Annotated in this window: 47 protein-coding genes and 2 tRNA genes; 6 read left to right on the forward strand and 43 right to left on the reverse strand. The window is 71.6% G+C overall.

Annotated features, from left to right (window positions below):
* Positions 1-137: 137 nt before the first annotated feature.
* On the reverse strand, positions 138-1,127 hold the full coding sequence (gene holA, locus ABT154_RS32380; RefSeq protein WP_332434736.1) for a DNA polymerase III subunit delta: 990 nt from the start codon (positions 1,125-1,127) through the stop codon (positions 138-140).
* 33 nt (positions 1,128-1,160) lie between these two features.
* Here holA and ABT154_RS32385 point away from each other — a divergent pair, with 33 nt between their 5' ends.
* Positions 1,161-1,421: a hypothetical protein gene (locus ABT154_RS32385; protein WP_502969646.1), complete on the forward strand. Its 261-nt coding sequence runs from the start codon at positions 1,161-1,163 to the stop codon at positions 1,419-1,421.
* 61 nt (positions 1,422-1,482) lie between these two features.
* Here ABT154_RS32385 and ABT154_RS32390 read toward each other — a convergent pair whose 3' ends face one another.
* From ABT154_RS32390 to ABT154_RS32430, 9 genes are all read right to left on the reverse strand, one after another.
* Positions 1,483-2,373: a YceI family protein gene (locus ABT154_RS32390; RefSeq protein WP_317874852.1), complete on the reverse strand. Its 891-nt coding sequence runs from the start codon at positions 2,371-2,373 to the stop codon at positions 1,483-1,485.
* Between the two features lie 179 nt (positions 2,374-2,552).
* Positions 2,553-3,824 (reverse strand): MFS transporter, encoded by a 1,272-nt coding sequence (locus tag ABT154_RS32395; protein WP_502969651.1) that lies wholly within the window; start codon positions 3,822-3,824, stop codon positions 2,553-2,555.
* Positions 3,825-3,849: 25 nt separating this feature from the next.
* Positions 3,850-4,470: a winged helix-turn-helix domain-containing protein gene (locus ABT154_RS32400; RefSeq protein ID WP_351861740.1), complete on the reverse strand. Its 621-nt coding sequence runs from the start codon at positions 4,468-4,470 to the stop codon at positions 3,850-3,852.
* Positions 4,471-4,485: 15 nt separating this feature from the next.
* The gene (locus tag ABT154_RS32405) at positions 4,486-7,104 is read right to left on the reverse strand and encodes a ComEC/Rec2 family competence protein (RefSeq protein ID WP_502969647.1); all 2,619 of its coding nucleotides are present in this window, start codon (positions 7,102-7,104) and stop codon (positions 4,486-4,488) included.
* Positions 7,101-7,757 carry a ComEA family DNA-binding protein gene (locus ABT154_RS34040; RefSeq protein WP_502969648.1) on the reverse strand — a complete coding sequence of 219 codons (657 nt, stop codon included), beginning with the start codon at positions 7,755-7,757 and terminating at the stop codon, positions 7,101-7,103. The genes ABT154_RS32405 and ABT154_RS34040 overlap by 4 nt, the downstream gene beginning before the upstream one ends.
* 504 nt (positions 7,758-8,261) lie before the next feature.
* Positions 8,262-9,107 (reverse strand): DegV family protein, encoded by an 846-nt coding sequence (locus ABT154_RS32415; RefSeq protein WP_351861746.1) that lies wholly within the window; start codon positions 9,105-9,107, stop codon positions 8,262-8,264.
* Between the two features lie 114 nt (positions 9,108-9,221).
* A complete protein-coding gene (locus ABT154_RS32420) occupies positions 9,222-9,953 on the reverse strand; it encodes a hypothetical protein (protein ID WP_351861748.1) in 732 nt (243 codons plus the stop codon).
* Between the two features lie 143 nt (positions 9,954-10,096).
* Positions 10,097-12,994, reverse strand: a complete 2,898-nt coding sequence (gene leuS / locus ABT154_RS32425; RefSeq protein ID WP_351861749.1) for a leucine--tRNA ligase — start codon at positions 12,992-12,994, stop codon at positions 10,097-10,099.
* Positions 12,995-13,261: 267 nt separating this feature from the next.
* Positions 13,262-13,334: transfer RNA gene (locus ABT154_RS32430), tRNA-Ala, on the reverse strand.
* A gap of 123 nt (positions 13,335-13,457) precedes the next feature.
* On the opposite strand from ABT154_RS32430, the gene ABT154_RS32435 reads away from it, so the two are divergent.
* Entirely contained in the window at positions 13,458-14,678 is a 1,221-nt protein-coding gene (locus ABT154_RS32435) for a glycosyltransferase 87 family protein (protein ID WP_351861751.1), read from the forward strand.
* Here ABT154_RS32435 and ABT154_RS32440 read toward each other — a convergent pair.
* Positions 14,657-14,890, reverse strand: coding sequence for a hypothetical protein (locus tag ABT154_RS32440; protein ID WP_056559019.1), 234 nt, complete (start codon positions 14,888-14,890; stop codon positions 14,657-14,659). The two genes, ABT154_RS32435 and ABT154_RS32440, sit on opposite strands and share 22 nt — an antisense overlap.
* A 248-nt stretch (positions 14,891-15,138) precedes the next feature.
* Between ABT154_RS32440 and ABT154_RS32445 the strand changes: the two genes are divergently transcribed.
* Complete coding sequence (locus tag ABT154_RS32445; RefSeq protein ID WP_351861814.1) at positions 15,139-16,110, forward strand: helix-turn-helix transcriptional regulator; 972 nt, start codon at positions 15,139-15,141, stop codon at positions 16,108-16,110.
* Positions 16,111-16,113: 3 nt separating this feature from the next.
* On the opposite strand, the gene ABT154_RS32450 is transcribed toward ABT154_RS32445, so the two are convergent.
* The 7 genes from ABT154_RS32450 to ABT154_RS32480 form a co-directional block, all read right to left on the reverse strand.
* Positions 16,114-16,186 (reverse strand) — tRNA-Ala (locus ABT154_RS32450).
* A gap of 95 nt (positions 16,187-16,281) precedes the next feature.
* A complete protein-coding gene (locus ABT154_RS32455) occupies positions 16,282-16,935 on the reverse strand; it encodes a histidine phosphatase family protein (RefSeq protein WP_351861816.1) in 654 nt (217 codons plus the stop codon).
* On the reverse strand, positions 16,932-17,399 hold the full coding sequence (rsfS, locus tag ABT154_RS32460; RefSeq protein WP_317876500.1) for a ribosome silencing factor: 468 nt from the start codon (positions 17,397-17,399) through the stop codon (positions 16,932-16,934). Before rsfS ends, ABT154_RS32455 begins: the two co-directional genes overlap by 4 nt.
* 93 nt (positions 17,400-17,492) lie before the next feature.
* The gene (locus tag ABT154_RS32465) at positions 17,493-19,259 is read right to left on the reverse strand and encodes an LCP family protein (protein ID WP_351861753.1); all 1,767 of its coding nucleotides are present in this window, start codon (positions 19,257-19,259) and stop codon (positions 17,493-17,495) included.
* A gap of 19 nt (positions 19,260-19,278) precedes the next feature.
* Positions 19,279-19,899, reverse strand: coding sequence for a nicotinate-nucleotide adenylyltransferase (gene nadD, locus ABT154_RS32470; RefSeq protein WP_351861756.1), 621 nt, complete (start codon positions 19,897-19,899; stop codon positions 19,279-19,281).
* Between the two features lie 51 nt (positions 19,900-19,950).
* The gene (locus ABT154_RS32475; protein WP_317878808.1) at positions 19,951-20,115 is read right to left on the reverse strand and encodes a hypothetical protein; all 165 of its coding nucleotides are present in this window, start codon (positions 20,113-20,115) and stop codon (positions 19,951-19,953) included.
* A gap of 83 nt (positions 20,116-20,198) precedes the next feature.
* Complete coding sequence (locus tag ABT154_RS32480) at positions 20,199-20,417, reverse strand: hypothetical protein (RefSeq protein ID WP_351861822.1); 219 nt, start codon at positions 20,415-20,417, stop codon at positions 20,199-20,201.
* 128 nt (positions 20,418-20,545) lie between these two features.
* Here ABT154_RS32480 and ABT154_RS32485 point away from each other — a divergent pair, with 128 nt between their 5' ends.
* A complete protein-coding gene (locus tag ABT154_RS32485) occupies positions 20,546-21,670 on the forward strand; it encodes a M48 family metallopeptidase (RefSeq protein WP_351861758.1) in 1,125 nt (374 codons plus the stop codon).
* Positions 21,671-21,729: 59 nt separating this feature from the next.
* Here the strand turns inward: ABT154_RS32485 and ABT154_RS32490 are convergent, their stop codons facing one another.
* From ABT154_RS32490 to ABT154_RS32520, 7 genes are all read right to left on the reverse strand, one after another.
* Complete coding sequence (locus ABT154_RS32490; RefSeq protein ID WP_351861760.1) at positions 21,730-22,818, reverse strand: SCO2583 family membrane protein; 1,089 nt, start codon at positions 22,816-22,818, stop codon at positions 21,730-21,732.
* A gap of 97 nt (positions 22,819-22,915) precedes the next feature.
* Complete coding sequence (locus ABT154_RS32495) at positions 22,916-23,476, reverse strand: SCO2584 family spore wall biosynthesis protein (RefSeq protein ID WP_351861762.1); 561 nt, start codon at positions 23,474-23,476, stop codon at positions 22,916-22,918.
* A gap of 77 nt (positions 23,477-23,553) precedes the next feature.
* Complete coding sequence (locus ABT154_RS32500; protein ID WP_351861764.1) at positions 23,554-24,837, reverse strand: glutamate-5-semialdehyde dehydrogenase; 1,284 nt, start codon at positions 24,835-24,837, stop codon at positions 23,554-23,556.
* Between the two features lie 70 nt (positions 24,838-24,907).
* The gene (locus ABT154_RS32505) at positions 24,908-25,429 is read right to left on the reverse strand and encodes a DUF8830 family protein (protein ID WP_351861766.1); all 522 of its coding nucleotides are present in this window, start codon (positions 25,427-25,429) and stop codon (positions 24,908-24,910) included.
* A 155-nt stretch (positions 25,430-25,584) separates the two neighbouring features.
* On the reverse strand, positions 25,585-26,733 hold the full coding sequence (proB, locus tag ABT154_RS32510; RefSeq protein ID WP_351861818.1) for a glutamate 5-kinase: 1,149 nt from the start codon (positions 26,731-26,733) through the stop codon (positions 25,585-25,587).
* A gap of 89 nt (positions 26,734-26,822) precedes the next feature.
* Positions 26,823-27,305 (reverse strand): GtrA family protein, encoded by a 483-nt coding sequence (locus tag ABT154_RS32515; RefSeq protein ID WP_351861768.1) that lies wholly within the window; start codon positions 27,303-27,305, stop codon positions 26,823-26,825.
* Positions 27,305-28,300 carry a glycosyltransferase family 2 protein gene (locus tag ABT154_RS32520; protein ID WP_351861770.1) on the reverse strand — a complete coding sequence of 332 codons (996 nt, stop codon included), beginning with the start codon at positions 28,298-28,300 and terminating at the stop codon, positions 27,305-27,307. Before ABT154_RS32520 ends, ABT154_RS32515 begins: the two co-directional genes overlap by 1 nt.
* A 230-nt stretch (positions 28,301-28,530) precedes the next feature.
* On the opposite strand from ABT154_RS32520, the gene ABT154_RS32525 reads away from it, so the two are divergent.
* The gene (locus ABT154_RS32525) at positions 28,531-30,141 is read left to right on the forward strand and encodes a DUF6056 family protein (RefSeq protein ID WP_351861772.1); all 1,611 of its coding nucleotides are present in this window, start codon (positions 28,531-28,533) and stop codon (positions 30,139-30,141) included.
* A 106-nt stretch (positions 30,142-30,247) separates the two neighbouring features.
* On the opposite strand, the gene galE is transcribed toward ABT154_RS32525, so the two are convergent.
* From galE to ABT154_RS32575, 10 genes are all read right to left on the reverse strand, one after another.
* Positions 30,248-31,240, reverse strand: a complete 993-nt coding sequence (gene galE / locus ABT154_RS32530; RefSeq protein ID WP_351861774.1) for a UDP-glucose 4-epimerase GalE — start codon at positions 31,238-31,240, stop codon at positions 30,248-30,250.
* Positions 31,241-31,350: 110 nt separating this feature from the next.
* Complete coding sequence (locus ABT154_RS32535; RefSeq protein WP_351861776.1) at positions 31,351-32,505, reverse strand: glycosyltransferase; 1,155 nt, start codon at positions 32,503-32,505, stop codon at positions 31,351-31,353.
* A complete protein-coding gene (locus ABT154_RS32540; protein WP_351861777.1) occupies positions 32,498-35,281 on the reverse strand; it encodes a bifunctional glycosyltransferase/CDP-glycerol:glycerophosphate glycerophosphotransferase in 2,784 nt (927 codons plus the stop codon). The genes ABT154_RS32535 and ABT154_RS32540 overlap by 8 nt, the downstream gene beginning before the upstream one ends.
* A gap of 208 nt (positions 35,282-35,489) precedes the next feature.
* Positions 35,490-37,127, reverse strand: coding sequence for a glycosyltransferase (locus ABT154_RS32545; protein ID WP_351861779.1), 1,638 nt, complete (start codon positions 37,125-37,127; stop codon positions 35,490-35,492).
* 69 nt (positions 37,128-37,196) lie between these two features.
* Complete coding sequence (obgE, locus tag ABT154_RS32550) at positions 37,197-38,636, reverse strand: GTPase ObgE (protein WP_351861781.1); 1,440 nt, start codon at positions 38,634-38,636, stop codon at positions 37,197-37,199.
* A 106-nt stretch (positions 38,637-38,742) separates the two neighbouring features.
* A complete protein-coding gene (rpmA, locus tag ABT154_RS32555) occupies positions 38,743-38,997 on the reverse strand; it encodes a 50S ribosomal protein L27 (protein WP_056558961.1) in 255 nt (84 codons plus the stop codon).
* A 13-nt stretch (positions 38,998-39,010) separates the two neighbouring features.
* On the reverse strand, positions 39,011-39,331 hold the full coding sequence (rplU, locus tag ABT154_RS32560) for a 50S ribosomal protein L21 (RefSeq protein WP_056558958.1): 321 nt from the start codon (positions 39,329-39,331) through the stop codon (positions 39,011-39,013).
* A gap of 243 nt (positions 39,332-39,574) precedes the next feature.
* Positions 39,575-43,381, reverse strand: coding sequence for an Rne/Rng family ribonuclease (locus tag ABT154_RS32565; RefSeq protein ID WP_351861784.1), 3,807 nt, complete (start codon positions 43,379-43,381; stop codon positions 39,575-39,577).
* A 233-nt stretch (positions 43,382-43,614) separates the two neighbouring features.
* Entirely contained in the window at positions 43,615-44,406 is a 792-nt protein-coding gene (locus ABT154_RS32570; RefSeq protein ID WP_351861786.1) for a TIGR03936 family radical SAM-associated protein, read from the reverse strand.
* Positions 44,407-44,636: 230 nt separating this feature from the next.
* Positions 44,637-45,299 carry a hypothetical protein gene (locus ABT154_RS32575; protein WP_351861790.1) on the reverse strand — a complete coding sequence of 221 codons (663 nt, stop codon included), beginning with the start codon at positions 45,297-45,299 and terminating at the stop codon, positions 44,637-44,639.
* 257 nt (positions 45,300-45,556) lie between these two features.
* On the opposite strand from ABT154_RS32575, the gene ABT154_RS32580 reads away from it, so the two are divergent.
* Positions 45,557-47,131 (forward strand): recombinase family protein, encoded by a 1,575-nt coding sequence (locus ABT154_RS32580; protein WP_351861820.1) that lies wholly within the window; start codon positions 45,557-45,559, stop codon positions 47,129-47,131.
* A 62-nt stretch (positions 47,132-47,193) separates the two neighbouring features.
* Here ABT154_RS32580 and ABT154_RS32585 read toward each other — a convergent pair whose 3' ends face one another.
* From ABT154_RS32585 to ndk, 8 genes are all read right to left on the reverse strand, one after another.
* Complete coding sequence (locus ABT154_RS32585; RefSeq protein WP_351861792.1) at positions 47,194-49,122, reverse strand: TIGR03960 family B12-binding radical SAM protein; 1,929 nt, start codon at positions 49,120-49,122, stop codon at positions 47,194-47,196.
* Positions 49,123-49,174: 52 nt separating this feature from the next.
* Positions 49,175-50,689, reverse strand: a complete 1,515-nt coding sequence (locus tag ABT154_RS32590; protein WP_351861794.1) for a CYTH and CHAD domain-containing protein — start codon at positions 50,687-50,689, stop codon at positions 49,175-49,177.
* Positions 50,690-50,708: 19 nt separating this feature from the next.
* Positions 50,709-51,908, reverse strand: a complete 1,200-nt coding sequence (rodA, locus tag ABT154_RS32595) for a rod shape-determining protein RodA (RefSeq protein ID WP_332434760.1) — start codon at positions 51,906-51,908, stop codon at positions 50,709-50,711.
* A gap of 5 nt (positions 51,909-51,913) precedes the next feature.
* Positions 51,914-54,133, reverse strand: a complete 2,220-nt coding sequence (gene mrdA, locus ABT154_RS32600; RefSeq protein WP_351861796.1) for a penicillin-binding protein 2 — start codon at positions 54,131-54,133, stop codon at positions 51,914-51,916.
* 19 nt (positions 54,134-54,152) lie between these two features.
* On the reverse strand, positions 54,153-54,821 hold the full coding sequence (gene mreD, locus ABT154_RS32605; protein ID WP_317873394.1) for a rod shape-determining protein MreD: 669 nt from the start codon (positions 54,819-54,821) through the stop codon (positions 54,153-54,155).
* On the reverse strand, positions 54,818-55,843 hold the full coding sequence (mreC, locus tag ABT154_RS32610; RefSeq protein ID WP_351861799.1) for a rod shape-determining protein MreC: 1,026 nt from the start codon (positions 55,841-55,843) through the stop codon (positions 54,818-54,820). The genes mreD and mreC overlap by 4 nt, the downstream gene beginning before the upstream one ends.
* 129 nt (positions 55,844-55,972) lie before the next feature.
* On the reverse strand, positions 55,973-56,992 hold the full coding sequence (locus ABT154_RS32615; protein WP_317873392.1) for a rod shape-determining protein: 1,020 nt from the start codon (positions 56,990-56,992) through the stop codon (positions 55,973-55,975).
* A gap of 210 nt (positions 56,993-57,202) precedes the next feature.
* Entirely contained in the window at positions 57,203-57,616 is a 414-nt protein-coding gene (gene ndk / locus ABT154_RS32620) for a nucleoside-diphosphate kinase (RefSeq protein WP_351861801.1), read from the reverse strand.
* Positions 57,617-57,671: the final 55 nt, after the last annotated feature.

Genomic DNA, 57,671 nt, shown 5'->3' on the forward strand with positions numbered 1-57,671 from the left:
GACAGCGGCTCTTTCGCCGTCCCGGTGAGAATGCCCCGACGTCGTGACGGGCGTCGAAAGTTGTCCACAGGCGAGGGGAATAGTCATTCAAATGGCCCGGCCCACCCACAATCGCCGACCCGCAGACACCCCCGCCCCTACCCCCGCCGCATCCTCGCCGCCCGCGCCACCGCGACCACCGCCTTCTCCAGGGCGTATTCCGGGTCGTCCCCGCCGCCCTTCACCCCCGCGTCCGCCTCCGCGATCGCCCGCAGCGCGAGCGACACCCCGTCCGGGGTCCAGCCCCGCATCTGCTGCCGTACGCGGTCGATCTTCCAGGGCGGCATCCCCAGCTCCCGGGCGAGGTCGGCGGGTCGCCCGCCCCTCGCCGAGGACAGTTTGCCGATCGCCCGTACACCCTGCGCGAGCGCACTGGTGATGAGCACCGGCGCGACCCCGGTCGAGAGCGACCAGCGCAACGCCTCCAGCGCCTCCGCCGCCCGCCCCTCGACGGCGCGGTCCGCGACGTTGAAGGAGGACGCCTCGGCGCGCCCCGTGTAGTACCGCCCGACGACGGCCTCGTCGATCGTCCCGTCCACGTCGGCCGTGAGCTGCGCCGCCGCGGACGCGAGCTCCCGCAGGTCGCTGCCGATCGAGTCCACGAGCGCCTGGCAGGCCTCCGGCGTGGCCGACCGCCCCAGCGCCCGGAACTCCTGCCGTACGAACGTCAGCCGCTCCGCCGGCTTGGTGGTCTTCGGGCAGGCCACCTCCCGCGCCCCCGCCTTCCGCGCGGCGTCGAGCAGCCCCTTGCCCTTGGCGCCACCCGCGTGAAGCAGGACGAGCGAGATGTCCTCGATCGGATCGTCGAGGTAAGCCTTGATGTCCTTGACCGTGTCGGCGGCGAGATCCTGGGCGTTCCGCACGACCAGGACCTTCCGCTCGGCGAAGAGCGAGGGGCTGGTGAGCTCGGCGAGCGTCCCGGGCTGGAGCTGGTCGGACATCAGGTCGCGCACGTCCGTGTCGGCGTCGGCGGCGCGGGCTGCCGCCACCACCTCCTGGACGACACGGTCGAGGAGCAGGTCCTCCTGCCCCACGGCGAGCGTCACGGGACCGAGGAGTTCTTCGGGGGAAGTCTTTCTGGTGGCCATCGCGATCCAGCATCCCACGGGCCACTGACACCCATGCCCGAGAATGGCGGGGTGAGCGAACGACACGTACTGGTACTCCCCGACCGCGACGCCGCCGAAGAGGTCGCGGGCGAACTCCCCGACCGTTTCGGCCTGGCGGAGGAACCTCAGCTCGTAAGGGACTCCCTGGCCGGGGAGGACGACGCGGAGGACGCCCAGTGGCTGGTGGTGGTCGAGGATCCGCACGGCAGGCTGGACCCGGTCGCCCTCGACGAGCTGGCCGCCGAGTACGAGGGCTGGCTGGAGGCCCCGTAAGACACACGCGGGGACACCCACAGGACCGGCCAACGGCCCCGCCCCGGGCGGCGCCCGCCCGTCAGCCCCGCGTCGACTTCGGAACGATCTGGATGTCGAGCTCGATGCTGATGCTCGATCCCACGGCCGCGATCCCCCGCGCGAGCAGGGTCTGCCAGGTGAGGGTGAAGTCCTCCCGGTGGAGTTCGGTGCTGGCCCGGCAGGCACCGCGGGTCTCGCCCTCCAGCCCGCTCCCGAGACCCAGGTACTGGGTGTCGAGCGTCACCGTGCGGCTCACGCCGTGCAGGGTGAGCGCGCCGGTGACGGCCCACCGGTTGCCGCCCCTGTGCGTGAAGCGCTCGCTGAAGAACTCCAGCGTGGGATAGGCGCCGACGTCGAGGAAGTCACCGGACCGCAGGTGGTCGTCGCGCATCTGCACCCCGGTGTCGATGGACGCGGCGTCGATGACGACGTGCATCGCCGACTGCTCCATCCGCTCACCGATCCGCACCGCGCCCGCGAAGCTGTTGAACCGGCCGTGGATCCGGGCCAGGCCGATATGGCGCGCGGTGAACCCGATCTGCGAGTGCGTCGGGTCGATCTCCCAGTCGCCCGCCTCGGGGAGCGGGGGCTGCGGGGCGATCTGGAGCAGGACGTCACCGAGCCCGGCGTGGCCGCCCTCGGCGACGACGGCGGTGCCGTGGTGCGGCGTGTAGCCCTCGGCGGTGATCGCGAGCCGGTACTCGCCCGCCGGTACGGTCGCGAGCGCCGTGCCGTACGGGTCGGTCTCCCCGGCGAGCACCTTGCGCCCCGCGGCGTCGCTGACGACGAACTCGGCCTGCCGGACCGGTTCGTGCACCGGGTCGAGCACCCGGCAGCTCAGCATTCCCGCAGAGGCGGGTACGGCGAGACCGGCGAGCGGACCGCCCCGGGCGGCGCCCGCCGCACGCTTCCCGAAGAGACGATCGAACATTCTTCACGCACCCCCGTGCGACTCGTTCATTGTGCAACGAAATTGCATTCGATCACCGCCCACACGTTCTAGGCAAACCGGGCAAGCGTGCAGCAAGTGTTACCGAGGGTTCGAATCGGAAATTCCAATTCACCCGATCACTGGTCCCGACCCGCGCAGAAGCACGCACCTCCCCGCACCTACGCGACCGGCGCCGACTCCCCTTCCCGCTCCGGCAGCTCCCGCATCCACGGCAGCGGCGAGGGCAACAGCCACAACACGGCGAAGACGGCCCCGACCGTGGCGATCCAGAGCGTCGGCCGCAGTCCGATCGCGGTGCCGAGCAGCCCTCCGACGAGCGCGCCGAGCGGGCGGAAGCCATGGTTGAGCGTCCGGAAGGCGCCCATGACCCGGGCCCGCACGGCGTCGGGTATCAGCGCCATCAGGAACGATCCCACCGCCACGTCCACGATCATCACGCCGACGCAGGAGAGGAACTCCGCCAGGAACAGCACGAACACCACCAGCGTCCGTGGACCGCCGGCCAGGGGTATCAGGAGCAGCGGCAGCGTGAACCCGAGGAAGCCGACGACGAGCGAGCCGCCGATACCGATCCGCCGGACGACCGCTCCGCTCCACACCGCCCCGAGGAGACCACCCACGGCGCCGGTCGCGAGCACCAGGCCGAGCAGCCCCGCCCCGAGGCCGAGTTCGGTGGTCGCGTAGAGCACGAAGAGCGTGTGGAACATGAAGTTGAAGAACTGCACCGTCCCGGAGGCGGAGAACAGCGCGCGCATCGAACGCTCCCGGAGCACCCAGCGCATCCCCTCGGTGAAGTGCCCCTTGGTGACGGGCGCGGGCGAAGGCTCGACCGGGGCGATCCGGGCCAGGTACCCGGCCGACACCAGGTACGTGAGGGCGTCCGCGACCAGGGCGAACGGAGCGGTGAGGAACTGCACCAGAAGGCCGCCGACCCCGGGCCCCGCGAGCCAGGCAGTCGAACGGCTGCCGTTGACCAGCGAGTTCGCCTGCACATAGCGCTCGGTGGGCACCAGCGCCACGAAGAGCGTGGCGTTGCAGACCTCGAAGAGCACGGTGAGCGCGCCGACCCCGAAGGCCACCACGTAGAGCTGGGTGAGCGTCAGGGCGTCGAGCGCGTAGGCCACGGGGAGGGACAGCACCAGTGCCGCCCGCCCGAGGTCGGTCGCGATCATGGCACGCCTGCGGCCGGCCTGCCGGTCGGCCCAGGCGCCGAAGGGCAGGTTGAACAGGAGCGCGGGCAGGAGTTCGGCGGCCTTGAGCCAGCCCATCGCGGCGGCGTCGGCGCCGAGGACCAGCACGGCGGCGAGCGGGATCGCCATGAGCGATATCTGATCACCGGCGAGCGAGATGGTCTGCCCTGTCCAGTACCGACGGAAGGTCCGCTCGCGCAGCAACGGCGGCACCCGGCCCACGAGGCCCATACGCTTCACTCCTCCCACTGATCCCACTCCCCTCTCACTCCTCATCGCTTTCGGGTACGTCCTGGTCCAGGTAGGCGATCTGCAGGACGGTGACGGGCCGCGAGCCCTCCGGCCGGAGGGACGGGTCGGCGGCACGCGTCTCGTAGGGCCGGAACAGGTCGTCGATGCGCTCCCCGATCCCGGCCAGTTCCTCGGGGGTGAGGTGGAGCACGCGGTCGCCGAACTGCTCGGCCTCCCGCCACTTTCTCGGCAGCCGGTGCCGACCCTCCATGGCCCGGGTGACCCGCTCGAAGTAGCGCTCGACGATCGCCGCGCCCAGCGCGTCGGCCGCTTCCGTGACCGCCGCGTCCTCGCTGTACTCCGGCCACTCCGTGTACCGGGCCGTGGCCCGCCAGGGCTTCTCCCGGCCCTTGCCCCCCGGCGCCTCCTCCACCAGCCCGTACTTGGCGAGTATCCGCAGGTGGTAGGAGCAGCTGGCGACGGACTCCCCGGTCAGCTCGGCCGCCCGGGTGGCGGTGAACGGTCCGCTGGTGCGGAGCAGCCCCACCAGGGACATCCGCAGGGGGTGGGCGTACGCGCGGAGTGCGCGCGGGTCGGTGAGCCGAATACTGCGGGGCTGCTCACCCTCGGGCCGTGGATCACTGTTCTCCGACATGATGTAAAGATATCTTTAGAAAGACTCCTTTACAAGGATGGCTCTCGGTACGGCCACGAGGCCCGGCCCCGCTCCCACCACCGCGACCGCCCCGTCCCGATCGGTCCGCAGCACTCGCGCCCCACCGGCCCTCAGCAGGTCCAGAGTCCGGGGCGAAGGGTGCCCGTACGGGTTGTCCGGCCCGGACGAGACCAACGCAAGCCTCGGGCGCACCGCCCGTATCAGCCCCGGGTCCTGGTGGGCCGAACCGTGGTGGGCGACCTTGAGCACGTCCACCGGCCCGAGGTCCGGATGGGCCCGCAGCAACGCCCGCTGCGCCGGTGGCTCCAGATCACCGAGCAGCAGCAGGGTCAGCCCTCCGGCCGCCCGGACGAGCAGGGTGACACTGGCGTCGTTCGCCCCGGCGCCGGAATCCCCTGCCACCGCTCCCGCCTCCGGCCAGAGCACCCGCCATTCCAGGGCCCCGGCCCGCCGCTGCTCCCCCGGCCCCGCGCGGATCAGCGGCACACGCGCGGTCGCCGCCGCCCGCCGTACGAACGCGGCCTGGCCGGGCGGCTCCTCCAGCCCCGTCGTCTGGATCGCCCCCACCGCCCGCCCGCGCAGCACCCCCGGCAGCCCGGCCACGTGGTCCGCGTGGAAATGGGTGAGCAGCAGCAACGGCACGCTCCTGACACCGAGTTCGCGCAAGCACCGGTCCACCGCCTCCGGATCCGGTCCCGCGTCCACCACGACACCCGCGTCCCCGCCCGCCGCGAGCACCGTCGCGTCCCCCTGCCCCACCTGGCACATCGCGTACACCCAGCCCGGCGGCGGCCATCCGGTGGCCCACCGGGTCAGCGGCGCCGGCCGCACCACCACGAGGAGGAGCACCACGACGACCAGCACACCGATCGGCCCCCGGTGCGGCAGTCTGCGCGCACCGAGCACGACCACGGCCGTGAGCAGCGCCAGGGCGAGGCCGCCCCACCACCCGCCGGGCCAGCTCAGTTCCGCCCCGGGAAGGGCGGCGCCCGTACGGGCCACCCGCGCGATCCAACCGGCGGGCCACCCCGCCAGCCAGGCGACCCACTCCGCCGCCGGGGCCCACACCGCCGCCAGGGCGAGCGTGGCGAATCCGAGCACCGTCGCGGGCGCCACCGCGAGCTCGGCGAACAGGTTCGCCGGAATCGCGACCAGACTCACCCGCGCGGCGAAGACCACCACGACCGGGGCGCAGGCCGCCTGCGCCGCCAGTGAGGCCGCGAGGGCTTCCGCGAGCCCACCGGGCACCCCTCGCCGCCGTAGCCCCTCACTCCACCCCGGGGCGACCATGAGCAGGGCACCGGTGGCCAGGACCGAGAGCAGGAATCCGTAACTCCGGGCCAGCCAGGGGTCGTAGAGCACCAGCGCCAGGACGGCGGCGGCCAGCGCCGGAACCAACGATCTCCGTCGGCCGGTCCCGATCGCGAGCAGCACCACGAACCCGCAGGCCGCCGCCCGCAACACGCTCGGATCGGGCCGGCAGACGACCACGAACGCCAGCGTCAGCGCTCCCCCGGCCAAGGCCGTACCCCGCAGCGAAAGCCCCAGCCGAGGCGCGAGCCCGCCCCGCTCCACCAGGTGGGCCCGCCCAGGGCGCCCCACGAGCAGAAGCAGCACGATGGAGAGGTTGCTTCCCGACACGGCAAGCAGATGGGTGAGGTCCGTCGCCTGGAAGGCGTCCCGCAGTTCGGGCTCGACCCTGGACGTGTCGCCCACGACCAGGCCGGGCAACAGGGCCCGCGCATCCGGTGGCAGCCCCTCGGTCGCCCGCCGCAGTCCCGCGCGCAACTCCCCCGCCGTCCGTTGCAGCGCGCTCGGTGGCCCGATGATCCGAGGCGCTGCTGCGCCGTCGACCTTGAGCACCGCGGCGAACGGATCGTCCGGCCGCGCCGGCGGCGCGAGCCTCCCACCGACCCTCAGCCGGGTCGACGGCACGAGCCGTAACCACTCCTCCCGCCCCTCCCCCGGCGGCACGATCAGCAGGACCGGGGCCCTGGTCCGATGGGCCGTGCCGTCGGACCGCTCGGCCCTGGTGACCACCCCGTCCAGGACGACCGAGACCGGGACCGTCGCGCTGCCCCGCACCCGGGGCCGGGTGAGCCTCGGATCGGAGGCCACCGTCACCTCCAGCCACACCCGCGCCGACTCCTCCGCCAGCACCGGAACGGGACCGCGCCGCAGATCCGCCGCGTGCAGTCCCGCCGAGGTCGCCCCGGCGGCGGCGCACAGCAGGGCTCCGGCACACGCGGTCGCCCGCAACCTCCACCCCGGCGAACCCGACCACCGACGAGCGCCCGCGGCCACCCCGGCCCAGCCGCCCCCGAGAGGCGCTCCGGAATCCCCCTCCGGGCCACCCCAGCGGGCCTCCCCGCCACCGAACCTCACGGCCACCCCCGGCACCAGCAGACCGACGGCCACCACCAGACAGACCGCGACCCCGCCGATCGTCCACCACCCGGTGGCACCGAGCGCGCAGGCCGCCGCCGCCCACGCCGCCACCGCGAGCGGAACGAGCCGGAGATCCACGGGCCCTTCCTCCCACCCGGCGGCCCGGCGCTTCCCCTCGGACCCGCAGCTCTCCGGCTCACCGGCCGTCCCCTCCCGGCCCCTCACGGCCGGACCAGGGGTTCGAGGTCGGCGAACCGGCGTTCACCGATGCCGTTGACCTCCCGCAGCTCCCCGACCGACCGGAAACCGCCGTGCTCCGTCCGATGGTCGACGATGTGCCGGGCGAGGACGGGACCGACCCCGGGAAGGGTGTCGAGCTGCTCCGCCGTGGCGGTGTTCAGACTCAACGGCACTCCCGGCCCGCCTCCGCCCGCACTCCCGGGGCCGGGACCGCCCGCCGCCATCCCCGGCAGCCCGACCAGCACCTGCTCGCCGTCGGAGAGGACACGGGCCCGGTTGAGCCCGGTGAGATCGGCGCCCGGCTTCGCCCCGCCCGCCGCACGCAGGGCGTCCGCCACCCGCGAGCCCACGGGCAGCGTCAGCACCCCTGGCCTGCGCACCTTCCCACCGACATCGACGATCACCCTCGCCCCGCTCGACGCGGCACCCGGACCGCGAGGAGGCTCCGTCCCTATCCCCGTGCCTGTCCTCGTCCCGGCCCGAGGTCCGGGCGCGGGCGCGGCCCGCACGAGTTCGGGAGCGCGCACCGGCTCCGGCCGACCCGTCCAGAAGTAGCCGCCCGCGAGCCCCGCGGCGACGACCAGGACCACCACCACCGCGGCCAGCGACCTGGGGTCGAGCCCACAACGCGTCTGCACCCACACCGGCATCCGTTCGCGCAACGCTTCCGCCAGCCGCCCCCGAGCCCTGGGCGGCGACCCCCGTTCAAACGCCTCGGGCACCTCCGGCACCACCGCACCGCCGTCCACCCCCACCTGAACCGGCACCGGCACCGGCACCGGCACCACGGACGGCGCGCCCGCCCCCGCAGCTCCAGGAAACAGCGCGTCGCCCCGGCGCCGTACCCCCGCCCCGGCAATCCCCGTGGCCGTCCTCCCAACCCTGGCCCGCCTACCGCCCCGCCCGGGAGACGCTCCGCGCGCTCCGGGGCGGCTCCGCCCGTCGGAACCCGCCGCCCTGCCGGGTCCGCTCGTCGGAGCACCCCTCGTGCCCATGGTGCGCGGAGTGGTCGATGCCGTACGTGTACGAAGAGTCATGCGGATGACGCTAAGCATCGCGACCGCACCGTGCGGGGCCCTACGAGGTTCCGTGGACAGGGGTCCGGCTGTGGAAAACTCCGTCACTCCCCCGAGTGACGGTTCTCAGCGCGGCGAGACGACGACCGCGAGCAGCCCGGGCCCGGTGTGCGCGCCGATGACCGCTCCCACCTCGCTGACCTGGATCTCCGCCATCCCCGGCACACGCTCCCTGAGCCGGTCCGCGAGCGCCGCGGCCCGTTCCGGGGCGGAGAGGTGGTGGACCGCGATGTCGACGTCGCCGGAACCGGCCCGTTCCACCGCGATCTCCTCCAGGCGCGCGATGGCCTTCGAGGCCGTGCGCACCTTCTCCCTCAGCTCGATCCGCCCGCCGTCGAGTTCGAGGAGCGGCTTCACCGCGAGCGCGGAGCCGAGCAGCGCCTGCGCGGTCCCGATGCGTCCGCCCCGGCGCAGATAGTCCAGGGTGTCGACGTAGAAGTAGGCGGAGGTCCCCGCGGCGCGCTTCTCGGCAGCCGCGACGGCTTCGTCGAGCGAACCGCCGGCCTCCGCGATCCGCGCCGCCTCCAGGGCGCAGAAGCCGAGTGCCATCCCCATCATCCGGGTGTCCACCACGCGCACGGGCAGCGGCGCGTCCTTCGCCGCGAGCACGGCGGCGTCGTAGGTCCCGGAGACCTCGGCGGACAGATGGAGCGAGACGACGCCCGTCGCCCCGGCCTCGGCGGCGTCGCGGTAGGCCTCGGCGAAGACCTCGGGGCTCGGCCGCGAGGTGGTGACGGAGCGCTTCTTCTGCAGGGCCTCGGCGAGGGCCTTGGCCGAGATCTCGGTGCCTTCCTCCAAGGCGCGGTCGCCGATGACGACGGTCAGCGGGACCGTGGTGATCGCGTGCCGCTCCCTCGTCTGGCGTGGCAGGTAGGCCGTGGAATCGGTGACGATCGCGACATGCCGGGACATGAGCGGGAGGTTACCCGCCGAGACCGCCGCACGGCAGCCCGGCCCCCACCGGCGACACGTCGAGCGTCCGTCCGGACGCCCGCCTACGGGCTCCGGTCCTCCGCCCCGGTGCCGTCAGGTGGTGGTCTCGGGGCGGGCCGACTTCTCCCAGGGGTAGGCGGTCCGACGCGGATCGGGCGCCGTGATCGCGGACCGCTCACCACCGGCCGCATGCCCGGGCTGCCCGGCCGTCCCGGCCTGCCCGGACGGCGCGGCCCTGAATTCGTCGGTGCCCGCCGCCGCACGCGGCGCGCTCTCCGGGCGGGTCCAGTGGCGCAGTGCCCCCGCTTCGACGTCGATCTGGTCGCTCAGCGACGACAGGTCGTCCTCGGCGAACTTCAGGGCTCGGTCCCGGGCGGCGCGGCGCAGCGCGTCGGCCGAGCTCGTGATCCGTTCGGTTCGCGCGGCGAGTTCGGGGAGCTGCCCGGCCACCCATGCCCGGTCGGGCTCCCGCTCAAGGCGCCTGAGGTCGTCGTCCAGTTCCAGCCCGTGCCCGCTGAGCCGACGGAACAGGTCCAGCGACTCCTTCAGCGAGGCGTCCTCGCCGACACCCGCCTGGAGCGCCTCCTGTGTGGCCCGCATGGAGGTGCGCAGCGAGAGCCGGAGTCTGGCCAGCTCACCCGGGACCCCTGTCTGGCCGAAGCTCTTGGCTCGCAGCGTGGTGTCCTCGACCGTGCGCCGCGCCTGGTCGATCGTGCGGTCGACCCCGCGTTTGGCGGCCTTGACCGCCTTCACGGTGACGAAGACACCGAGCGCCACGAACGACAAGAAGAGCAGCGCCATGATCGTGATAATCGTGGCTTCCATGTGTGCCCCTCCGGCGTCCGTCGGTTCCCACGTATGTGGTCCCTCCACCGTAAACGGAACGGGCAGGCCAGGGGTTCCTTCGGAACCCCCAACCTGCCCGTAGGGGAAACCCCTATGTTCCCGTCGGGACGGCGACCGTGTCGTCAGCCCGCGACGATGTTGACCAGCTTCGGCGCCCGCACGATCACCTTGCGGATCTCCGCTCCGCCCAGCGCCGCGACCACGTGCGGGTCGCCCAGCGCCAGCGCCTCCAGGTCCGCGTCGGTGATCGACGGCGAGACCTCCAGACGGGCCCTGACCTTGCCCTTGATCTGCACGACGCAGGTCACGGTCTCGTCGACGACGTACGCCGGGTCGGCCACCGGGAAGCCCTGGTGGACGACCGAGTCGGTGTGGCCCAGCCGGCGCCACAGCTCCTCGGTGATGTGCGGGGCCAGCGGGGCGACCAGCAGCACCAGCTGCTCGGCGACCGACCGGGACAGCGCGCCGCCCGTCTTCGTCAGGTGGTTGTTCAGCTCGGTGATCTTGGCGATGGCGGTGTTGAAGCGCATCGCGACCATGTCCTGGGAGACACCGTCGATCGCCTTGTGCAGCGCGCGCAGCGTGTCCTCGTCGGGCGCGTCGTCGACGACGGTGACCTCGCCGGTCGTCTCGTCGACGACGTTGCGCCACAGCCGCTGCAGCAGCCGGTACTGGCCGATCACCGCGCGCGTGTCCCAGGGACGGGACACGTCCAGCGGGCCCATCGCCATCTCGTACAGGCGCAGGGTGTCGGCGCCGTACTCGGAGCAGATCTCGTCCGGCGTCACGGCGTTCTTCAGGGACTTGCCCATCTTGCCCAGGACGCGGCTGACCTTCTCGCCCTGGTACCAGAAGCCGCCGTCGCGCTCCTCGACCTCGGCCGCCGGCACGGCGATCCCGCGCTCGTCCCGGTAGACGAAGGCCTGGATCATGCCCTGGTTGTACAGCTTGTGGAACGGCTCGGCCGAGGAGATGTGGCCCAGGTCGAACAGCATCTTGGACCAGAACCGCGCGTACAGCAGGTGCAGCACGGCGTGCTCGGCGCCGCCGACGTACAGGTCGACGCCACCGGTCGGCATGCCCTCGCGGGGGCCCATCCAGTACTGCTCGACGGCCGGGTCGACCAGCTTCTCGTCGTTGTGCGGGTCCAGGTAGCGCAGCTCGTACCAGCAGGAACCGGCCCAGTTGGGCATGGTGTTGGTCTCGCGGCGGTAGCGGCGCGGACCGGCGCCGTCACCCAGGTCCAGGGTGACGTTGACCCAGTCCTCGTTGCGGGACAGCGGGGTCTCCGGCTGGGTGTCCGCGTCCTCCGGGTCGAAGGTGCGCGGCGAGTAGTCCTCGACCTCCGGCAGCTCCAGCGGCAGCATCGACTCGGGCAGCGAGTGGGCGACGCCGTCCTCGTCGTAGACGATCGGGAAGGGCTCGCCCCAGTACCGCTGGCGGCTGAACAGCCAGTCGCGCAGCCGGAAGTTGACCGTGCCCTCGCCGATGCCCCGGTCGGTCAGCCAGGCGGTGATCTTCTCCTTGGCGTCGACGACGTCCAGACCGTCCAGGGAGATGTCCTCGTTCGAGGAGTTGACCAGCTTCGCCTCGTACGAGGAGAAGGCCTCGTCCCAGGTCGAGGGGTCGGTGCCGCGGTCCGCGGCGGAGCCGCTGTCGGACGCCGTGCTCGGATCCACGACGCAGCGCATCGGCAGCTCGAAGGCGCGCGCGAAGGCGAAGTCGCGGCTGTCGTGCGCCGGGACGGCCATGATGGCGCCGGTGCCGTAGCCCATCAGGACGTAGTCGGCGATGAAGACCGGGACCTGCTCGCCGCTGACCGGGTTGGTCGCGTACGCGCCGGTGAAGACGCCGGTCTTCTCCTTGGCGTCGGCCTGGCGCTCGACGTCGGACTTGGAGGCGGCCTGCTTGCGGTAGGCGTCGACGGCCTCGGACGGGGTGGCGTGACCGCCGGTCCACACGTCGTGGGTGCCCTCGGGCCAGACCGCAGGGACGATCTTCTCGATCAGGTCGTGCTCGGGCGCCAGGACCATGTAGGTGGCGCCGAACAGGGTGTCCTGGCGGGTGGTGAAGACGGTGATGGCGCCGGTGTCGCCGACCTGGAAGTCGACGCGGGCGCCCTCGGAGCGGCCGATCCAGTTGCGCTGCTGCAGCTTGATGGCCTCGGGCCAGTCCAGCGCGTCCAGGTCGTCCAGCAGGCGGTCCGCGTAGGCGGTGATCCGCATGTTCCACTGGCGCAGCTTGGACTTGAAGACGGGGAAGTTGCCGCGCTCGGAGCGACCGTCGGCGGTGACCTCCTCGTTGGCCAGGACCGTGCCCAGGCCGGGGCACCAGTTGACGGGCGCGTCGGAGGCGTACGCCAGGCGGTACTCGCCCAGGACCTCGGAGCGCTCGGCGGCGCTCAGCTCGCTCCACGCGCGCGTGCCGGGGACCTCACGGGTGCCGTTCTCGAACTGCTCGATCAGCTCGGCGATCGGACGGGCCTTGCCGGCCTCGTCGTCGTACCAGGAGTTGAAGATCTGCAGGAAGATCCACTGGGTCCAGCGGTAGTACTCCGGGTCGATCGTGGCGAACGACCGGCGCTTGTCGTGGCCCAGGCCCAGCCGGCGCAGCTGGACCTTCATGTTCTCCATGTTGGCCTCGGTGGACACGCGCGGGTGCGTGCCCGTCTGCACGGCGTACTGCTCGGCCGGCAGGCCGAAGGCGTCGAAGCCCAGGGTGTGCAGCACGTTGTGGCCGGTCATGCGCGCGTGGCGGGCGAAGACGTCCGTGGCGATGTAGCCGAGCGGGTGGCCGACGTGCAGGCCCGCACCCGAGGGGTACGGGAACATGTCCATGATGAACTTCTTGGGCCGGGCGGCGACCTCGGGGTCGCCCGCCAGGTCACCGGTGGGGTTCGGGACCTCGTAGGTGCCCTCGGCGTCCCAGAAGTCCTGCCAGCGTGCCTCGATGTCGGCGGCCATGGCCGCCGTGTAGCGATGCGGGGCCGCCGTCTCGGCGGCCGTATTGATCTCGGTCATGGTCCTTGAAGCTCCATCGATCGTCTCTGCCCACTGCCACGGACTGCCGTGAAATGAAAAATCCCCTCGCACAGGAGGGGACGCCGCGCCGACTCCGACAGATGTCTGTCATCCGTCGGGACTGATCAGCGCGGCTCGGTAAGCAGAAGGCGTACGGCACGCATGGCGCCAGGGTACCGCAGGGCCCGTACGGGCCGCACCGGCGTTCCGAGTGCGGACACACGAAGAAGCGGACCACCCGATCCGGGTGGTCCGCTTTCTTTTATGTGGAGCTAAGGAGAATTGAACTCCTGACCTCCTGCATGCCATGCAGGCGCTCTACCAACTGAGCTATAGCCCCTTGCTGTTCCCGTCTCCGTCTTGGTTTCCCTCGCGGCGACAGACAGAACATTAACCGGCTCCCCGGCAGATCTCCAAATCGATTCTCCGGACCCTTCTGACCTGCCGGGTAGGGTCGCCGACTGTGTCCGTCTCCGTGCTCTCCAAAACCCGCGCCCGGCCGTGGCCCCTGGCCACCGCCGCGGCGGTCTGTCTGCTCTCGTTCGCGGCCTTCTGGGTGGCGCAACGCCTCGCCCACGTGAACATGCTCGACGTGATGGTCTACCGGGCCGAGGGGGAGACGGTCCGGGCCGGCGGCGACCTCTACGCGATGCGCGCCACCTCGGCGAACCTCGGCATGACCTATCCGCCCTTCGCCGCGCTGCTGTTCGTCCCGCTGACCCTGGTGGGGGTGCCGCTGATGCGGACGCTCACCACCGCGGGGAACCTGCTCCTGGTGGTCGCGCTGGTGCAGCTCTCGCTCCAGCTGGTCCGCCCGTCGCTGTCCCGCACGGATCTGTGGCGTACGACACTGTGGGTCGCGGCGGTGGTGGTCTGGTGCGAGCCGGTGTGGACGACCCTGCGGTACGGGCAGATCAACCTGCTCATAGCCGTGGCCGTGCTCTGGGACCTCACGCGCCGTGAGGTCAACCGCTGGGCAGGCCTGGGCATCGGCCTGGCGACCGCGGTGAAACTCACACCGGGCCTCTTCGTGGTCCTGCTGCTGGTCGCGGGGCTGCTGCTGTGGCGCCGGGACCGGGTCTGGAACCAGTGGCTGCGGACGGCGGTGACGGCGACCGGGGTGTTCCTCGGGACGACGCTGGCCGTGGCGCTCGTGCTGCCGGCGGACTCCAAGCGCTTCTGGACGGAGACCCTGTTCGAGACCGGCCGGGTCGGCTTCGCCGAGGAGACCGCCAACCAGTCGATCCGCGGAGTCCTGGCCCGGCTGATGCACACGGACGACCCGGGCATGTGGTGGGCGGTGACCGCGGCGGTCCTGGGCGGCCTGGCGATGGTGCTCGCGGTGCGGGCCGCGGTGCGCGGCGACAAGGCGGTGGCGGTGGTCGTCTGCGCGTTCACGGCGCTGATGATCAGCCCGATCTCGTGGTCCCACCACTGGGTCTGGTGCGTGCCGCTGCTGATCCTGCTCGCGGACCGCGCCACGCGCGCGTGGGCGGTGACGGGGACGGTGGCCCTGGTCTTCGCCTCGTTCGCACTGTGGTGGGTTCCGCACGACCCGGGCCGGCCCGAACTGGACCAGAACGCGGGGCAAATGCTGCTGTCGGCCGTCTACCCGCTGACGGCGACGGCGCTGCTCGTGGGGTACGCGCTGACGCTGCGGCGTCAGGCCGTGGCGAAGGAGTAGAACCGCTTGAGGGTGCAGTGCTCGTCGAGGAGCCGGCCGTAGATCGGCTCCCCCTCGAGTTCGCGGTACGTCTCGATGGGGTCGCCTTTTATGATCAGCGCCCGCGCGCACTCCTCACACCAGTACTGGAACCCCGGGTTGACGGGTTCCATGTCGCGCACGATGGGCGTGCCGCTGCCGCACCAGTCGCACTTCCGCCTGTGTGCACCCATCAGTCAGCTCCAGCTGTGGCCGCAGGCCGTGCACCCATAGGACACCCTGCCGTTGTCGCCGAGCACTTGGGTCACCCTCCCGTCCGGATCCTCGTCCCCCTCCGGCCGTCCGATTCTGCCATGGCCTCGCAAGAGGGTCGGCGTGCTCGGCGCGGCGGCCCGGCGACCCCGAGCGGCGGGCGGGGGCGATTGTCGGTGCCACCGTCTTTACTGAGTACGGGACATGTTGTCGACCATGGGGGTGGACGATCGTGGCAGCAGCGCCGACACAGCGACACCGACGGCCGGAGCTGGCCGCGTTCCTGCGCAGCCGCCGGGCCCGGGTGACTCCGGAGGATGTCGGGATGCCGCCCGGGCTCCGCCGCCGCACACCGGGGTTACGCCGCGAGGAGGTCGCCCACCTCTCCGGGGTCGGCGTGACCTGGTACACGTGGCTGGAGCAGGGGCGCCCGATCAACGCCTCCGCCCAGGTGCTCGAAGCGGTCGCCCGCACCCTTCGCCTCGACCGCCCCGAGCGCGAGCACCTCTACCGCCTGGCCGAGGTGCCGTACGCGCCCGAGAGGTCCGCCGGGGACGTCCAGGAGGTGAGTCCGGAGATCCAGGGCATCCTCGACGCCCTGGAGCCGCACCCGGCGGTGCTCTACAACGCGCGGTACGACGTGCTCGCGACCAACACCGTGTACGAGCGGCTCTTCTTCCAGGACGGACAGACCCCGGACACCGGTCCGTTCGCCCTACGCAACGCACTGTGGGCGCTGTTCGGCGTGGACGGCCCCCTGTGCCCGGTGGCCGACCGTAAGCGGGAGTTGGCGCTGATGGTGGCGCGGCTGCGGGGCGCGTACGGGCGGCATGTGGGCGAGCCCGCCTGGGAGGAGCTCGTACGGGGCCTCGCGGAGGTCAGTCCGGAGTTCACCCGGCTGTGGCGCGGTGGTGACGTGGTCCCGCCGGGGACATGCGTGACGGTCTTCCGCCACGCGCGGGTGGGCGAGGTCCGGTTGACCTCGGTCTCCCTCTCCGTGAACGGGATGCCGGAGTGCCGGATCGTGGCCTACACCCCCACCGACGAGGAGAGCCGCCTCGGGCTCGCATCCCTGCGCGAGGCGCCTGACTCACCCGAGGTGCGGGACCCGCGCGAGGTGGCCGACCCCTGCGAGGTGGCCGCCCCGTGCGAAGTGCCGGAACGACGAATCCCGCCCCCTGCTGGGGACGGGATTCGGTGACTGTGGAGCTAAGGAGAATTGAACTCCTGACCTCCTGCATGCCATGCAGGCGCTCTACCAACTGAGCTATAGCCCCTCGTGTTCTTCGCGCTCTGCGCTGCGAACAAGAAGAACTCTAGCCTGTGACCTGCCGGAAAGTGAAATCCGGGTCCGGCAGGCCGGTCTCGGGGCTCAGTCGTCGTCGCCGAGGACCGGTTCGGGCAGCGTGCCCGCGTTGTGCTCCATGAGACGCCAGCCGCGGGCACCCTCGCCCAGGACCGACCAGCAGCAGTTCGAGAGGCCGCCCAGACTCTCCCAGTGCTCGGCCTCCAGGCCCAGGAGCCGGCCGATGGTGGTGCGGATCGTGCCGCCGTGGCTGACCACGACGAGCGTGCCGTCCTCGGGGAGCTTGTCGGCGTGCCGCAGGACCACCGGGGCGGCCCGGTCGGCCACCTCGGTCTCCAGCTCGCCGCCGCCCCGGCGCACGGGCTCGCCGCGCTTCCAGGCGGCGTACTGCTCGCCGTACCGCCCCACGATCTCCTCGTGGGTCAGCCCCTGCCACTCCCCCGCGTACGTCTCGCGCAGCGCTGAGTCGTGGTTGACGGTGTGGCCGGTGAGCACGGCCAGCTCGGCGGCGGTGGCCGCCGCCCGCCTCAGGTCGGAGGCCACGATGGCGTCCGGCTTCAGCGCGGCGAGCAGCCGGGCGGCCCGGCGCGCCTGGGCGACACCGGTCTCCGTCAGCTCGATGTCGGTCGAGCCCTGGAAGCGGCGCTCCAGGTTCCAGGAGGTCTGGCCATGGCGCCAGAGGACGATTCGGCGGCCAGTGCCGCCCTTGGTGGTGCTCAGCTCAGCTCACCGTCCGGTCCGTCGGGCAGGCCGGCGGCGTGCGCGGAGAGGTCGACACCCGTGAGTTCGGCGTGCTCGGCACCCTTGCCGCGGGTCTTCGCCGCGTCCTCGGGCAGCGGCAGCTCGGGGCAGTCCTTCCACAGCCGCTCCAGGGCGTAGAAGACCCGCTCCTCGCTGTGCTGGACGTGGACGACGATGTCGACGTAGTCCAGCAGGATCCAGCGGGCGTCGCGGTCGCCTTCACGGCGGACCGGCTTGGCGCCGAGGTCCTTGTTCAGGCGCTCCTCGATCTCGTCGACGATCGACTTGACCTGGCGGTCGTTGGGCGCGGAGGCGAGCAGGAAGGCGTCGGTGATCGACAGCACATCGCTGACGTCGTACGCGATGATGTCGTGCGCGAGCCGGTCGGCGGCCGCCTGAGCGGCAGCGTTGACGAGTTCGATGGAACGATCCGTGGCGGTCACAAGCAGGCTTTCGTCGGCGGTCCAGTACCCCTCCAGGGTCTCACGGACCGCCGACGACACCGCCAACGTTTTCCGGGGCGCCCCACAGGGCCCCTACCGGGCCCCCTTGATCTCGTAGTCCTGGCCCAGGATCACGGTCACGGCGGCTGCTCCCGAGGGCTTGCCCTTGGTGACCGAGCCGGTCGGCAGACCCAACGTCTTGGCCACCTCGACCGCCGTCGCCTTCTGGGCCTCGTCACCGTAGACGACCTGCGACTTCTCCTGGGTGGCCGTCTCCACGCCGCCCGTGAAGGCGTAGCCGCCGTTGATCAGGACGACCCGGGCCGCCTCGGTCGCGTTCTTGCCGGAGCCGTCCCGGACCGAGACCCGGGGCACGTCGTCGGCCTTGGGCGCGGTGACCTTGCCGCCCAGGATGTCCTTCACCACACTGTCGGCGCCGCCCTCGGTCAGCGCGCCGTCCTGGCCCACCGGGAGCAGGGCCGTCTTGTACGCGCCGATCTTGGCGTGCTCGGCGAGCCTGGCCAGGGAGGCGGCCAGGTCCTTCTCGGGGAGCGAGGGGTCGAGGATCTGCTGGAGGGTCTGGACGGTGACCGTGGCGGCCTCGGGGTCGGAGGAGAACTTCCGCAGCACGCCGTACATGACCTGGCCGAAGCGCTGGAGCTGCTTGGCCTCGGCCTCTCCGGGGCCCCGGTAGGTCGCGTAGGCGACGGCGGCGCGGCCGTTCAGCGTCTGCGCCTCGCCCTTCCTGACCAGCGGCTCGGCGCCCTTCTTGGTGTCGGGCACGGCCGTGTCGGTGTCGACCTCGATGCCGCTGAGGGTCTCGACGAGGTTCTCCAGGTACGGGGTGTCCAGGCGCCAGGTACCGGTGATCGTGGTGCCGAGGAGGTTGTCGACCGCTTCCCGGGTGCCGCCGGACCCGTCGGCCTCGACGGACTTGCCGAGCGTGGTCGCGGCGCCCTCGTCGTCGGCGACGAGGGCGGAGTTGGGGATGAGGACCGTGTTGCCCTGGCGGGTGGTCGCGTTGTTCACGAGGAGGGCGGTGGAGGTGCCGCCGTTCTTGGTGTCGTGGAGGTGGACGACGATCATGTCGCGTTTCTGCGGACCGGTCGCGGTGGCGCCCCCCTTCTCCTCCGCGTCGGAGGACCCGGGGAGCAGGCCGGCGGACCAGAGGTAGCCGACGCCGCCGACGACCGCGAGGACGAGGACGACGACCAGCGCGATGATCCGGTTGCGGCCCTTGCGCCGGGCCTCCTCGCGTCGCTCGGTACGGCTCTCGGTGAACTTGAGCCAGTCGATGACGTCCTCGGAGTCCTCGTCGGGCTCCTCGATGAACGAGAACTGCTCAGTGCGGTAGTCCCGGTCCTCACCGTCGGCCGGCCGGGCCGGGGCTGACCGCTCGGACGCGGGCCGCTGCCCGGGGACTCCGGCGGGGGCCGCGACGGCGGCGACCGGCGGAGCCTGTACAGGGGCGGGCGCGGCGGCCTGTACGGGGGCGGGGGCGGGCTCTGCCTGGGCGGCCCACTGCTGCCCCGTGTCCTGGGAGGGGTAGGCGTACCCCTGCTGCCCGTAGGGGTCGTACGGGTCGTACGAGGGCTGCTGCTGCGGCGCGGGCTGCTGCTGGGCATAGAGGTCGTAGCCGTACGCCTGCTGGGGCTGCTGCGGCTGGTGGCCCTGCTGGGGCTGATGCGCCTGCTGGGCCTGCTGCTGACCGCCGTACGGGTCGTATTGCTGCTGCCCGGGAGCCTGCTGGGGCGCCTGTGGCTGCTGTGCCTGCTGGTACACCGGCTGCCCGTACGCGTCGTAGCCGATGATCTGCGGCTGCGGATAGTACGGATCGTACGGATTCTGCTGATCGTTCACCGGTGCCCCTCCCCGAAGCTCACTCGCCGCGGTACAGCTGGCGCTTGTCGATGTAGCGCACCACGCCGTCCGGGACCAGGTACCAGACGGGGTCGCCCTGCCCGACCCTCGCCCGGCAGTCGGTGGAGGAGATCGCGAGCGCGGGAATCTCGACCAGCGAGACCCCGCCCTTGGGCAGTCCGTCGTCGGTGAGGTCGTGGCCCGGCCGGGTGACGCCGATGAAGTGGGCGAGCGAGAAGAGCTCCTCGGCGTCGCGCCAGGTGAGGATCTGCGACAGCGCGTCGGCCCCGGTGATGAAGAAGAGGTCCGAGTCGCTGTTGAGGGAGCGCAGGTCCCGCAGGGTGTCGATGGTGTACGTGGCGCCGCCGCGGTCGATGTCGATCCGGCTGACCGAGAACTGCGGGTTGGACGCGGTGGCGATCACCGTCATCAGGTAGCGGTCCTCGGCCGCCGACACGGCCTTGTCGCTCTTCTGCCACGGCTCCCCGGTCGGCACGAACACCACCTCGTCGAGGTGGAACAGGGCGGCGACCTCACTGGCCGCCACCAGGTGTCCGTGGTGGATCGGGTCGAACGTTCCGCCCATCACGCCGAGTCGGCGCTTCCCGCGCCCGCCAGTAGGCAATTCCTGCTCTCCCATGCGTGCAGAGCCTACTGGCACGGCAGCGGACGCCCGATCAGGGTCGCCGGTTCAGCGGTCGCGGTTGAAGCGGGTGGTGATCCACAGCAGCAGGAGCAGGGCACCGAAGGCACCGAAGCCGGTGAGGTAGGGGCTGAGGCTTTCGTGGTTGCCGCCGCCGTGCTCGGCGCCCTCGGCGAGAGAGACCAGGTTGGCGGCGGTGCTGTGGAGGCTCATCTTCGACAGACCTATCGATCGGGGATGGGAGCGGAGACTTCGCGAACATCGTATGCGGGCCGCCCGGACGGGCTCACGCCGACTCAGGCGTTCGCGTCGCGCTCCGTGTTGCCGGTGGTCGCGGTGTCGCCGGTGTCGCCGGTGGGCTCGGTGTCGTCGCTGCGGTACCCGCGCAGGAGGAACCAGGCGAGCAGGGCGCCGCCCACGATCGAGACGAGCAGCACGATGCGGAGCGTGTTGCCCGGTCCCTGCTGTGCGGCGGCCGCGAGCAGGGCGGCTGCGGCGTCTGCGGTGTCCGGCATGTCGGTCGTGCTCCTCGGTCGTCCGTGGTGCCCGAGTTATCCACAGGCCCCGGCACACGGTAGCGCCAGCGCCTAGGGTGGGTTCCGTCAGGGGGACGAGCACCGACTCGTACGAACAGGGGGCATCCATGACCGAGAACGACCAGGGGAACGTGCCGAGCAGGCAGCGGAAGCGGTTCCCCGGCATCTCCTCGCGGGCCTACGAGCATCCGGCCGACCGCTCGGCGCTGGTGGCGCTGCGCAAGCTCAGCGGCTTCGACACGGTCTTCAAGGCGCTCAGCGGGCTGCTGCCCGAGCGCAGCCTGCGACTCCTCTTCCTCTCGGACTCCGTCCGGGTGAGCGACGCGCAGTTCAGCCATCTCAACGACATGCTGCGGGATGCCTGTTACATCCTGGACCTGGAGAAGGTCCCGCCGATGTACGTGACCCAGGACCCGAAGCCCAACGCGATGTGCATCGGCCTCGACGAGCCGATCATCGTCGTCACCACCGGTCTCGTGGAGCTCCTCGACGAGGAGGAGATGCGGGCGGTCGTCGGCCACGAGGTCGGGCACGCGCTCTCGGGGCACTCCGTGTACCGCACGGTGCTGCTCTTCCTCACCAGCCTGGCGCTCAAGATCGCCTGGATCCCGCTGGGGAACGTCGCGATCATGGCCATCGTGACGGCGCTGCGCGAGTGGTTCCGCAAGTCCGAGCTGTCCGCCGACCGGGCGGGCCTCCTCGTCGGGCAGGACGTGCAGTCCTCGATGCGCGGCCTGATGAAGCTCGCCGGAGGCAACCACCTCCACGAGATGAACGTGGACGCGTTCCTCGCCCAGGCCGACGAGTACGAGAAGTCCGGGGACCTGCGGGACTCGGTCCTGAAGATCCTCAACGTGCTGCCGCGCACGCACCCCTTCGCCACCGTCCGGGCGGCGGAACTGAAGAAGTGGTCGGAGAGCCGCGACTTCCAGCGGATCATGGACGGCCACTACCCGAAGCGCTCGGAGGACAAGGACACCTCCGTCACGGACTCCTTCCGCGAGTCGGCCGGGCACTACGCCGACACGGTGCGGACCAGCAAGGATCCGCTGATGAAGCTGGTCGGGGACATAGCGGGCGGCGCCGGTGACCTGGCGGGCGACCTGGGCGGACGGCTGCGCAACCGCTTCGGCGGCGGCGCTCAGGGCGGGCCCAAGCCGGCGGACGAGGGCGGACCGGCCGGCGACACCGAGGGCGACGGCACCAAGGGCGACGGGGACGCCAAGAAGTAGGGCTCGCGCGATACCCCGGCTAGGGCCTGTCTGACCCGGCGGGAATCGTCAGACAGGCCCTAGAGCGTGGGCTGGGCGCTCGGGGCCAGTACTCCGCAGAGGGACGGGGCGGCGGGGCGGCCCGTGGCGTACGGGTCGGTGACCGCCGGCCCGTCGCCCGGCCCGGGGGGCCTCGCTCCCGCGAGGAGCGGCTTCAGGGCGCCGGTGGTGTCTGCGCCGCAGGCCTGGGGTCCCGCCTCGACGGTGCTGGTCAGCAGCTCGGCCCGGTGCATGCGCAGGTCGTTGCGGTCGAAGCGGAAGTGCACCACGCGATGGACGGTGAAGAGGGACGCCGCCGCGACCGGCCCCGGGCCGTGGGCGGCCGGGCGCAGGGCGTAGGTGTACGTGTGGTCCGCGGTGACGTCCAGGGTGTCGGGACCGGTCTCCTCGAAGCGCAGGGTGCCCTGGACGCGCGTGGCGGGATCCGCGAGGACGACCTGCCGCGGGTCGAAGCGGACCAGCCAGGCGGCGAGGGCGTGCCGGCCGTCGTCGGCGGGTGCCTCGACGCTCCGGTCGAACTGGTCCAGCTGGTCCGGGTCGAGCAGCAGCCGCGGGGGCCGGACGGTCGCCCCGGACAGGACGTCGGGCTCAAGCGAGGAGGCCACGAGGTAGTCCTTGGCGATGCCGAGGGCCGCGCCGACCTGGCTCTCGGCGAAGTGGGTGGTGCTTCCGGGGACGGGCAGGCTGATGCCGGCGGCGCCCGTACGGTAGTCGGCGGCCGGGCTGTGGTCGAAGAGCCGCTCGGGCACACCGCCCACGACCGGGTCCCGGGGGGCGAGCGGCACCACGGTGGTGTGCAGCGGCTCGGCCCGCTGGTCGACGGGAGGCATGTACGGATTGCGGACGCCCAGGTAGATGGCGGTTCCGAAGGCGAGGAGGATCAGCATGATCAGCATGAGGGCCTGGCGGGAGCCGCTCCTGCGCTCCCAGGCGGAGCGGCGGCTGCGGACGGCCTGTGCGTGCTCGCCCATCCGCTCGCTGGCGGAGAACTCCTGGAGACGGGCAGCCCGGACGAACGCCTCGTCGAAGACGACGGATCGGTACTCGTCCTCACCACCGCCGGGGAACCCCTCGGGCGTCCCCTCAGGCGGGTCGTCACGGCCTGCCATACCTTCAGGGTAGGTCCGCGGGGGCTTCGGTAAACGCCCGGCTTCACGACAAGTTCGGAAGAATTCCCCCGTCGGGGTGTGCGGGGGTCACGGACCGCTACCCGGGGAACGCGGACCGCGCCGCCGGAGCCTGGGCGGCGGGCGGTGCCGGATGGGGCTGGGGCGTGTCGACGCCCGTGGTGGCCGGCGGCGGGACCTGGTCCTGCCGGTTGGCGGCAGCACCCCGGTAGACGGCGCTGAAGGCGAGGGCGACCATCCCGACGCCCATGACGAGGGCGAGCAGCCAGGCGACGGGCCGGTGCCAGCGGGCACTGCCCCGGTAGGGGCGCAGGGCGCCTCCGTGGCGGCCGTAGGGGCTGGCGTCGTCGCCCACGTCGTCGGGCTCGTAGGTGAGGCCGGAGGTGTCGTGGAACTCCCCGTAGGGGTCGTCTTCGACGGGTCCGCCACCGGCGCGGGCGCGGGCCGCCTCCGCCTCGGCACGGGCCTGGGCGGCGGCGAGCAGCCGCTCGACCGCGGTCGGCTCGTGGACGGTCGCGGCCCGTACGAAATCCTCGTCGAACACCACGTCGGCGTAGACCTCGTCGGCGCCTCCGCGGTCGACAGAGTCCTCGGGGTCCCCGCCGTTCTGGAACGGCGTGCCCCCCACGTCGTCCGGCACGGTTTCAGAGTAGACCCGCGAGGTGGTTTTGGGCAGGGAGAGTGCGAACCCTCCCCGCCCGTACCGAAAGGAGGTGATTACCGCACGTGACCGTCACCGGTGACGATGTACTTGGTCGAGGTCAGCTCCGGAAGGCCCATGGGGCCCCGGGCGTGCAGCTTCTGGGTGGAGATGCCGATCTCGGCGCCGAAGCCGAACTGTCCGCCGTCCGTGAAGCGGGTGGAGGCGTTCACGGCGACCGTGGTCGAGTCGACCAGCTGGGTGAAACGGCGGGCGGCGGCCTGCGAGGTGGTGACGATCGCCTCGGTGTGGCCGGAGGACCACATCCGGATGTGCTCGACGGCCTTGTCGAGGGAGTCGACGACGGCGGCGGCGATGTCGTACGAGAGGTACTCGGTCTCCCAGTCCTCGGCGGTGGCCGGGACGACGGTGGCCCTGGAGCCCTTGGCGAGGGCGAGGACCCGCTCGTCGGCGTGGACGGTGACGCCGGCCTCCGCGAGGGCGTCGAGGGCCAGGGGCAGGAAGGCCTCGGCGACGTCCCGGTGGACGAGGAGGGTCTCGGCGGCGTTGCAGACGCTGACCCGGTGGGCCTTGGAGTTGATGAGGATGTCGACGGCCATGTCGAGGTCGGTCTGCGCGTCGACGTAGACGTGACAGTTGCCGGTGCCGGTCTCGATGACGGGGACGGTGGACTCCTCGACGACCGTCCGGATCAGGGAGGCGCCGCCGCGCGGGATGAGGACGTCGACGAGGCCGCGGGCGCGCATCAGCTCGCGGACCGATTCGCGGGACTCGCCGGGGACCAGCTGGATGGCGTCGGCGGGGAGTCCGGCGCCGCCGATGGCGTCGCGCAGCACCTTCACCAGGGCGGCGTTGGAGGCGTACGCGGAGGACGAGCCGCGGAGCAGGACGGCGTTGCCGGACTTGAGGCAGAGGGCGGCGGCGTCGACGGTGACGTTGGGCCGGGCCTCGTAGATGATGCCGACGACGCCGAGCGGGACGCGGACCTGGCGCAGGTCGATGCCGTTGGGGAGGGTGGAGCCCCGGACGACCTCGCCGACCGGGTCGGGCAGGGCGGCCACGTGACGGACGTCGGCGGCGATGGCCCGGACGCGCTCGGGGGTGAGGGTGAGCCGGTCGATGACGGATTCGCTGGTCCCGGCCTCGCGGGCCTTGGCGATGTCCTCGGCGTTCGCCTCGACGATCTCGGCGGTGCGGACTTCCAGGGCGTCCGCGATCGCCAGCAGGGCGTCGTCCTTCGCCGCGCGCGGGAGTGGCGCGATTTCGGCGGCGGCGCCACGGGCCCGGTAGGCGGCCCGGGTGACCGGGGACAGGTTGTCGAGGGGCGTGAGCGAGGTCATGCCCGCAGGGTACTGGCACCCCTGCGGACATCCCTCACGTATCCCGCACTCCGAGACGTGCGCCGTCCGCTCAGTACGGGTGGACGCCGACCGGGGCCGCCGGCGGTGGGCCGTAGCCCTCCGCGATGCGCTGGTGGTAGGTCTCGCGGTCGATGACCTCCAGGCCGACGATCTCCCACGGCGGCAGCTTCGCGGTCTGCCGGTGCTCGCCCCACAGGCGCAGGGCGACGGCCGCCGCGTCGTGCAGGTCGCGGGCCTCCTCCCAGTACCGGATCTCGGCGTGGTCGTTGGCATAGCGGCTGGTCAGCAGGAAGGGGTGGTCGTGGGCCAGCTGTTCGAGCCCGCGTCGTACCTCCTTCAGCGGTGACTCCACTCCCGACACGCTGAGGGTGATGTGCCAGAGCTTGGACTCGGGCTGTTCCTTGGCCCGTGCCTCACGTACCTCGCGCACCTCGCGTGTCTCCGTGCTGGGTTCGGTCTTCCTGTCCTCGGACCTGTCCCGTGCCTCGTCGAAGTCGGCTCCGGCCTCGACACTGGTCAGGGCGCGTTCGGCAGTCCCGCGGGGCGGTGCCCCAGGGCGCGCTCGTCTCACCGGCGGCCTCCTGTGTGATGCGTGTGGTGCTGTTCCCCGCCTTGCTCTTACCCCCGGGACAAAGTTGACCAGTCCGAGGCGGCACTTGGGGCGGTTTTAGTAAACGTCCCTTCCGGATGGCCGCACTTTCAGCCGTTTCGGGTGGGGCGCGGGGGTCAGCCGATGACGACCAGGTCGTCGCGGTGGACGACCTCGCGCTCGTACTCGGGCCCGAGTTCCTTCGCGAGGGCGTGGGTGGAGCGCCCGAGCATCCGGGGCAGCTCCTTGGCGTCGAAGTTGACGAGGCCGCGCGCGACGGCCCGGCCGGTGGTGTCGCGCAGCTCGACGGGGTCGCCGGCCACGAAGTCGCCCTCGACCGTGGCGATACCGGCGGCGAGCAGGGACTTCTTGCCCTCGACGACGGCTCGTACGGCTCCGTCGTCCAGGGTGAGGGAACCCTGCGGGGTGGAGGCGTGGGCGAGCCAGAGGAGCCGGTCGGCGGAGCGGCGGCCGGTGCGGTGGAAGTACGTACCGGTGTCGCGGCCGGTGAGGGCGTCGGCGGCGCGGCTCGCCGAGGTGAGGACGACGGGGATGCCGGCGGCGGCGGCGATCCGGGCCGCCTCGACCTTGGTGACCATGCCGCCGGTGCCGACCCCGGCCTTGCCCGCCGAGCCGATCTCGACGTGGGCGATGTCCGCGGCGCCGGTGACCTGCGCGACCCTCGACGTGCCGGGCTTGGCCGGGTCCCCGTCGTAGAGCCCGTCGACGTCGGAGAGCAGCACGAGCAGGTCGGCGCGGACGAGGTGGGCGACGAGGGCGGCGAGCCGGTCGTTGTCGCCGAATCGGATCTCGTCGGTGGCGACGGTGTCGTTCTCGTTGACGACGGGCAGCGCGCCCATCGCGAGGAGCTGGTCGAGGGTCCGGTAGGCGTTGCGGTAGTGGGCGCGCCTGCTGGTGTCGTCGGTGGTGAGGAGGACCTGTCCGACGCGGACGCCGTAGCGGGCGAAGGAGGCGGTGTAGCGGGCGACGAGCAGTCCCTGGCCGACGCTGGCCGCGGCCTGCTGGCGGGCCAGGTCCTTGGGGCGTCGGGTGAGGCCGAGGGGGGCGAGCCCCGCGGCGATGGCACCTGAGGAGACGAGGACGATCTCCTTCTCGCCGCCGCTGCGGACCTTGGCGAGGACATCGACGAGGGCGTCGACGCGGTCGGCGTCGAGGCCTCCGGAGGCGGTGGTGAGCGAGGAGGAGCCGACCTTGACGACGATCCTGCGGGCCTCCGTCACGTACGGTCGCGCCACGTTCGCCCCTGCCGCCACCTGGGTCGTCATCTCCGTCGTCACGTGCGTCGCCACCTGCGTCGTCCTCACTCGGCTGTCCTGCGTGCCGCGCGCTCCCGGGCCGCGGCTGCCAGGGCAATCTACGCGAGCCGGGAGGGCCGCCGCTCGTCCGTTTCGCTCCCTGGACCGGAGTCCGGGGCATCCGGTCCGCCGGCATCCGCTCCGGTGCCGCGCGGCACCAGGATCCGCCGGGAGATCAGATACGTGAAGGGGATGGCGACGACGGCGGCGACGAGTGGCGCGATCCTGTCGTCCATTCCGGCCCAGCTGACGAGGGCGTACAGACCGACGCTCTGCACCAGGTAGTTGGTGACGTTGGTGAGCGGGAAGAGGGCGAACTTCTTCCAGGTCGGCCGGGTGCGGTAGGTGAAGTAGGTGTTGAGGAAGAAGGAGCCGACCATGCTGAGGACGAAGGCGAGGGAGTACGCGGCGAAGTACGGCATCCAGGGGTGGAGCAGCAGGTAACAGCCGAAGAAGGTGCCGGTGTTGACCCCGCCGACCAGGGCGAAGCGGAATATCTGGGCGAGCCGTCCGCGCCGGGTCGCGCCGGAGCCGGCCGTCATCAGCGCTCCCCTTCGGTGGCCACGACGCGGATGCGCTCGGCGGCGGCGCGTTCGGCGGCGCCCCGGCCGAAGGAGCGGTGGGTCTCCTTCACGAGGAAGTGCGGCCGGTGCTTGGTCTCGTAGTAGATGCGGCCGATGTACTCGCCGATCAGCCCCAGCATCACCATCTGCACGCCCCCGAGGCCCACGATGATCGCGACCAGGGTGACGTAACCGGGGGCGGTGACGCCTTGGGTGACGGCGGCGGCGGTCACCCAGACGGCGTACAGCGCGGCGAGGCCGCTGAGCATCATCCCGAGCCAGAGGGCGATGCGCAGGGGGCGGTTGTTGAAGGAGATCAGCCCGTCCATGCCGTAGTTGAGCAGGGAGCTGAACTTCCACTTGGTCTCACCGCCCTCGCGTGCGGCGTTCTGGTAGTCGAAGGTGACGGTGTCGAAGCCGATCCAGGAGAACAGGCCCTTGGAGAAGCGGTTGTACTCGGGGAGCGAGAGCAGGGCGTCGACGGCGGGGCGGGACAGCAGCCGGAAGTCCCCCACGCCGTCGGTGAGTTCCACGTCGACCCACCGGTTGACGCCCCGGTAGTACATCCGGCTGAGGGCGGAGCGGAGCTTCTTGTCGCCCTCGCGGGTGCGTCGCGCTATGACCTGGTCGTGGCCCTGGTGGTGGAGGTCGAGCATCCGCGCCAGGAGTTCCGGCGGGTGCTGGAGGTCGGCGTCCATGATGACCACGGCGTCGCCGGTGGACTTGCGCAGGCCGGCGAGCATGGCGGCCTCCTTGCCGAAGTTGCGGCTGAAGGAGGCGTACTGGGTGCGGTGCGGGTGCCGGGCGGCGATCTCGCGCAGCTTGCCCAGCGTTCCGTCGGAGCTGCCGTCGTCGACGTAGCAGATCTCGTAGCCGACGGGGAGCGTGTCGAGCACCTGGCGCATGCGCGCGTCGAAGCGCTCGACGACATCCTCCTCGTTGAAGCAGGGGACGACGACGGAAAGCCTGGTCATGGAACGGTCACTCCAGAGGGATGGGCGAGAGTACGTCCTGAGGGACCGCCACCGAACTCTCCTTCGAGCAGCGCGGCCAGGGTACGAAGCGGCGGTGACCGTCCGGCGTCGCCCGAGTGACCGACCCCGGTCGGCATGTCGTCCATGCAGCAAAGCATGAAGGGAAGATATTGATATACGTGGCATTTTTAACCTTTTGTCACCCATAGAGCCCCGTGGAGCGATGACCGGTGAGCAGGACGACCCTCTCGGAGCGTGGTGACGCACGAATGCCGGACGACGGTGGCGGACGGAACGACGACGGCCGGGACGAGGGCTCCGGCGACGTCCTGCGGCGGGCACTCCCCCCGGTGGCGCTCGTCGTCGCCGCCGGCGCCGGGGCGCTGCTCGCGGTCGGGGCCTTCCTCGGCCTCTACGTACGCCCCACGTCGGACGACTGGTGCGCCCTCTGGAAGGCCCGCGACATGGGCGTCCTCGGCATCACCGGGGACTTCTACCGCACCCAGAACGGACGGGTCACCAACGCCTTCCTGACCGGTCTGCTCTACTCCGACGACATGCGGGGGCCGAAGCTGCTGCCCGCCTTCCTGGTGGTCGCGCTCGGCACGGGGCTGTTCTTCCTCGGCCGCGCGGCGCTGCGCGCGCTGCGCCCCGCCGAGGAACCGCCCGGCGGCCACCCCGCCCCGCCCCTCGTGCCGCTCGTCGCCGCCGCCGCGCTCCTCCTGGCGCTGCTGTTCTTCGCGGGCACCCGTAGCTATCAGGTACTCCTCTGGGCGCCGGCGACCATCTCCCACACCCTGCCGAGCGTGATCGGCGTCTGGGCCGTGCTCGGTGCCGTTCGGGCCGCGCGCAGCGGCCGGCGGTGGGCGAGGACCGCCGCCGTCGCGTCGGTGCTCCTGGTGGGGGTGGCGGTCGGCATGCTGAGCGAACCGTTCACCCTGGTGGCCGGGCTGCTCGCGGTCACCGTCGCCGTGCTCTGTCTGCCCCGGCTCGGCTGGGCCGCGGACCGGTACGTGAGCACCTGGTGCGCGGCGGCCTGCCTCGGCCTGGCCACCGGCCTCACCCTGCTCTACACCTCCCCCGGCGCCCGGTGGCGGCGCACCCAGCACCCGCAGGAACCGCTCTCGGCGGCGGAGATCGGAGAGACGTTCCACGACTGGTCGCGCCTCTGGCAGACGGTCGGCGGTCAGTGGGCGTACCTGGGGGCGGTCGCCGTCGGCACGCTCCTCGGCCTGGCGCTGGCCGCCGCCACCCCGAGGCGGGACGGCGGCGCCCGGCACGGCCGGCAGGACACCCGCCCCCGCCGCCCGTCCGCCGGGCTCCCGCCCCGGGGGCTGTTCCTGGTGGCGGTGCTCCTCCCGGTGCCCCTGATCGCCCTCGCCTCGCTCGCCGTCGTCCTCGGACTGCGCAGCGGCTACGGGGACGCCGGCTGGACGTACGGCCGCGCCTGGACGAGCTTCCTCCTGCCGCTGCTGCTCGCCCTCTGCGCGTACGGCGCCTGGGGCGGGCACGCCCTCGGCCGTCGTCTGCGGGCACCCGGGCGGCCCGCCGGGCGCGCGGCGGCGCTCGTGGCGGCCGGCGCGGTCGCCGTCGGGAGCGCGGCGGCGCTGGTGCAGCCGGTGTACACGCTGACGAAGGACACGGTGGTGCGCAGCGTGGCCTGGGACCGCCAGAACACCCGGATCCGGGCGGAGGTGGCGGCGGGCGCCCGGGACGTCGCGTACCGGCCGCTCCTCATCGGCGGCCTCAGCGAGCCGCTCTTCGCCTCCTCGTACGCGCGGGACTGGGCGGCGCAGTGCGCGGCCACGTACTACCGCGTGGACCGCATCCACCGGCCCTGAGCACACGTGAAGGCGGGGCGCCCCGAATCAGGGACGCCCCGCCTTCACGAGGACCGCGAGACCCACGAGAACCGCGAGACCGCGAGAAACCTGGAAGAAGGACCTGTCAGACGGTCGCGCCGACCGCCCTGTTCGCGCCCCAGCCCTCCCAGGCGGAGGTGATCATCGAGCGCACGTCGTGCTGCGCCTTCCAGCCGAGCGCCGTCTCGATGCGCTCCGCCGAGGCGACCACGCGGGCCGGGTCGCCCGGCCGGCGCGGGGTGACCAGGGGCTCGATGCTGTGCCCGGTGACCTCGTTGATCAGGTTCACCATCTCGCGCACCGACACGCCCTCGCCGCGCCCGATGTTCAGGGTCAGCGTGGCCGTCTCGCCGGCCTCGCCCGCCGCCGCGAGCGCGCGGGCCGCCGCCAGGTGGGCGGAGGCGATGTCGGCGACGTGGATGTAGTCGCGGATGCAGGTGCCGTCCGGCGTCGGGTAGTCGTCGCCGAAGATACGGGGGGACTCGCCGGCGTCGAGCCGCTCGAAGACCATCGGCACCAGGTTGAAGACACCGGTGTCGGCGAGCTCCGGGGCCGCCGCGCCCGCCACGTTGAAGTACCGCAGGCAGGCGGTGGACAGACCGTGGGCCTGGCCGACGGCGCGCGCCATCCACTCGCCGACGAGCTTGGTCTCGCCGTAGGGGCTGAGCGGCAGGCAGGTGGTGTTCTCGGTGACGAGGTCCACGTCGGGCATGCCGTACACGGAGGCGGAGGAGGAGAACAGGAAGCTCTTCACACCGGCCGAGGCCGCCGCGTCGAGGATCGTCTGCAGACCCGTCACGTTCTCGTGGTAGTAGTACAGCGGCTTCTCGACCGACTCGCCGACCTGCTTCTTGCCCGCGAGGTGGACGATGCCCGTGATCTCGTGCTCGCGCAGCACCCGGTCGAGGAACGCGCGGTCGAGGACCGTGCCCTCTTCGAGGACGACGCCCGCCGGGACGCGCGCCGGGTTGCCGGTGCTGAGGTCGTCGGCCACGACGACGCGCTCGCCGCCCTCGGTCATTGCTTTGACGACGTGGGAACCGATGTAACCGGCGCCGCCGGTGATGAGCCAGGTCATTCCGACAGTGTAGCCATGCCCTTCGGGCCCCGGCCGGGGCCGCCGGACGCGGAAGGCCCCGCCGGGAGAGGTCTCCCGACGGGGCCTTCCGTACCTCCGAGGAACGGGTCCTAGCGCTCGATCTCCTCGAACGCCGCCTCCCACTGGTCGAGCACGTGCGGCAGCGCCAGGTGCGCGACGTGCTCGCGCCCGGCCCTGCCGTACCGCAGACGCAGCTCGTCGTCGTCCATCAGTTCGCCCAGCGCGGCGGCGAGTCCCGGCACGTCGGCCGGCGGCACCAGGGTGCCGGTGACGCCGTCCGCGACGAGCTCGCGGACACCGCCGGAGACGTCGAAGCTCACACACGGCACACCGCAGGCGGCGGCCTCGGCCAGCGCCATCGGACGGCCCTCGCGCTCACTGCTGATCGCGACGACGGACAGCTCGCGGTAGGCGGCGGCCATGTCCTGCGCCGTGCCCCGGAAGACGACCTGCTCGGCGACGCCGAGGTCCTCGGCGCGCATCCGGAGTTCCTCCTCCAGCGGGCCCTCGCCGAAGAGGTGCAGCTCCCAGCCGTCGCGGCCCTTGTGGGCCTGCGCGAAGGCCTCGATCATCCGGTCGTACCGCTTGATCGGGTCGAGCCGGCCGACCGCGCCGATCCTGCGGGTGTCGAGCGGGGCCAGCTCGTCCGGGTAGAACGGCAGCGGGTTCGGCATGACCCGCACGTTCGGCACGCGCTGGTTGACGAACTCGACCGCGTCGCCCTCGGAGAGCACCAGGGTCTGCTCCAGCTCCGGGTAGTGACGCCGGATCAGGCCCAGGTTCGCGCTGCGCTTCGCCTGCGCGAAGGACTCGTGGTACTGGCCGATGCCCTTGAGGTGACGCCACTTCAGCGGCATGACCCAGTCCACCGCCCACGGCGAGCCGAAGACGATGTAGCCGTCCTCGACCTCGGCGAGCTTCCGCTCGAACTCCGCCCGCGCGTTGTCGCGGTCGGAGCGCGCACGCCGGGTGTCGGCGCGCCGGGCCAGGCTGAGCCGGTCGCCGACCGTGCGCACGGGCGGCTTGGGCTCGGAGGGGGCCGGGTAGAGCGTCGAGTGGCGGTACGCGCGCGTGGCGTTGTACGGGAAGGGCTCCGGGCTGGGCCGGATGCCGATCAGCTCGACGCGGTGACCCCGCTCCCCCATGCCCTGGGCGAGGGTGTGCAGCACCCGCTGGGATCCACCCATCGAGTCGACGTCGATGCCGACGAAGAACACGGTGCGGACAGGGGAGGCCTCAGTCATGGGTGCCGCCTTCGAAAAAAGCATCGACCACCATCTTGCTGGCGTGGCCGGTCTCGTACGAGCAGAACATTTCCTGGAAGCGCGCGTACCGCTGCGCGTGCCGTTCCTGTGTGCCGTCGAGGTCCCGCACGGCGGCGGCGAGGTCCTCGGTGGTCGTCAGCATCGGACCCGGAGCGATCTCCTCCAGGTCGTAGTACGTGCCGCGGTCGCCGCCCTTGTACGCCTCGTAGTCGTCCGTGTAGAGCAGGATCGGACGGCCCGTGTTGGCGTAGTCGAACATCAGCGACGAGTAGTCCGTGAGGACCGCGTCCGAGGCCAGCATCACATCGTTGATGTCGGCGTAGGAGGAGCCGTCGCGCAGGAAGTGACCCAGCTCCGGGGTGATGGTGAACCGGTCGTACGGGTGGGTCCGCACGATGATGACCCAGTCGTCGGAGAGGTGCGGGGCCAGCGCCTCCAGGTCCACCCGTACCGACTGTCCGGTGCGGCGGGCCGCGTCGCGGAAGGTCGGGGCGTAGAGCAGCACCTTCTTGCCGGCCGGGATGCGCAGGGCCTCGCGGACGGCGGCGGCCCTGGTCTGCTGCTCGGGCTCGGCCCAGCGCACCAGCACGTCGTTGCGCGGGTAGCCGGAGCGGATCAGGTCGGCCGAGACCTCGAAGGCCGGGACGAAGGTCCGCTCGAACTCGGCGCTCGGGCAGACCAGCGCGTCCCAGCGGCCCACGGCGGCGCGGAAGCGCCCCTTCTCGATGTCCGAGGCACCGCGCAGCGACGGCACGTCGAAGCCCATCGCCTTGAACGTCTGGCCGTGCCAGGTCTGCAGGTACCGGGTGCCCTTCGGCTTCGGGTACAGGTACGGCAGGTTGTGCGAGTCCACCCAGTACGTGGCGCGGGCCAGCGCGCGGCCGTACGCGAAGCTGCCGCGCTTGACGAGGGTGACGTCCTTCGGGAAGGACGAACGGTCGCCGGAGTACGCCCAGACCACGTCTATCGGGAGGTTGCGGCGCTTGAGCTCCTCGTAGATGTAGCGCGGGCTGTCGGCGTAGCCGCGGCCCTCCATCGCCTCGAAGACGGCGAGGCTGCGCCTGCGCGGGAGCTTGGACACGGCGTCGTACGCGGTGGCCTTGCCCTCGTTGCCGACGAGGATCTTCCTGACCTTGCCGACCTTGCCCTTGGCCTTGCGGGCGTACGGGCCGAACGGTTCGAGCGACTTCAGGACACCCGAACGCTCCCAGGTGACCTCGAGACGGCCGGCGCCCTTCTGCTCCGCCCTGATGCGGAGGTGGTGGATGCCGAAGGTGTGGTACGTCACGGTGGCGCGGAAGTCCGGCTGGTCGTGCCGGGCCAGCAGTATGTCGGTGCGGCGCGAACCGTCCCGCTCCAGCGCGACCACCGGGTGGCGGCGGGTCGCCACGCCGACCTTGCCGACGGGCACCTTGCGCAGGTCCAGCTCGACCGAGGAGGTGTACTCCCCCTCGCCCTGCGGACGGAGCGTCAGCGGCACCGAGAGCGGCGTCTTGTGCGCGGCCAGCTTCACGGAGGCCACGGTGCCCTCGGTGATCAGACCGGCCGGGTCGTACGTGTGGATCTCCAGGCGCATGACCGGGCCGTGCATCGTCACGGAGGTCAGCTCGTGCCGGATGCGGCCGGTGGCCAGCACCTGGTCGCGCATGTGCCACTCGCTGATGTCCAGCTCGGCGCGGCTGGCGCCGTCGGCGGGCGCGACGCCGCCCCAGTACTCGGTGCCGTCCTGCTCGGTCACGCAGCGGGGGGCGATCTGCGGCCGGCCGAGCTGGCGCGCGGCGAGCTGGAGGTCTTCGAGGCGGCCGGTGCGCAGCAGGTGGATGCAGATGCGCTCCTCGCGGGAGAGCCGGGCGTAGGTCTCGTCGGAGATCTCGTCCAGGTACGGGTTCACCACCTCGGCGAACTCGGCGATCCACTCGAGGTCGCGGAACGGCAGGTCGCCCAGGTACAGGCGGAAGTCGTGGCGGAGGAACTTGTAGTCCTTCTCCGCGCGCAGCTCCCCGCGGCCCTGCTCCTCGAACCAGGCGTCGATGAGCCGGGCCACGCCGATGCGGTCCGCGACGTTCTGGATCTTGTGCCGGCTGGAGGAGATGGAGACGCTCTCCGGGGCGAGGCGCCAGGTGTAGACCGACCACGGGGCGACGGCGAAGGACTCCGCGAGCGTGAACGCCTGCGCGGAGAACAGCTGGTCCTCGTAGTGGATGCCCTCGGGGAAGGCCAGGGCGTGGTCCCGGATGAAGGCGGTCCGGTAGAGCTTGTTCGTCGACAGGTGGTCGAAGAAGTACTCGGGGCTCTCGGCGATGCCGTTGACGACCCGCTTCTCGGTGAAGAGGTGCGGGTACCAGAGGCCGGTGGTGTCCGTCTCCTCGAAGAGACGGGTCACCTCGCCGGTGACGAAGTCGACCCCGGTCTCCTCGGCGACGAGGAGCAGGCTCTTGCAGGCGTGGCGGGGCAGCTCGTCGTCACTGTCGAGGAACATGACGTACGGGGCGCGGGCGACCGCGATGCCGCGGTTGCGGGGGGCGCTGCAGCCACCGCTGTTCTGCTCCAGACGCACGTAGCGCACACGCGGGTCGGAGGCCTCAAGAGAACGCGCGACGCGCTCGGTGCCATCGGTCGAACAGTCGTCGGCGATGATCACTTCGAGGTTGTTCAGGGTCTGGTCGAGCACCGACCGGACCGCTCGCGGGAGCCGTTCCTCATCGTTGTAGACGATGATGACGACGCTCACATCAGGGACGTCGCTAGTCGGCATCCAAGTCCTCTCACAAGTGCGGGGCGGCAACGTCCGGCACGCGTCCCGGCCGGCTGCGGCGCTGCCGGCGCCACGGTCGATGGCGCGCTACGGCCTTCAGAAGTGGGGGTGCCGCCGCATCTGCATGATGAGCGCCACCCGGCGACCGGAAAGACTACCCGGCAGGAGGAATTGTTCCATACCTGCTCTCCCGCACATTCAGTGATGTTCACCGCATGGCAAACAGCCTCTTGAAGCGACCCGACATCACCTGACGGGCACCCACCGCGCCTCCCGCGAAACGGAGCACGAGGCCCCGGCGCGCCGAGGCCACGACCTGGACGAGCAGCACCCGGCCGAGCCTCCCGAGGACCATTCCGCGCCGGCCCGCGAAGCCCTGTGGGGCCCTGACCTCGGCCGTCCCGGTCGAACCGTCCGCGTACCGCAGCTCTGCGTGGAGCGACCAGGCAGCGAGCCGGCCCGCGCGCAGCAGCTTCGACGTCGGCAGCGCAATGGTGGCCGTCCAACCCTCTTCCAGGGGAAGCAGCGGCGCCTCGGCCGACACCTCGTCGGCGGAGACCCGCTCGGTGAACGACACGCCGACGGAGAGGGGGGCGAGCGCGGCGACACGCCCGTAAAGGTCGTGGACGGTCAGGGTCAGCCGGGTCGACGCGCCGACGGTCACCTCGCCGTCCACGGCCACCGGAAGCGCGTCGGGCCCGAGCTTCCCGAGACCGTCCAGGGGTACGTCGGCGGGCGCGGCGGCCAGCACCGGGGTGCCGTCCTCGGCGCGCGGGTAAGGGGGGACGAGCCGGGGCCGGGGCGCGGCCAGCTCCACGAACCGGGTCAGCTCCCGGCCTTCCGGTACCGCGGCCAGCGCCGCGAAGGCGGCGTGCAGCCAGCGGGAGGGCGCCTCGGCGCCGGCGACCGCGGCGGGCTCGAAGCCGGCCAGGTGCGCGCGGGTGACCGTCCACCAGCCGGCCCGGTACTCGGCGGTGCGCTGCGGCAGTTCGCGCAGGTACATGGGGAGGTCGTAGTCGAGGAACTTCGTCTGCGCGGCGCGGGCGAGCGCGGGCCGGGCGGCCGTACGGAACACGTCGACGACTGCGGCGTGCGCGGCCAGCCGGTGCTCCCAGTTGGCGAGGGAGGCGCGGCGCAGCGAGATCGACAGGGTCGCGGCCTGGCGCCGTACGTGCCAGACGTAGACGGGCACGTCGGTGACGGCGAGCCGGGGGCGGGCGGCCTGGACGCGGGCGCTGAAGACGAAGTCCTCGTAGTGGAAGGCGCCGTCGGGGAAGCGGATGGCGTGCCGGGCGAGGAAGTCGCGGCGGTAGAGCTTGTTCACCGAGAGGGTGTCGAGGAGGAACTCCGGATGGTCCTCGACGCCGTCGAGGACGGTGCCGGGGAGCGTGGCGCCCTGCGACACGTCGTACAACGAGGGCGCCCAGACGGTGTCGCGGCCCTCGGGCAGCTCGCGGCGCACGCAGACGCCGGCGACGACGTCCGTGCGCTGCTCCTCGGCGACGGCGAGCAGCCCGTCGACGGCGCCGGGCAGGAGCAGGTCGTCGCTGTCCAGGAACAGGACATAGGGGTGGGCGGCGGCGGCGATGCCGTCGTTACGGGGGGTGCCACAGCCGCCGCTGTTCTCGGTCCGCGGCAGCGGCCGTACGCGCGGCTCGCCGGCGAACCCGGCGAGCACCTCGGGGGTCGTGTCCCCGGAGGCGTCGTCGACGACGATCACCTCACCGACGGCGTCCCCCTGCGCGAGCGCGGAACGCACGGCGTCACCGACGTGCGCCGCGTCGTTGTACGCGATGACGACGACACTGACACGCGCGGGGCCCAACGGCCGGGAACTCTCACTCACCCGGGAATCCTACGTGCCCCCACCAGCACCCAAAGGGGGCCGGGCCCAAGGCCCGGCCCCCGAGACCCACTAGAACGGGTCGAACTCGTCGTACTCGCGCTGCGCGTCGTCACGTTCCGCGTCACGGTCGCGGCGGCGCTGGGCCGCCGGGCGGGGGGCCTCCAGGCGGTGGTCCTCGCCTCGGCGGCCGAGCATTTCGGCGCCGGCCATCATCGAGGGCTCCCAGTCGAAGACGACCGCGTTCTCCTCGGAGCCGATCGCGACGCCGTCGCCCGCGCGGGCGCCCGCCTTCATCAGGCGGTCCTCGACGCCGAGGCGGTTGAGGCGGTCGGCCAGGTAGCCGACGGCCTCGTCGTTGCTGAAGTCGGTCTGGCGGACCCAGCGCTCCGGCTTCTCGCCGCGCACCCGGTAGACGTCCTCGGCCTCGTCGTACGTGACTGTGAAGCCCGCGTCGTCGACGGCCTTCGGGCGGATGACGATCCGGGTCGCCTCCTCCTGCGGCTTGGCCGCGCGCGCCTCCCCGATGATGCCGGCGAGGGCGAAGGACAGCTCCTTGAGGCCCAGCCGCGCGACGGCGGAGACCTCGAACACCTGGTAGCCGCGCTCCTCCAGCTCCGGGCGGATCATGTCCGCGAGGTCCTGGCCGTCCGGGATGTCGACCTTGTTGAGGACGACGATGCGGGGCCGGTCCTCGAGACCGCCGTACTGCCGCAGCTCCTCCTCGATGATGTCGAGGTCGCTGACCGGGTCACGGTCCGATTCGAGGGTCGCGGTGTCCAGGACGTGGACGAGGACCGAGCAGCGCTCCACGTGGCGGAGGAACTCCAGGCCCAGGCCCCGGCCCTGGCTCGCGCCCGGGATGAGGCCCGGCACGTCGGCGATCGTGTAGACGGTCGAACCGGCGGTGACGACGCCCAGGTTCGGGACGAGCGTGGTGAAGGGGTAGTCCGCGATCTTCGGCTTGGCGGCCGAGAGAACCGAGATCAGCGAGGACTTGCCGGCGCTCGGGTAGCCGACGAGCGCCACGTCGGCGACGGTCTTGAGCTCCAGGACGACGTCCCGCGCCTCACCGGGCTCGCCGAGCAGCGCGAAGCCGGGGGCCTTGCGGCGCGCGGAGGACAGCGCCGCGTTGCCGAGGCCGCCGCGACCGCCCTGGCCCGCGACGAAGGTGGTGCCCTGGCCGACGAGGTCGGCGAGGACGTTGCCCTGCTTGTCGAGGACGACGGTGCCGTCGGGCACGGGCAGGACCAGGTCCTGGCCGTCCTTGCCGGAGCGGTTGTCACCGGCACCGGGCTGACCGTTGGTCGCCTTGCGGTGCGGCGAGTGGTGGTAGTCGAGGAGCGTGGTGACCGCCTGGTCGACGACCAGGGTCACATCGCCGCCGCGGCCGCCGTTGCCGCCGTCGGGTCCGCCGAGCGGCTTGAACTTCTCCCGGTGAACGGAGGCGCAGCCGTGGCCTCCGTTACCCGCGGCGACATGCAGCTCGACGCGGTCCACGAAGGTGGTCATGGTTGTGCCTCCATCTATGTACGTACTGAACGTCTATCTAGTAACACGCGAAAGGCGGACCCGCTTCCCGTACGGGAAGTGAGGTCCGCCTCCGCAAAAGAACCGATCAGGCGACCGGAACGATGTTCACGACCTTGCGGCCACGGTGGGTGCCGAACTGCACCGAACCGGCCTGCAGGGCGAACAGCGTGTCGTCGCCGCCACGGCCGACGCCGGAGCCGGGGTGGAAGTGCGTGCCACGCTGGCGGATCAGGATCTCACCCGCGTTGACGAGCTGACCGCCGAAGCGCTTCACGCCGAGCCGCTGGGCATTGGAGTCGCGCCCGTTCCGGGTGGAAGATGCGCCCTTCTTGTGTGCCATGTCTCAGTCCCTCTTACTTCGCAGCCGCGGGGATACCGGTGACCTTGATCGCCGTGTACTGCTGGCGGTGACCCTGGCGACGGCGGTAGCCGGTCTTGTTCTTGTAGCGCAGGATGTCGATCTTGGCACCCTTGTGGTGGTCCACGATCTCGGCCTGGACCTTGATCCCGGCCAGCACCCACGGGTCGCTGGTCACGGCGTCGCCGTCGACAACGAGCAGGGTCGAGAGCTCGACCGTGTCGCCGACCTTGGCCGTGGGAATCTTGTCAACTTCAACGATGTCGCCGACAGCAACCTTGTGCTGGCGACCACCGCTGCGCACGATGGCGTACACGCGGATCTCTCTCTCACTCGGGATCGAAACCTCTGAAGCCAGCCGCTCACACGGACCCGAGGGCCCGCGGCGTTCCGGAATCGGACGAGCGGCCTCTCCCGGCGAACGGGAGGGAGGTGCTCAGAGGCGCGGCATGTCGATCGACACGCCGACGGTCTAGGTTACGGGCGGCGGCCTCGGAGGGTCAAATTCGCCCGTTCGGTACGGGCCGCCCCCGGTCGGGGGGCGGCCCGTACCCGCCGGTCAGTCCTGGGCCGGGGCGGCGGTCTTCTCCGCCGCCTTCTTGGCCGGGGCCTTCTTGGCGGTGGTCTTCTTCGCCGCGGTCTTCTTGGTCGCCGCCGTCTTCTTGGTGGCGGCCTTCTTGGCCGTGGCCTTCTTCGCCGCGGTCTTGCGCGCCGCCGTCTTCTTGACGGGGGCGGGCTCGGCCTCGGCCTCGGCCGCCGCTTCGGCCTCGGCCGGGGCCGCGGTCACCACGACGACGGCCGCCTCCTCGGCGCCCGAGGGCGAACCGGCGGGCGCGGTGGCCTTGCGGACCACCCGGCGGCGGGCACGCGGCGGGGCGGCCACGGGGGCCTCCTCGACGACGGGCTCGGCCACCGGCGCCGCGACGGGCTCCGGGGCGGTCTCGACGACCGGCTCGGCGACGGCCTCGACGACCGGCTCTACGGCCGGCTCCGTGGTCGAGACGACCGGGGAGGTCGCCCGGCGGGTGGCACGGCGACGGCCGCGCGGGGCCGGGGCCGCGGTCTCCTCGGCGACGGGCTCCGCCACCGGCTCGACGACGGGCTCGGGCGCCACGGCCTGCTCGACGACCGGCTCCGGCGCCACGACGGGCTCCGGCTTCGGCTCGAACTCCACGCTCTCGGTCTCCACGACCGGCCGCGGGGCGACCGGCGCGGACACCCGGCGGGTGGCGCGACGGCGGCCACGACCGCGCGTGGCGGCGGCCTCCGCCTCGGCGATGGAGCCGTACAGCTCCTCGTCCGGGGCGATCGGCTCGGGCAGGGCCACCGGGGCGGCCAGCTCGGCGGCGACCTCGTCCTCGGTCTCGGCCTCGGCGGTCTCCGCCCCGGTCTCCACGGCCTCGGCGTGCTCGTGCTCGTGGACGTGCTCGGCGCCGCCGCGGCCACGCTTCTTCGCCCGCTTGCCGCCGCCCCCGCCACCGGCGGTGGTCGGCTGCTCCATGTGCACGATGACACCGCGGCCGTTGCAGTGGACGCAGGTCTCGGAGAAGGACTCCAGGAGGCCCTGGCCGACCCGCTTGCGGGTCATCTGCACCAGGCCGAGCGAGGTGACCTCGGCCACCTGGTGCTTGGTCCGGTCCCGGCCCAGGCACTCCAGGAGGCGACGGAGCACCAGGTCGCGGTTGGACTCCAGGACCATGTCGATGAAGTCGATGACGACGATGCCGCCGAGGTCGCGCAGCCGCAGCTGGCGCACGATCTCCTCGGCCGCTTCGAGGTTGTTCCTCGTCACCGTCTCTTCGAGGTTGCCGCCCTGGCCGGTGAACTTGCCGGTGTTGACGTCGACGACGATCATCGCCTCGGTCTTGTCGATCACCAGCGAGCCGCCGCTCGGCAGCCAGACCTTGCGGTCCAGCGCCTTCATGAGCTGCTCGTCGATCCGGTACGTCGCGAAGACGTCGACCTCGCTCGTCCACCTGGACAGACGGTCGGTGAGGTCCGGGGCGACGTGGTGGACATAGCCGTGGATGGTCTCCCAGGCCTCGTCACCGCTGACGATGACCTTGGAGAAGTCCTCGTTGAAGATGTCGCGGACGACCCGGACGGTCATGTCCGGCTCGCCGTAGAGCAGCGTCGGGGCGTTGCCGCTCTTCGCCTTCTTCTGGATGTCCTCCCACTGCGCCTGCAGTCGCTCGACGTCGCGGCGCAGCTCGTCCTCGCTCGCGCCCTCGGCGGCGGTGCGCACGATGACGCCCGCGTCCTCGGGGACGATCTTCTTGAGGATGGTCTTGAGGCGGGCGCGCTCGGTGTCCGGGAGCTTGCGGCTGATGCCGGTCATCGAGCCCTCGGGCACGTACACGAGGTAGCGGCCGGGCAGCGAGACCTGGCTGGTCAGACGGGCGCCCTTGTGGCCGATCGGGTCCTTCGTCACCTGGACGAGGACCGACTGGCCGGACTTGAGGGCGGACTCGATGCGGCGCGGGCCGTGGCCCATGCCGAGCGCCTCGAAGTTGACCTCACCGGCGTACAGGACGGCGTTGCGGCCCTTGCCGATGTCGACGAAGGCGGCCTCCATGGACGGCAGGACGTTCTGGACCTTGCCCAGGTAGACGTTGCCGACGTACGAGGTGGCCTGCTCCTTGTTGACGTAGTGCTCGACGAGCACGTTGTCCTCGAGGACGCCGATCTGGGTGCGCTCGCCGTTCTGGCGGACGACCATGACGCGCTCGACGGCCTCGCGGCGGGCCAGGAACTCGGCCTCGGTGATGATCGGGACGCGGCGGCGGCCCTGCTCGCGGCCTTCGCGGCGGCGCTGCTTCTTGGCCTCCAGGCGGGTCGAGCCCTTGATGGACTGGACCTCGTCGGCGCCGGTGCCGGGCTCGGCCTTCTCACGGGCCGGGCGGGGCTCGCGGACCTTGACGACCGTACGGACGCCTTCCTCGTCGGCGGCCTCGGCCTCGGCGGAGGCGTCCCCGCTGCGACGGCGACGGCGACGGCGACGGCGGGAGCTGCTGGAGCCGCCGGCGTAGCCCTCGGCCTCGTCCTGCTCCTCCTCGCCCTCTTCGGACTCGTCGGTGTCGTCCTCGGCGTGCGGCTCCTCGCCCTCCTCGGCCTCCTCGGCCTCGGTGAGATCGCCACGGCGGCGACGACGGCCGCCACGGCGGCGACGGCGGGACGGGCGGTCCTCGTACTCGTCCGACTCCTCGGCCTCCTCGGCCTCCGCCTCGTCGGCGACGTCCTCGACCTCGGGCTCGTCGGCGACGGTGGCCGGGACGGGCTCGACGGCGACGGGCTCGCCACGGCGACGGCGGCGACGGCGGGAGCCGGCCCCGTCACGCTCGGCGGGCTCGGGGGCCTCGACGACCTCGGTCTCGACGGCCTCGGTCTCCTCGACCGTCTCCTCCTCGTCCTCCGGCTCCACGGCGACGACAGCGGCGGCCGCGGCGGCGGTCTCCGGGGTCTGGAACATGGGCTCGGCGAAGACCGGGGCCTGGAAGACGGCGACGGCGGGGCGCGCGGCGCGGCGCGTCTCCCTGACCGGGGCCGGCTCGGAGGTGAACTGCGGGGAGGTCGCGCGACGACGGCCGCGGCCACGGGTGGCGGCGGTCTCGGCGGCGGTGACCTCGGCCTCGGCGGCGGCGATCTGCGCGGCGGCGGCGGTGGGCAGCGACTCGCCGGCGGCGGCGGCCTCGGCGGCCGGCTCGGGCGAGGTGGCCTGACGGGTGGCACGGCGGCGGGTACGCGGGGCGGGCGCGGCGGCCTCTTCCACGACCTCGGCCGCGGCGGTCTCGACGACCGGCTCGGCGGCGGCGACCACGGTCTCCGCGGCCTCCTCGGCGGCGGCGGCCGGTGCGGTGGCCTTACGGGTGGCGCGGCGGCGGGTACGGGCCGGCGGCGCGGCCTCCTCCACGACCTCGGCGGCGACGGCCTCGACGACCGGCTCGGCGGGCGCCTCGACGGCGGCCGTGGAGGTCACCGGCGAGGTGGCCTTACGAGTGGCGCGACGGCGCGGGCGGGCGGGGGCGGCCTCGGGGGCCTCGGACGCGACAGCCTCGGCGGCGACGGTCTCGGCGGCGACGGTCTCGGCGGCGACGGTCTCGACGACCGGCTCCGGCGCCGCCTCGGGGGCCGCGGCGGTCTCGACGACCGGTGCGGCGGTCTTGCGGGTGGCGCGGCGGCGGGTGCGCGGCGCGGCGGCCTCGGTCTCCGCCGGGGCGGCCTCGGCGGCCGGGGTCTCGGCGGTCGCCGCGGCCTCGGCGGAGGTGCCCGTCACCGGCGGACCGGCGGGGCGGGAAGCGGCGCGGCGCCTGCGGCGCGGCGGCAGCTTGTCACCGGGGGCGTTGATGTCTTCGTTGGACTCGAGCATGCGGGGTTCTCCCGTCACGCTCCCGGGCGCCGCGCCTGGTTCCGGTCCGGCGGCACGGTCGCGCCTGGGGCGCGGTGCCGCCGTCCGGGGCGCGGGCGCCGCACGGGAGCTCTTTGTCTGGCTCGCCGGTTCCGTACGCCCTGTGCGGACGGCCTGGCGAAAGTCTCCTGGTCAGTGCGCGGCCCGACCCAGGTGGCTCCCGAGTACGAGGGCTGCGCTACGACGACCGCTCCTTACGCGGTGCCGGCACCCGGCGCCGTCGCAGAGGCGGTCTCGGCGGCAGTGGTAGATGCGGCCGTGGCTGCCTCGCGGTCGGGCGCGAGCGGGTCGGTCACCGTGCCGGACTCCTCGTCGAAGAGCCCCTGCGCCAGCCTGGTCACCGCAGCGGGGACCGGCGGCGCCAGGTCGGCCACGGCTCGAAGACCGGACAGGACGTCGTCGGGTCGCACGGCAGGTGTCACGTGCCGAACAACCAGCCGCAGTATCGCACAGGCGCTGTCCAGCGGCCTATCACCCTGGGGGTCGCCCTGGGTACCCGTCGCCGTCAGCTCGGTGACCGCGGAACGCGCGTCGAAGGTGCGGACGCCGTTCTTGGTCTTGCGCTGTACTTCCACTGTCTCGGCCGCGAGAAACGCCTCGACGGCCTTCTCGGCCTCGTCGACGGTGACGCCTTCGAGCCGCAGCTCCCACACGGAGGCGGTGAGCCGGTCGGCGAGACCCGAGGTCCGGGCCTCGACGGCGTCGGTGATGTCGAGGCCGGCCGGGAGGGACTCGTCGAGCAGCGCCCGGAGGGTCTCCGGGTCGCGCGTCGCGGTGAGCGCGATCTCCAGGTACTCGGCCTCGGATCCCGTACCCGTCGGGGCGGCGTTGGCGTACGACACCTTGGGGTGCGGGGTGAAGCCGGCCGAGTACGCCATGGGCACCTCGGCACGGCGCAGCGCACGCTCGAAAGCGCGCTGGAAGTCACGGTGGCTGGTGAACCGGAGGCGGCCGCGCTTGGTGTAGCGCAGTCGGATGCGCTGCACCGCCGGTGCGGGCGGCGGGCCTTCGGGCTGTCGCTTGCCCAGTGGTTCTTCTCCTCGGTGCGGGGCGACGCGGGTGCGCGCCGTCCACGAGATGTACGGGTCGCCCTGGGGGTCCCGCCCGGTTCACCCCCGCTCGCGCGGGGAGATCTCGGGGGCGGGCGCCTCTCCGGGGACGTTCGTTGTACTACCCAGAGTACGCGCCCGAGCCGCCTCGGGTTCCCCGGGCCGGGTCAGCGGCTTCCGCCGAAGAGGGCGACGCGCACCTCGCGGGCGGCGGCGCGGACGGCCCGCGCGGCGGCGGCGACGGGCGCCCACACCCAGGTGCGGAGCCAGTGGCCGACGGGCGTGAGGACCACCCGGTACGTCCAGGCGAGCGGACGCCCGATCACGTTCCACAGCACCCAGCCGACGGCGCGCCCGACGGCCCGGGAGATCACCCCGGCGATGTGCCAGGCCCAGGCGAGGGCGGCGCCGACGGCCCGGCCGACGGGCGCGAGCACGTACCGCCAGAGCCAGGTCAGCGGGGTGACGAGCAGCAGGTCGACGACCCACCAGACGCCCTTGGCGACCGGAAGGAGGACCCAGCGCCAGAGCCATCCGAGGGGGGTCAGGAGCACGGTGTCGACCAGCCACCACAGCGCCCGGCCGACGGGGACGAGCACCCACTCCCAGAGCCACCGCAGCGGGGTGACGAGCAGCACGTCGATGAGCCATCCGAGGGCCCGGCCGACCGGGGCGAGGACCCAGCGCCACAGCTGCCGCAGACAGAACGCCAGGGCGTCCCAGACCAGCCGGACCGGCAGGACCACCACGAGGGCGATCCCCCGCGCCACCCCGGTGAGGCAGCCACTGGGCTCGTGGGGCGGCTGTGACCTGGCGTTCTCCGTGTTCATGCCCGCAATGACGCAACGGCCCGGCAAAGGGTTTCCCCTTCGCCGGGCCGTCATCCAAGCGTTACTACTTGACCACCGTCAGCGGCAGCAGCTTCTTGCCGGTGGGGCCGATCTGGGCACAAGCGCACCCCCAGTGACTCTTCAACGGACGGGGATTCACCCACCGTGAGGCGCATGCCCGATCAAATGCCCTGATGCGTGTTTCCATGAGGGAAAAACCGACACAACTTGACGTTCAATCCGTACTCTCCGTGACCATGATGACGTACGGCATCGAGAGCGATTGGACCGCCTCGGACCTGGCTCTCCTGGAGGACCTGCAGCGGGCCGAGGCTCTGCTCCCCGAGGACGCTCCGCGCGCGCTCCTCTCCATCCGTCTGTCCGTACTTACGGAAGACACGACATCGCCGGTGCGGCAGGAACTCGACCTGCGTCTCCTGGCCAGAGAGAAGGGGTATCGCGTCGTCGGCGTCGCCTCCGATCTCAACGTGTCGGCGACGAAGGTTCCACCGTGGAGGCGGAAGGAACTCGGGGAGTGGCTGAACAACCGGGCCCCAGAGTTCGACGCTCTGCTCTTCTGGAAGCTCGACCGCTTCATCCGTCGCACGACGGACCTGTCCACCATGATCGAGTGGTGCGAGCTGTACGGGAAGAACCTCGTATCGAAGAACGACACGATCGACCTCGGCACGACGGTGGGCCGAATCATGGTCACGCTCATCGGCGGCATCGCCGAGATCGAGGCGGCGAACACGTCGACCCGTGTCACGTCGTTGTGGGACTACGCGCGCACCCAGGACTCATGGCTCGTCGGCAAGCCGACGTACGGCTACATCACGACGAAGGTGGACGGAAGGGCGGCCCTCGCCGTCGAGCCGGGCGCTCGCAAGGCTCTGCACTGGGCTCGCGCCATGGCGCTCAGGGGCGTATCCGGCCGGCGCATGGCCCTCTGCCTCGTTCGCTCCGGGCTCATGTCAGCGGGGCTCACCACGTCAACTCTCCTCCGGCGCCTGCGCAACCCCGCGCTCATGGGCTACCGAGTCGAGGAGAACAAGCAGGGCGGAAGACGGCGGAGCAGGATCATCGTCGGCAACGACGGGAAGCCGGTACGGGTCGGTCCCCCGGTCTTCACCGAGGAGGAGTTCGAGACTCTTCAAGCGGCACTCGACCGAAGGGGCAAGAGCCAGCCCACCCGGCAGGCCGGCGGCGCGACGCAGTTCCTCGGCGTGCTGATCTGTGTCGATTGCTCGACCAACATGACCGTACAGAAGACAAGGAGCAACGGGCGGAGTTACGCCTACCTCCGCTGCGGGAGATGCAAGGGCGGCGGGCTCGGCTCACCAAACCCGCAGGACGTGGTCGATGTCCTCTTGAGCGACGTACTGCGTGTTCTCGGGGACGTCCCCGTTCAGGTCCGCGACTACGCCCACGGTGCGGAGGCACGCGCCGAGGCGAAGCGGCTCGAAGAGGCCATCTCCCACTACATGGCGGAACTCGAGCCGGGAGGTCGTTTCTCGAAGACGCGTTTCGCCCGCGAGCGTGCCGAGAAGGCGCTCGACAAGCTCACGGAGGAGCTGAGCGCCGTCGATCCCGAGATCACGCAGGACCGCTGGGTCCTCGTCCACAACGGCAGGACCTTCCGGGAGGTGTGGGAAGCGGGCGGCACGGAGGCCATGGCCGAGGACCTGCGCCGCGTGGGGGTCACGTGCGAGGTGACCCGCACGAAGGTGAAAGGGGTGCGCGCCCCTGTCGTAGGCCTCCGGCTGAAGATCCCGCACGACGTACGCGACCGCTTGGTCGTCACCATCGACGCCTTCGCCGCGAAACCCTGACGCCGAACGGCGAGAGGCGCCCGGACGGACAGTCCGGGCGCTCCTCACTCACGTAGTGGCGGCTACTTCTTGACCGTCAGCGGCAGCAGCTTCTTGCCCGTCGGGCCGACCTGGATCTCGGTCTGCATCGCGGGGCACACGCCGCAGTCGAAGCACGGTGTCCAGCGGCAGTCCTCGACCTCGGTCTCGTCGAGGGAGTCCTGCCAGTCCTCCCAGAGCCAGTCCTTGTCGAGACCGGAGTCCAGGTGGTCCCAGGGCAGGACCTCCTCGTAGGTGCGCTCGCGGGTCGTGTACCAGGCGACGTCGACGCCGAAGTCGGGCAGCGTCTTCTCCGCGCAGGCCATCCAGCGGTCGTACGAGAAGTGCTCGCGCCAGCCGTCGAAGCGGCCGCCGTCCTCGTAGACCGCGCGGATGACGGCGCCGATGCGGCGGTCGCCGCGCGAGAGCAGGCCCTCGACGATGCCGGGCTTGCCGTCGTGGTAGCGGAAGCCGATCGAGCGGCCGTACTTCTTGTCGCCGCGGATCTTGTCGCGGAGCTTGCGCAGCCGCTCGTCCGTCTCCTCGGCCGACAGCTGCGGGGCCCACTGGAACGGGGTGTGCGGCTTGGGCACGAAGCCGCCGATGGAGACGGTGCAGCGGATGTCGTTCTGGCCGGAGACCTTGCGGCCCTCGGCGATCACGTTCATCGCCATGTCGGCGATCTGGAGGACGTCCTCGTCGGTCTCCGTCGGCAGGCCGCACATGAAGTACAGCTTCACCTGGCGCCAGCCGTTGCCGTACGCGGTGGAGACGGTCCGGATGAGGTCCTCCTCCGAGACCATCTTGTTGATGACCTTGCGCATGCGCTCGGAGCCGCCCTCGGGGGCGAAGGTGAGGCCGGAGCGGCGTCCGTTCCTGGTCAGTTCGTTGGCCAGGTCGACGTTGAACGCGTCGACGCGGGTGGACGGGAGGGACAGGCCCACCTTGTCCTCCGTGTACCGGTCCGCGAGGCCCTTCGCGATCTCACCGATCTCGGAGTGGTCCGCCGAGGAGAGCGAGAGGAGGCCGACCTCCTCGAAGCCCGTCGCCTTGAGGCCCTTCTCGACCATCTCGCCGATGCCGGTGATGCTTCGCTCCCGCACGGGGCGCGTGATCATGCCGGCCTGGCAGAAACGGCAGCCGCGGGTGCAGCCACGGAAGATCTCGACGGACATGCGCTCGTGGACGGTCTCCGCGAGCGGCACGAGGGGCTGCTTGGGGTAGGGCCACTCGTCGAGGTCCATGACGGTGTGCTTGGAGACGCGCCACGGGACACCGGACCTGTTGGGCACGACACGGCCGATGCGGCCGTCCGGCAGGTACTCGACGTCGTAGAAGCGCGGGATGTACACCGAGCCGGTCTTCGCGAGGCGGAAGAGGACCTCCTCGCGACCGCCCGGCCTGCCCTCGGCCTTCCAGGCGCGGATGATCTCGGTCATGTCGAGGACGGCCTGCTCGCCGTCGCCGATGACCGCCGCGTCGATGAAGTCCGCGATCGGCTCGGGGTTGAAGGCGGCGTGGCCGCCGGCGAGCACGATCGGGTGGTCGACGGTGCGGTCCTTCGCCTCCAGCGGGATGCCCGCGAGGTCCAGGGCCGTGAGCATGTTCGTGTAGCCGAGCTCCGTGGAGAAGCTCAGGCCGAAGACGTCGAACGCGCCGACGGGCCGGTGGCTGTCGACCGTGAACTGCGGGACCCGGTGCTCCCGCATCAGCTCTTCGAGGTCCGGCCAGACGCTGTAGGTGCGCTCGGCGAGGACGCCCTCGCGCTCGTTGAGCACCTCGTACAGGATCATGACGCCCTGGTTGGGCAGACCGACCTCGTACGCGTCCGGGTACATCAGCGCCCAGCGGACGTCGGCGGACTCCCAGGGCTTGACCGTGGAGTTCAGCTCTCCACCGACGTACTGAATCGGCTTCTGCACGTGCGGGAGCAGAGCTTCGAGCTGCGGGAAGACAGACTCGGCAGCAGACATCTCGAACCTTCGTGAGCTGGCAGGGGGGCGACTCTCAAGCGTACCCCGGTGCTCAGCGGCTCAGAGCCGCCTTGAGTCCCGGGGCCGAGGCACGGGCCCAGACCTCGGGCAGCTCCCGTTCCGCCGCCTCGGCGGCGGCTTCCTCCCTTCCGTACAGGAGTCCCCAGGTGAAGGCCGACTCGCCGGCGCCGTGGGCCTGGACGGCCAGTTCGCGCAGGGCCGCGCGGGCGACGACGGCGTCCTGGTGCTCGCCCAGCAGGGACTGCACGGCCTTCACCCGTTTCGCGAGCCGCTTCGCGGGCTTGCCGAGGGTGGGGCGGGCCGCGTCGGCCGCGTAGCGGGCGCGTTTGGCGGCCTTGCGGGCCTCGTGGAGGGCGAGGTCGCGCTCGTGGCCGGGGTCGAGCGCGAGGGCGTGCCCGATCCGGCCGGCGAGCCGGTCGTGGTCATGGCGGACGGCGCGGGCGAGGACCTTCCGGGCGTCGCGGCCCGCCGCCTTGCCCAGCGGCGGGTCGGCGAGGAGCGCGTCGAGGGCTTCGAGGAGGGCGAGGTGGCGGGCGGAGTCGAGGGCGGTGAGGGCCTGCTGCCGGGCGTCCGCGCCGAGGGCGACGGCCCGGAAGCGCAGCCGGGCCCTGACCGGGCCGAGGACGAGGGTGCGGGGCAGGGCCTTCACGCGGGCGCGCAGCCGTTCGTCGAGGACTTCCTGGTCGCGGGCGACGCCGAGTTCCGCGGCGAGCCACTTCAGTTCCTCGCCGAGAGGGTCGGTGCGTTCGCGGTCGAGGACGCGCCGGTACGTCTTGAAGGCGCTGCGCAGCCGCCGGCAGGCGACGCGCATCTGGTGCACGGCGTCGGGCAGGTCGCGCCGGACGCCGGGGTCGTACGCGACGATCGCCTCGACCTGTTCGCGGACATAGGCGAGGACGGCGGCCCCGGCGGTGCCGGGCTTGCCGGGGGCGGCCTTCGTCCGTGGCCCGCCGCCCGTCTCCGCCAGCGCCCTCGCCAGTTTCGACGCCGACGCGGCGGGTCCGATGCCCGCCTTCCGGAGGCGTTTCTCCACGGCGTCCAGGAACGCCGGGTCGGTGTCGTCGGCGAGTTCGACCTCGATCTCGGTCCAGGTGGCCACCGCGCCGCCCGGCAGCCGTTCGGCGTGGACGGTGTCGACGGAGAGTTCCGCGAGGAGCGTGCCGTCCGCGTCGACGAGCTGGCGGACGTCGCGCGCGGAGCGGAGGCGCACGACGGGGACGACCTCGCTCTCGCGGACGCGGGAACGCACGAGCCCCGCCAGCTCACCCGGCAGGGTGTCGGCCAGCGGGGCCCTGATCTCGTCGCGGATTCCGGAGGCCACCGGGAACTTCAGGTGCCAGCCCGCGTCGTCCCCGCCGGTGCGGCGGCGGAGGGTGAGCGCGTCGGCGGCGAGGCGCAGGTCGGGGGTGTCGTAGTAGACGGCGTCGAGTTCCATGACGCCCCGGTCCAGGACCTCGGAGACCCCCCGGACCCGGGTGAGGTCCGGTACGGGTGTCTCTCCGGTGGCTTCGTACTTCCGCTCGATCTCGCGCTTCGTCTCGGCCATACCTCGAATCTAGTCGCCGTCAGGCGGTCATCGGGCGCTGTACGCGGATCGACTGGAGCAGTCCGATCGCCACCCAGACGGCGAACATCGAGGAACCGCCGTAGGAGACGAACGGCAGGGGCAGGCCGGCGACCGGCATGATGCCGAGCGTCATGCCGATGTTCTCGAAGGCCTGGAAGGAGAACCAGGCGATGATGCCGGCGGCGACGACCGTGCCGTACAGCTCGGTGGTGCCGCGGGCGATCCGGCAGGCCCGCCAGAGCACGACGCCGAGGAGGACGAGGATCAGGCCGGCGCCGACGAAGCCCAGCTCCTCCCCCGCGACCGTGAAGACGAAGTCGGTCTGCTGCTCGGGCACGAACTGGCCGGTGGTCTGGGAGCCCTTGAAGAGCCCGGAGCCGAGGAGGCCGCCGGAGCCGATGGCGATACGGGCCTGGTTGGTGTTGTAGCCGACGCCGGACGGGTCGAGGTCGGGGTTGGCGAAGGCCGCGAAGCGGTTGATCTGGTACTCGTCGAGCATGCCGAGCGTGGTGACGAGGACGGCGCCGAGGACGCCCGCGCCGATCAGGCCGAGGACCCAGCGGTTGGAGGCACCGGAGGCGAGCAGCACGCCGAGCACGATGACGGCCATGACCATGACCGAGCCGAGGTCGGGCATCAGCATGACGATGCCCATGGGGAGCGCGGCCAGGGTGAGGGCCTTGGCGACGGTGCGGTGGTCGGGGTGGAGCTGGTCGCCGGCGTCGACCTTCGCGGCGAGCAGCATCGCCATCACCAGGATGATCGTGATCTTGACGAACTCGCTGGGCTGGAGGGAGAAGCCGCCGCCGACGACGATCCACGCGTGGGCACCGTTGATGGTGGCGCCGAGCGGCGTGAGGACGGCGAGGATCAGCACGATCGAGAGGCCGTAGAGGACCGGGACGGCGCCGCGCAGGGTGCGGTGGCCGAGCCAGATCGTGCCGATCATCAGGGCGACGCCGATGCCGGTGTTGAGCAGGTGCCGGAAGAGGAAGTAGTAGGGGTCGCCGTTGTTCAGCTCGGTGCGGCCGCGGGTCGCGGACCAGACGAGCAGCGACCCGATGCCGGAGAGCGCGAGCGCGGACAGCAGGATCGGCCAGTCGAGGCGCCGGACCACCGAGTCGCGGGCGGCCAGTTTGGCGAGCGTGCCGCGCTCGGGGGCGTACCGCGAGACGGAGAAGCCGTGGGGTGCGGTCATGGTCCTCAGTCCCTCCGCCAGGTGGCGGGGGGTCCCGCGAGCGTCTGGTCGTCCGGCTTCTTCGCAGGGGTGGTGGGGTCCTGCTTCGGGGGTGCGTTCGGGTCGGTCTTCTGGAGTTCGGGGTCGTACGGGCCGACCTTGGGGGCGTCGATGGAGCCGTCGGCCTCGATCTTCGGGAGGGTCCGCTGCGGCTGGGGCAGCAGGGCCCGCTTGAGGTCCTGGTTGCCGGCGTCGTCGAGTCCGTAGAGCGCGTCGTAGATGTTGCGCACGGCGGGGCCGGAGGCGCCGGAGCCCGTACCACCCTGGGCGATCGTCATGACGATCGAGTAGTCCTTGGTGTACGTGGCGAACCAGGAGGTCGTCTGCTTGCCGTAGACCTCGGCGGTGCCCGTCTTGGCGTGCATCGGGATCTTGTCCTGCGGCCAGCCGCCGAATCGCCAGGCGGCCGTACCCCGGGTCGCGACTCCCGCGAGGGCCTCCTCTATCAAGGCCTGCGTCTTGGAGTCCATGGGGAGCTTGCCGTGCGCCTTGGGTGCGATCTCGGTGACCTTCTTGCCGTCGGGGCTGATGACGGCCTTGCCGACGGTGGGGTTCCAGAGGGTGCCGCCGTTGGCGATGGCGGCGTAGATGGTGGCCATCTGGATGGGGGTGACGAGGGTGTCGCCCTGGCCGATGGAGTAGTTGACGGAGTCACCGGCGCGCATGAGGTTGCCTTCGAGGCAGTTCTCGTACGAGAGCTGCTCGACGTAGGTGCCGCCGCGCTTGCCGACCTTGCACCAGTAGTCCTTGTTGGCCGCCCAGAAGTCCTGTTTCCACTTCCGGTCGGGGACGCGGCCCGTGACCTCGTTGGGGAGGTCGATGCCGGTCTCGGCGCCGAGGCCGAACTGGTGGGCCGTCTTGTAGAACCAGTCCTTGGCGTCCTTCTTCGGCTTCATCCCGCCGTCCTTCTGCCACTGCTGGTGGGAGAGGGCGTAGAAGACGGTGTCGCAGGAGACTTCGAGGGCCTGGCCGAGGGTGATGGAGCCGTGGCCCTGGGACTCGAAGTTCTTGAAGACCTGGCCGCCGATGGCGTACGAGGAGGGGCACGGGTAGCGCCCGTTGAAGTCGTATCCGGCGTTGACGGCGGCGGTCGTCGGGACGACCTTGAAGATCGAGCCGGGGGCGGCCTGGCCCTGGATGGCCCGGTTGAGGAGCGGGAAGTTGGAGTCCTTGCCGGTGAGGGCCGCGTAGTCCTTGGCCGAGATCCCGCCGACCCAGGCGTTCGGGTCGTAGTCGGGCAGCGAGGCCATGGCGACGATCCGGCCGGTCTTCGTCTCCATGACGACGACGGCGCCCGCGTCGGCCTTGTAGTTCTCGCTGGTGTTCTTGTCGAAGGTCTTACGGGCTTCCAGCATCGCGTTGTTCAGCTCCCACTCGGCGACCGCCTGCACGCGGGCGTCGATGGAGGTGACGACGTTGGAGCCGGGCACGGCGGGGTCGCTCTTGGCCTGGCCGATGACCCGGCCGAGGTTGTCGACCTCGTAGCGGGTGACGCCGGCCTTGCCGCGCAGCTGCTTGTCGTACGTCCGCTCCAGGCCGGAGCGGCCGACCTGGTCGGAGCGGAGGAACGGCGAGTCGGTGTCCTTGGCCTTCTCGATCTCCTGGTCGGTGACCGGCGAGAGGTAGCCGAGGACCTGGGAGGTGCGGGACTTGCCGGGGGCCGGGTAGCGGCGTACGGCGGTGGGTTCGGCGGTGATGCCGGGGAAGTCCTCGGCGCGCTCCCGGATCTGGAGGGCCTGCTGGGTGGTGGCCTCGTCGGTGACCGGGATCGGCTGGTAGGGCGAGCCGTTCCAGCAGGGCTTGGGGGTCTTGGCGTCGCAGAGCCGGATCTTGTTGATGACGTCGTCGGGCTTCATGTCGAGGACGTCGGCGAGCCGGGTCAGGACGGACTTGCCCCGGTCCTTCATCTTCATCAGCTCGGTGCGGGACGCGGAGACCACGAGCCGGGTCTCGTTGTCGGCGAGCGGGACGCCGCGGGCGTCGAGGACGGAGCCGCGCACGGCGGGCTGCACGACCTGCTGGACGTGGTTGTTCTTCGCCTCGTCGGTGTACTCCTTGCCGTTGCGGATCTGGAGGTACCAGAGCCGGCCCCCCAGGGTCAGCAGCAGCGAGAAGACGAGGATCTGGATGACCATGAGCCGGATCTGGACCCGGGGGGTCCGCCCTGTCTCGGGAATGTTGCTCATACTGCCGGTGCCCCCTCGGTCACAGTCGCTTGACTCCCTTGATGCGTCCGGCCCGTGAGGCGCGGCTCCGGGCGGCCTTGACGCGCAGGCCGCCGCGCTGGGTGCCGATCCTCAGGCCGGTGCCGGTGGAGAGCCAGCCCGAGGCGACGTCGGCGCCGTTGCCCCCGCCGGCGTCGGCGAGCGGGTCGTTCTCCGCGCGGCGGGCCAGCGCCATGATGAGCGGCACCGTGAAGGGCGCGAGGAGCAGGTCGTAGACGGCGGCGGTGAACAGCAGGAACCCCAGGCCGACATGGCGGGCTGCGGTGTCCCCGACGAGGGCGCCGACGCCCGCGTACAGCAGGGTGGAGCCGACGGCCGCCGCGACGACGACGGCCATGGGGCCGGCGGCGGAGGTCAGCCGGCCGTTCTCGGGCCGGGCGAGGCCGACGAGGTAGCCGACGACGCAGAGCACCAGGGCGTAGCGGCCGGCGGCGTGGTCGGCGGGCGGGGCCAGGTCGGCGAGGAGGCCGGCGGTGAAGCCGATGAGCGAACCGCTGACGGGTCCGTACACGAGGGCCAGGCCGACGACGGTGAGCAGGACCAGGTCGGGCACGGCGCCGGGGAGTTGGAGCCGGGCGAGGACGGAGACCTGGACGACCATGGCCACCACGATCAGGGTGGCGGAGAGGAGGATCCGGTTGAACTTCACGGTGTCACGGCCCCCTGGTCCTGGCCCTGGCCCTGGTCCTGCTGGTTCCGGGCCGGGTTCTGCTGGCTCTGCTGCTCGGTGTTCGGCTTCTGTCCGTCGGCGGCCTGCTGCCCGTCCGGCGGTGTCGGCGTGACCGTGACGGTGACGGTCGGCGCGGGCTTCGGCTTCTGCGGCAGGACCGCGTCGCGCGGGTCCGAGCGCGGGGCCTGGACGACGACGCCGACGATGTCGAGCTTGGTGAAGCCGACGTACGGGCGGACGTAGATGTTGCGGGTGAGTCCGCCGCCCGCGGGGTCGACGCGGACGACCTCGCCGACCGGCACGCCGGGCACGAAGGGCTTGTCGGCGCGCGAGCCGAAGGTGACGAGCCGGTCGCCGGGCTTCACCTTGGCCTTGCCGTTGAGGAGCTGGACGAGCAGCGGGCGGTCGCCCTGGCCGGTGGCGAAGCCGAGTTCGTCGGACTTCTCCATGCGCGTGCCGACGGTGAAGTCGGGGTCGTTGGCGAGGAGGACCGTGGAGGTGGAGGGGCCGACGGTGGTGACCCGGCCGACGAGTCCGGAGCCGTTGAGGACGGTCATGTCCCGCTTGATGCCGTCGCGGGCGCCGACGTCGATCGTGACGGTCCAGGAGAAGCCCTGGGCCGCTCCTATGGCGATGACCTGGGCGCCCTTGATGCCGTACTGCCCGGCGCCGGCGGTCTTGAGCATGGTGTCGAGCTCGCGGAGCCGGTTGCGGTTGCGGTCGTCGCTGCCGAGCTTCGCCTTGAGTTCGGCGTTCTCCTTCTCCAGGGCGGCGATGCGGGTGTACCGCTCGCCGGAGTCCCGGACGGCCCCTATGGCGTTGCCGACGGGGTCGACGGCGGCCGCCACACCGTTCTCGACGGGCCCGAAGACCGCGGCTGCGGCCTGCCGGGCACCGTCGACGGGTGACTCCTGTCCGCCGCGGATGTCCACCGTGATCAGTGCGAACGCGATGGCGATCAGCAGCACCAGGAGCAGCCGGCTCTCTCGTGTGTCCCTCACGTGCGGCGGCCGTGCCTTTCCTCGTGGTTCGGTTGTTCGGCTGTGCGGGTGAAGCGCGTGTGCCGGTGAAACTGTGGTGCGGTGGAACGACCGTACGGGTGAGGCGACTGTACGGGTGGTACGCGGGTGCTATCGGCGCGGCTGGGCGTCCAGGACCTGCTGGAGGGCCTCGAACTCCTCGACGCACTTGCCGGCGCCGAGCGCCACCGAGTCCAGCGGGTCCTCGGCGATGTGGATCGGCATGCCGGTCTCGCGGCGGAGGCGCTCGTCGAGGCCGCGCAGCAGGGCACCGCCACCGGTGAGAACGATGCCGCGGTCCATGACGTCACCGGACAGCTCCGGCGGGCACTTGTCGAGGGTGGTCTTCACCGCGTCGACGATGGCGTTGACCGGCTCCTCGATGGCCTTGCGGACCTCGGCGGCGGAGATGACCACGGTCTTGGGGAGACCGGAGACGAGGTCACGGCCGCGGATCTCGGTGTGCTCGTCCTTGTCGAGGTCGTACGCCGAACCGATGGTGATCTTGATCTGCTCGGCGGTGCGCTCACCGAGGAGGAGGGAGTACTCCTTCTTGATGTGCTGGATGATCGCGTTGTCCAGCTCGTCGCCGGCGACCCGGATCGACTGTGCCGTGACGATTCCGCCGAGGGAGATCACGGCGACCTCGGTGGTGCCGCCGCCGATGTCCACGACCATGTTGCCGGTGGCCTCGTGGACCGGGAGGCCCGAGCCGATGGCCGCCGCCATGGGCTCCTCGATGATGTGCACCTGGCGGGCACCGGCCTGCGTCGAGGCCTCGATGACGGCGCGGCGCTCGACTCCGGTGATGCCGGAGGGCACGCAGACGACGACGCGGGGGCGGGCCAGGTAGCGGCGCTTGTGGATCTTGAGGATGAAGTAGCGGAGCATCCGCTCGGTGATCTCGAAGTCGGCGATCACACCGTCCTTGAGCGGGCGCACGGCGACGATGTTGCCGGGGGTCCGGCCGATCATCTTCTTCGCCTCGGAGCCGACCGCGAGGATGCCACCGGTGTTGGTGTTGATCGCGACGACGGACGGCTCGTTCAGCACGATGCCTCGGCCTCTGACGTACACCAGCGTGTTGGCGGTCCCGAGGTCGACAGCCATGTCACGGCCGATGAACGACATTGAGTTCCCCTTGTTTCCCATGGCTGAGAGTGGTGCGGCGTGGAGTTTTCCATCGTAGTGCCGCCCGCACGGATACCGCGCGGTGGTCCGCCTCTGTACAGGTGACGGTAGGACGCGGCGATCCGTTCCCGGGTTCGGCGTTCATATGCGTGGGGGCGACCGAAATTCCTTCGGTCGCCCCACAGGCTGCTGCGTTCGGCTGACTTCTCGTCAGACGAGACCCGGGAAGAAGATCTTCAGCTCACGGGCCGCGGACTCCTCGGAGTCGGAGGCGTGGATCAGGTTCTCCCGGACGATGGTGCCGAAGTCGCCGCGGATCGAACCCGGGGCGGCGGCGATCGGGTCGGTCGGGCCGGCCAGCTGGCGGACGCCCTCGATGACCCGCTCCCCCTCGACGACGAGCGCGACGACGGGACCGGAGGACATGAAGCCCATCAGCGGCTCGTAGAAGGGCTTGCCCTTGTGCTCGCCGTAGTGCTGCTCCAGGGTCTCCTGGTCCAGGTCGCGCAGCTCCAGGGCCGCCAGGGTCCAGCCGGCCTTGCGCTCGATGCGGCCGATGATCTCGCCGACCAGGCCACGGCGGACGGCGTCGGGCTTGAGCAGGACGAGCGTGCGCTGGCTCACGGGGGAACTCCTTCGGAAAAGCGGTGTGCGGGACCTCCGAGGCTACAGGCCCCGC

It is taken from the genome of Streptomyces sp. NPDC001728 (assembly GCF_040297565.1).
In the GTDB taxonomy this organism is placed as follows: domain Bacteria; phylum Actinomycetota; class Actinomycetes; order Streptomycetales; family Streptomycetaceae; genus Streptomyces.

Bases quoted from the DNA above. Each gene is read 5' to 3' on its own strand.
- holA (WP_332434736.1), bottom strand. From the start codon at position 1,127: ATGGCCACCAGAAAGACTTCCCCCGAAGAACTCCTCGGTCCCGTGACG.
- ABT154_RS32385 (WP_502969646.1), top strand. From the start codon at position 1,161: ATGCCCGAGAATGGCGGGGTGAGCGAACGACACGTACTGGTACTCCCC.
- ABT154_RS32390 (WP_317874852.1), bottom strand. From the start codon at position 2,373: ATGTTCGATCGTCTCTTCGGGAAGCGTGCGGCGGGCGCCGCCCGGGGC.
- ABT154_RS32400 (WP_351861740.1), bottom strand. From the start codon at position 4,470: ATGTCGGAGAACAGTGATCCACGGCCCGAGGGTGAGCAGCCCCGCAGT.
- ABT154_RS32415 (WP_351861746.1), bottom strand. From the start codon at position 9,107: ATGTCCCGGCATGTCGCGATCGTCACCGATTCCACGGCCTACCTGCCA.
- ABT154_RS32420 (WP_351861748.1), bottom strand. From the start codon at position 9,953: ATGGAAGCCACGATTATCACGATCATGGCGCTGCTCTTCTTGTCGTTC.
- leuS (WP_351861749.1), bottom strand. From the start codon at position 12,994: ATGACCGAGATCAATACGGCCGCCGAGACGGCGGCCCCGCATCGCTAC.
- ABT154_RS32440 (WP_056559019.1), bottom strand. From the start codon at position 14,890: ATGGGTGCACACAGGCGGAAGTGCGACTGGTGCGGCAGCGGCACGCCC.
- nadD (WP_351861756.1), bottom strand. From the start codon at position 19,899: ATGGGAGAGCAGGAATTGCCTACTGGCGGGCGCGGGAAGCGCCGACTC.
- ABT154_RS32475 (WP_317878808.1), bottom strand. From the start codon at position 20,115: ATGAGCCTCCACAGCACCGCCGCCAACCTGGTCTCTCTCGCCGAGGGC.
- ABT154_RS32480 (WP_351861822.1), bottom strand. From the start codon at position 20,417: ATGCCGGACACCGCAGACGCCGCAGCCGCCCTGCTCGCGGCCGCCGCA.
- ABT154_RS32485 (WP_351861758.1), top strand. From the start codon at position 20,546: ATGACCGAGAACGACCAGGGGAACGTGCCGAGCAGGCAGCGGAAGCGG.
- ABT154_RS32490 (WP_351861760.1), bottom strand. From the start codon at position 22,818: ATGGCAGGCCGTGACGACCCGCCTGAGGGGACGCCCGAGGGGTTCCCC.
- ABT154_RS32500 (WP_351861764.1), bottom strand. From the start codon at position 24,837: ATGACCTCGCTCACGCCCCTCGACAACCTGTCCCCGGTCACCCGGGCC.
- proB (WP_351861818.1), bottom strand. From the start codon at position 26,733: ATGACGACCCAGGTGGCGGCAGGGGCGAACGTGGCGCGACCGTACGTG.
- ABT154_RS32515 (WP_351861768.1), bottom strand. From the start codon at position 27,305: ATGACGGCCGGCTCCGGCGCGACCCGGCGCGGACGGCTCGCCCAGATA.
- ABT154_RS32520 (WP_351861770.1), bottom strand. From the start codon at position 28,300: ATGACCAGGCTTTCCGTCGTCGTCCCCTGCTTCAACGAGGAGGATGTC.
- galE (WP_351861774.1), bottom strand. From the start codon at position 31,240: ATGACCTGGCTCATCACCGGCGGCGCCGGTTACATCGGTTCCCACGTC.
- ABT154_RS32535 (WP_351861776.1), bottom strand. From the start codon at position 32,505: ATGACTGAGGCCTCCCCTGTCCGCACCGTGTTCTTCGTCGGCATCGAC.
- ABT154_RS32540 (WP_351861777.1), bottom strand. From the start codon at position 35,281: ATGCCGACTAGCGACGTCCCTGATGTGAGCGTCGTCATCATCGTCTAC.
- obgE (WP_351861781.1), bottom strand. From the start codon at position 38,636: ATGACCACCTTCGTGGACCGCGTCGAGCTGCATGTCGCCGCGGGTAAC.
- rpmA (WP_056558961.1), bottom strand. From the start codon at position 38,997: ATGGCACACAAGAAGGGCGCATCTTCCACCCGGAACGGGCGCGACTCC.
- ABT154_RS32565 (WP_351861784.1), bottom strand. From the start codon at position 43,381: ATGCTCGAGTCCAACGAAGACATCAACGCCCCCGGTGACAAGCTGCCG.
- ABT154_RS32575 (WP_351861790.1), bottom strand. From the start codon at position 45,299: ATGAACACGGAGAACGCCAGGTCACAGCCGCCCCACGAGCCCAGTGGC.
- ABT154_RS32580 (WP_351861820.1), top strand. From the start codon at position 45,557: ATGATGACGTACGGCATCGAGAGCGATTGGACCGCCTCGGACCTGGCT.
- ABT154_RS32585 (WP_351861792.1), bottom strand. From the start codon at position 49,122: ATGTCTGCTGCCGAGTCTGTCTTCCCGCAGCTCGAAGCTCTGCTCCCG.
- ABT154_RS32590 (WP_351861794.1), bottom strand. From the start codon at position 50,689: ATGGCCGAGACGAAGCGCGAGATCGAGCGGAAGTACGAAGCCACCGGA.
- rodA (WP_332434760.1), bottom strand. From the start codon at position 51,908: ATGACCGCACCCCACGGCTTCTCCGTCTCGCGGTACGCCCCCGAGCGC.
- mrdA (WP_351861796.1), bottom strand. From the start codon at position 54,133: ATGAGCAACATTCCCGAGACAGGGCGGACCCCCCGGGTCCAGATCCGG.
- ABT154_RS32615 (WP_317873392.1), bottom strand. From the start codon at position 56,992: ATGTCGTTCATCGGCCGTGACATGGCTGTCGACCTCGGGACCGCCAAC.